The following is a 56853-nucleotide window of genomic DNA, read 5'->3' as shown; positions in this document are numbered from 1 at the left end:
GCCCACACGATGCCGATGACGGCGGCGATGGCCAGACCGGTCAGGGCCACCGTCGTCGTCCGGCCGAGGGCTTCCCACATCGACGGCGCGGCACTGCCGAGCAAGCCGTCGGTGACCACGCGGTGCGGAGCCGGCATGAGGAAACGCCTGCCCTCGTCGAGGATTGCGTAGGTGACGAGGTACCAGAGGCCGATCACGATGCCCAGCACGACGAGTGGCGCCGCGAACGAGACGAACGATCGGGAGCGTCGTCGCCGTTTGCGTGCGGCTGCGACGGCAAGTTCCGTGGTCGAGCCGGTGTCGACGACCGCCGTGGTGTCGGCGGCGGGCGTGGTGCCCGTGGGGACCGTCATGAGTGTGCCTCCCTCAGCGAGCGGGAGATCCGACCGGCGATCGCGGCGAACTCGGGCTCGAAACGCAGGTCCGGAGAGCGTGGGAAGTCGAACGGGATCTCGATCTCGTCGACGATCGTGCCGGGACGCCCGGACATCACGAGCACCCGCGTGGACAGGAATGCTGCCTCGGCCACGGAGTGGGTGATGAACAGGCCCGCAAAGCGTTTGACGGCGAACAGCTCGGTGAGCTCGACCCCGAGCCGCTCGCGGGTCAGCTCGTCGAGCGCGGCGAACGGCTCGTCGAAGAGGAACAGGTCGGGGTCGAGGGTGAGCGACCGGGCGAGCGACACACGCATGCGCATGCCGCCGGAGAGCATATGCGGCAGATGATCCTCGAAACCGTTGAGGCCCACTGTCTCCAGCGCAGCGGCAATCCTCTGACGCCGCTCCGCTTTCGGCACACCGTCGAGTTCGCCGAGCAGGGCGACGTTGTCGGCGACCGACCGCCAGGGGAGGAGCGTGGCGTCCTGGAACACGTAACCGATACGGTCCGCGCCGCACTGCATGTACCCGTCGGTGATCGTCTCCAGACCGGAGGACAGTCGCAGCAGGGTCGACTTACCGCATCCCGAGGGGCCGACGACGCTGACGAACTCGCCTTCCCGGACGGTCAGGTTGACGTCCCGCAGAGCATGGGTTCCGTCTGGATAGGTCAATTCGGCGTGCTCGAAACCGACGAGTGGATGACCGAGTTCGAGTGGTGTGGCCGACGGGGTCGGCGCTGAGGGGATCGACGCTGATGGGGTCATGACGTCTCCAGGACATAGGGAGCCGGTGTGGCGTGATCAGTGGCGCCGGCGCGGGACTCGGCCGGGGTTGCGGTCCAGGTGGTGGTCTCGGTGCGGGCCACGATCGAACCGTTGACGAGGACCACCCGGTCCGCGGGGGCGGTCGCGATGGTGTCGAGTACGTCGGTGCCCCGGACCGCGAGGAAATCTGCACGTGCCCCGACGACGGGTCCGGCGACGGGTAGGCCGAGCGCGGTACGGGCGTTGTCGGTGACCAGTGACATTGCCGCGTAGGGACTCTGGTGACCGGCGGTGACCAGGAGTGACGCGGTCTCCAGCGGGTCCGCGCGTCCCACCGGGTTGAACGGATCGCGGATGTTGTCGGCCCCGGCGGCCACGAGGACACCGCGATCGCGGAGCACGTCGATCGCGGTGATGCCGCGCCGGCCTTTCGACGGTCCTTGCCGTCCTTGGAGATAGAGGTTCGTGATCGGCAATGCGACCACCGACACCGATGCGCGGGCGAGGGCGTCGGCCACCCGTTCCAGTTCGTCGAGAGGCATGGTGTCGAGACGGCAGCAGTGTCCGGCGGTTCGGAGACGATCCGCGGGCCAGTCGGCGACGCGGTCGGCGAAGTGGTCGATGGTGTGGTGGTCGCCGTCGAGGAACTCGTCGGTGTGCAGGTCGATGCCGACTCCGCGGGATTCGGCGAGGCCGACCAGCCGGGCCACCTCGGCGCGCGGGTCGTCGGCGATGTGCGGTGCTCCGCCCACCAGGTCCGCGCCGGCGTCGAGTGCCTCGACGACGACCTCGGTCGGGGTGAGCGGATTCGCCAGCGCGACGATCTGAATCGTGACCAGGTCGCGCATGGCCTCCCGGACGCCGACCAGCGCCCGGGTGGCCCGGAGCGGATCTGGGCCGGGCGGCACGTCGACATGTGTTCGGACGGCGGTGATCCCGTTGCGGAGCAGGGCGGTGATCGCCCGCGTCGCCCGCCGGCGGAAAGACTCCTCGTCGAGACGGACGCTCCCCGCTCGCCAGACCGTGATCGCCGCGTCGAGGTCGCCGAGCGGCGGATTCAGCTCTGTCCACGAAAAGGCCTTGTCCAGGTGCGCGTGCGGCTCGGCGGCGGACGCGGTGAGGACGAAGTCGCGCAGATCGAGCCACCGCGGGTCGGCCCGGGCGGTGTGGTCTCGTGGGTTCCGGTCGGAGACGGGCGCGATCGTCGCCACGCGCACCACCCCGTCGGGACCGGACAGCAGCTCGACATCGGCGAGCGTGCCGTCGGTCAACGACGCGGTGATGCCGTGCACGGGTCCGTGCGGGGTGTCCTGCATGAGTGAACTCCGTTGGCGGCCGGTGGTTCTGGACGTGAGTGCGACGTTGCGCTCGTGGGCTGTGCGGCAGAGATCGATCTCGACGCCTCGGTGCGCCGGTCTCGGTGGTTCCGCCGGGGCTGGGATCGGCGGGAGCGGTTTCGTGATAATTGTTGACCACGTCAACACCCCTGAATATAGGAACGTGTTGTTGCCTCGCTGTTAACCACGGCTGCGGATGTGTAACCAACGCCGGAGTGTGAAAGGTGCACCGAATGGCACTGGAGGAGCCGGATGCGGCGCAGGCGTCGCTGGGTGCCGAGATCCGACGGCGACGAAAACAGCAGGATACGACCCTTGCGAATCTCGCTGCACAGGCTGGCATCTCGCATTCCTTCCTGTCGCAGTTGGAACGCGGGTACGCGCGGCCGAGTATGACGACGCTGGAGCGTATCGCCCGTGCGCTGGGGACGACTCAGGTGAGTCTCATGCTCGCCGCGGACCCGGGCCGGGCCGGGAACGCCCCGGCCGACGCACCCCCGGGCGCGCAGATCGTGCGCGCCGATCAGGGTGCCGTGCTCCCGCAGACGGGGGACGACGCCGGGCATGCCCGTCTGCTGGTGAACGGTGACGCGGCGTTCTATCCCCAGGAACATGCTTTGGGTACAAGGGAATTCGGCGACTTCTACCGGCACGAGCAGGATGAGTGGCTACATGTCGTCTCCGGTGAGATCGAGGTCGATCTGTCCGACGGACGCATCGTCGAATTGCGAACCGGCGACAGCCTTTACTACGCTGGCGGCATTCCTCATCGGTGGCGACTGGTCGGCCCTGATGTCGCGCATCTGATCGTGGTGCAGGCGTCGGCGTAGCGATCGTCGCGGCTGTCGGTGAGGGTGTGGTTCCTGTGGCTGGGAGCCGGACGGGCCTCGCCGAATCGAGGAGTCCCCCGATGTCCCTGTCTTCCTCCGGGGTTGCAACGTCTTCTCCTGGTCGTGCGCAACCCTTACGTGTGCGCGTCGCCGCTCGCAGGCCGGTCGCCGAGCGTGTCGAGGAGTTCGTCCTGACCGCCGTGTCCGATGACCCACTCCCCGCCTGGTCGGCGGGCTCCCACGTCGACCTCGTCGCGCCCTCGGGAGTGGTGCGCCAGTACTCGTTGTGTCCCGCCGATCCCGGGGTCTACCGGGTCGTGGTCGAGCGCCGGGCCGACGGACGCGGCGGTTCGGTGTCGGTGCACGACGACCTCGCGGTGGGTGATGAGACATGGATCAGTTTGCCGCGGAACCATTTCGCACTCACCCGCGCGCTGGAGTACGTGTTCGTGGCGGGTGGGATCGGGATCACCCCCATACTCGCGCTGATCGACGAGGCGCGTTCGGCGGGCCGGCCGTGGCGACTACTGTACATCGGGCGAACGCGGGCGGAGATGGCGTATGTCGACGACCTCGTCTCGGCTCATCCTGACCACGTCATCGTGCATGAGTCGCGCGTGGCGGGCCGGCTGACTCTGAGTGATGCGCTCTCCGGGTCGGCCCGGGGAACCGCGGTGTACGCCTGCGGTCCGGCGGCGATGCTCGACGCGGTCGCCGACGCGTGTGCACCGCAACCGGCGGTGGACTCGTTCACCGAGCGGTTCACCGCGGCGATCGCGGAGAGTGTTCCCAACCGGGAGTTCGAGCTGTCGCTGGCGATGTCCGGGGTGACGCTCACGGTTCCGGAGGACCGCACGATCCTCGAAGCCCTCGACGGCTCCGGGGTGGTGGCGCCCTCGTCGTGTCGCGAGGGGATGTGCGGCACCTGCGAGACCGGGGTGGTGAGCGGTGAGGTCGACCATCGGGACGCGGTGCTCTCGCCGGAGGAACGCGCCGAGAACGAGTCGATGATGATCTGCGTATCCCGTTGTACCAGCGGGCGTCTGGTGCTCGAGCTGTGAGTCCGATCGTTCTCGCCGGGGCGGAAGCGGTGCTGGTGGACGGCGGTACCGTGTCGCGTGGCCCGGTGGTCGTCGACGGCGCGGTCATCGCGTCGGGTCCGGGACCATCGGATGCCGAGGTCGTCGACACCTCGGGGTGCGTGATCACGCCTGGATTGGTGAATGCCCATCATCACCTACTGCAGAGTGCCTTCCGCTCACGTCCGGACGGTCGATTCCTGCCGATGCGGGACTGGCTCGCGAGGATGGCGCGGCGCTACACCGAGGCCGCGGTGGACCCCGAGCTCACCGCCGCCGCGGCTGGAGTCGGCGTCGCCGAATCCCTGTTGTGCGGGGTGACCACGGTCGCCGACCACCACCTCACCTGGCCGCGCGATCAGGACCCGGTCGCGATGGCGGGCGCGACCATCGGCGCGGCCCGCCGCCTGGGCGGACGGATCGTGTTCGTACGCGGCACCGCCCGAGACGACCCGGATGCCGCCGCGCAGTCGGTCGTCGACATCCACGACGCTCACCTGGCCGGGGCGACCGACGGTGTGTCACCCGACGGCCTCACCCAGCTCGCCGTCGGTCCGTCGGGCGTCCATGCCGACGGGCCGGAGACCTTCGCGGCACTGTCCGAAGTTGCAGCACGTCTCGGACTGCGTCGTCGAACTCAGGCCAACGAACAGATCGACGTCGAGATCGCCGCCGAGAGGTACGGCCGGCGCCCTCTGGAACTACTGGACGACTGGGGTTGGCTGGCCGCCGATGTCACCGTCGCGCACCTGTGCGAGATCACCGATGACGAACTGGATCTGGTGGCGCGGTCGGGTGCCCACGCCACCCACGCGCCGGGGTGTGATGTGCCGATGGGGTGGGGTGTCGCCCGCGTGGCCGCCCTCGGCCGCGCCGGCGTACGCATCGGGCTCGGTACCAGCGGCGGCGGGAGCAACGATGCCGGCCACCTCCTCGCGGATGCGCGACTGGCGATGCAGGTCTCCGGACTGATCGGCGACCCGGTGTCGGCCCGCGACTGTCTCGCGATGGCGACCGAGGGGTCCGCCACGGGCCTCGGCCGCCCCGAGCTCGGACACCTACGTCCCGGCGCGGCTGCGGATCTGTGCGTGTGGGACTGCTCCGATGTGTTTGACGCCGGCGTCCCGGACGCGCTCGACGGTCTTCTCTGGGCGGGGCCCGGCAGACGACCCCGCGACGTGATGGTCGGCGGCCGCTGGGTGGTCCGCGACGGAGTGCTGGTGACCGCGGACTCGCGAGCGCTGGCGAACGACCTCACGACGATGCTCGACGAGCGGTTGTCGGGATGACCCGCGCCCCATGACTGGGTGCAGGGTCATGCCCCTGTCGGCCGAGTAGCGACGACCCAGCGCGGCGAGGACGCCGCGTATCGAGGTCAGCGCAACGGGACCGGGGCCGCGGCACCCACCAGGGCGACGATGTGGAGTCCGCCCGGATTGGTCTGGAGCGGAACCTCTTTCCAGTTGTTGGTCGTCCACATGGCCGAGGGGTTCGGCAACGCCGAGATCACCGAGCACCTGCAGATCAGTGTGCTGACCGCGAAAACCCATGTGAACAGGGCGATGACGAAGTTCGGTGCGCGGGACCGCGCACAGCTGGTGGTGGTGGCGTATGAATGCGGACTCGTCGTGCCGGGGCGGCGGCCGGTGCGGTAGCCGGAGGGGATCCGCCTGGTCAGTCCTCGGGGTTCTCGGCTTCCTCGCGGTCCCGGCGCTGGTCCTCGTGGAGCGACTTGACGCGTCGTTCCTCACGCCGGACCTCGACCTGGGTGGCGCGCTCGGCGACCAGCCACTCGGGCATCTCGGCCAGCAGCTCGTTGATCTGCGCGGTGGTCAGCGCCTCGGTGATCCCGTTGCGGACCAGAGCGGAGTTGGAGACGCCGAGCTTGGCCGCGACCAGGTTCTTCGGGTGCGGTCCCTCCGCGCGGAGGGTCTTCAGCCACTCCGGTGGGTCGGCCTGCAGGGCGGCGAGTTCAGCGCGGGTGATGGAACCGTCGCGGAACTCGGCAGGGGTCGCCGGCAGGTAGACGTCCAGCTTCTTGGCGGCGGTGGCCGGCTTCATCGACTGCGAGCTCATTGCCCCAGGGTATCGGGCGGTAGCCTTTGGTCGTGACCACACCCGACCGGGCAGGCGTTTCCGGGTCTCCGGCCTTTCGATTGGCGTACGTCCCCGGCGTGACCCCCGGCAAGTGGGTCCGTATCTGGGAGGAGCGGCGACCCGACGCCCCGCTGGAGCTGGTCGCCCTCGAGGTTGCCGAGTGCGCGGACGCCATCGGACAGGGAAGTGTGCAGATGGCGATCACGCGCCTGCCCGACGCGCTGCGTCACGGCGAGGCCGGACCGCATCACACCATCGAGCTGTATGAGGAGACCACCGTCGTCGTGGTTCCTAAGGATCATGTGCTCACTGCAGGTGACGAGTTGACGCTGGCCGACCTCGCCGACGAGCAGTTCCTGTGGCCACTCGACGAACCGGTGTCGGGATTCGTCGACCCTGCTGGCCGAGTAGCGCCGACCGAGCGGAGCGAGGATGCGGGTGGTTCTGCTGGCCGAGTAGCGCCGACCGAGCGGAGCGAGGACGCGGGTGGTTCTGCTGGCCGAGTAGCGCCGACCGAGCGGAGCGAGGACGCGGGTGGTTCTGCTGGCCGAGTAGCGCCGACCGAGCGGAGCGAGGACGCCGCGTATCGAGGTCGTCCCGGCACCGCGATCGACCACCGTCCGGAAACCACCGGGGATGCAATCGAACTCGTGGCCGCCGGTATCGGTGTCCTTCTCGTGCCTCAGTCCCTGGCGCGACTACATCACCGCAAGGATCTCGTCTACCGTCCGGTGTCCGACGCGCCGACCGGCACCGTCGGCCTGTTGTGGCCCGATCCGACCACCGAGTTGGCCGACGAATTCATCGGAATCGTCCGCGGTCGCAAGGCGACTTCGTCGCGGGGGCAATCCGAACCGGCGCCGAAACGATCGGCCAGGGAGAAGGCCGCCGCGAAGCGTGCCGCGCGGGAGTCCGCGGGGAAGATCCCGGGGAAGAGCGCACGGAAGAAGCCCGGGGTGCGTCCGAAGCGGCGGTGACCGACGGCACGTCAGGCGGCGCGCCACTCCCCGGTGCGCTCGGGCGAGGCCTCAGCCAGTGCGGTGATGGTGTCGTCGACGCCGAAGTCCTTGCCGTACACGGGTGTTCCCGGCTGCTGACGCCACGACTCGGCGAGCGATCCGGCGTCGACCGGGTCGAAGCCGAGTTCGTCGACGATGCCGAAGACGATCTTCTTTCCGCCCGGGTGATCTCCGGCGATCGGCAGTGCGATCCGGCCCTCGGCGCCGGCCGGGCGCCCCTTCGTGAGCAGGTGCTTCCAGTAGATCCCGTTGAAGACCTTGTAGACGGGCGCACCGATCTGCTCGGACACCCACACGCTCTCGGGGGTGCCGTTCTCGATCGCCTCGATCTTCCCGTCGCGCTGCTGCGGGTAGTAGTTGTTGGTCTCGATGACCGGTGCGCCCGATTTGCGTGCGTCGACGATGCCGGCGGCCAGGTGAGGGGTGTTCTTCTGCGGGATGGACACGATCACGAGGTCGGCGTCGTGTGCGGCTTCGGCGGCCCACACCGCCGTGGCGCCGGTCTCGGCAGCCAGTTCCGAAAGGGTCTCGGGTGAGCGAGAATTCGAAACACGTACCTCATGTCCCAGTTCGGTGAGCCGACGAGTGAGTGTTCCGCCGATGAATCCCGCTCCGATGATCCCGATGTTCACTGCTGCACCTCTTCTTCGACGATGTCGTTGACTCTGGGCGCAACAGTGGTCGCGGTCCGAGCATTCCCGGTGCGCGGGTTTCGTGCGGAGTAGGTGGTGGAATGTCATCGAGCCCAGTGGCCTGTCACGTGAGCCACCATCCGGCGTCTGTGCTGGGCACGCTCACCATTCCGTCTGGTACGACCGTATCAACTCTGAGCTCGCGTTATCTGCAGCGGCGGATCAACATCCTGGCGGACGTGCAGCAGGCACGGCTCGTGGCGACGCCTCGCGCGGCATAAAGGCATCTCCGACGCTGCCCCTCCTACGGCCACCCGCCGGACCGTCGAAGGGCGAGGGTTGAGGAGCGCGATCGACTCAGCGGGACCTGGAGACGAATGGATTGCGGACTACGACCAGTCGGTCGGTCAGCACCGCCCGCTCGACGTAGGGCTGCTCCCACGTGCGGCTGTCGTCGGAAGCATCGCGGTTGTCGCCCAGCAGGAGGTAGTGCCCGGCGGGGACGTGAAAAATGCCGCGATAGTAAGAGGGCGAGGCGTACGGCTCGTCGAGCGGCACGCCGTCGATCCGAACCGCGCCGCCGTCGATCTCCACGGTCTCCCCCGGTAGGCCGATCACGCGCTTGACGATCCGCCCGCCCGTCTCGGCATGGTCCACCACGACCAGGTCTCCCCGGTGAATCGGGGTCGATCGCCGGAGCGACCTGGTGAGTGCGAAGCGCCCGTCCGACAGGGTCGGCGCCATCGAGTGTGACCGAACCCTGGTGAGCCGGCACATCAGTGGTGCCCGGCGTGCGCGTGCCCGTGCTCGTGCTCGTGACCCTCGGCGTACTTGAAGTACCGGACGTAGGCGTCCATGTACTCGCGAGCGGCGTCCAGGTCGTCGGTGTCGAAGCCCTTGAGCGCCATGGCCCGATCGAACCGGCGCTCGAGCTCGTCCCAGCGGTCGTCGGCGACGAGTCCGCGCAGCGGCTCGATGCTGCCGAGGTCCAGCGCCTCGTCGGCTGCCGCGACCTGCGCGGTGACGCCTTCGCCGGCGGGCTTGAGACCGGTGAAGCCGGCGCCCTCGCCCGCCCGGTGAACCCTGACCAGGGTCTCGAGGAACCACCGGTCGGCCACCTCGCGGGCCTCCCCGCCGGCGGCACGGACACGCAGGACCTTGTCGAAAGCGGCCCGGATCTCGTTCTCGTCGCTGGGCTGGACCCACTTGAGCGCGATGTTGACGTTCCCGCTCTCGAGCGCCCGGCGGCCGTCGGTGGCGGCTGGGCCGTTCTCGGTGTCGCAGTGGGCGGAGGCATCGCGTGCGAACAGCGCGAGAAGCCGGTGGACCGCGGTGCTGATGCTCATGGCGGGCTCCTTTCCTTGGTTGCCTACCAGGTGCAATCACCAAACTAGACCGGTGTCCGTCCTGGCTCCATGACCTAGGTCAAGAGCCGCCGGACCGCCGCTCGAGGCCCTCGAGATCCAGCAGGTCGACCTCGGCACCACGCACATCGATCAGTCCCTCGCGCTCGAGCGCCGCGAGCCGTCGGCTGAGCGTCTCGGGGATGGTGCCGAGATAGGTGGCCACGTCTTTCTTGGACACGGGCAGCCGAACGGTCAGCGCTCCGTCGAGGCTCCGCGTCGCCGGCAGGTCAAGGAGGTAGGACGCGATGCGGGCGCTGACGTCGACGAGGGTGCGGGCGGCGAGCCGCCGCTCGGTCTCCTGTAGTCGCGTCGCCAGCGAGTGGAGCATCGCCACCCCTATGTCCGGGTAACGGTGCACGAGCTCGGTCAGCATGCTGTGGTCGAACACGCACATCGTGGAGCTCTCGAGGGCCATGTAGTCGTTCTCCGGCCGGGCACCGGTGAGAAAGCCGACCTCCCCTTCGACGTCGCCGGGCCCCAGCAGGCGCAGCGTGACCTCACGCCCGTCTTCGGCGGTGCGCCCGACTTTGACCAGGCCCTCGTGCACCACGAACAGCTTGGCGGTGTCCCGGCCCGCCCACACGAAAGTCTCGCCGCGGCCCACGCGTACAGGTCGTGCCAGCGATGCCACCTCGTCCTGCTGGTCGTGGCTCAGCCGGGAGAACAGCGGAACCCTGGCCACGCAGGATTCACCGTGGTGGTGGTGCTCGTGCGGCCGGTTCATCGAAGCTCAGTGTAGGTGCGCGTGCGAGCGGTCGTGGGAGTGTCGTGCATGGCCCGATGGCCTCCCGCCCGGCAAGAGAGGCGTCGCCTGCGCCCCTCGCAAGGGCACCTGGCTAACCCCGCCCACTACCGGCAGGTTTGTGCTGGGCCTTCGGCGACGTACCGGTCTTGAACGTCGGTATCGCCACCGACGACGATACCCCCGCAGCGGTGAAGCTCGCCGCGATGCGCTGGATCGCGCGGGCTCTCGGCGAAGACGGCAGTGGAAGTGGACGTGACGCCCAAAGGATTCGAACAGGTCTTGGAGGTTGTGCTTAGGGGCGGTTCCGGTGCTGAGAGTCGTTCACGCCGAGGCGAACCCGACGACACCGAACACCACTGGATCAACGCGGAGCTCGGTGTGATCGACTCTGAGGTGTCGGCCGAGACTTGCGAAACATCGCTCCAAGGCGGTGCTGGTGGAGCCGATGACGGGAATCGAACCCGCGTATTCAGCTTGGGAAGCTGATGTTCTGCCATTGAACTACATCGGCGTGCGAGCGCTGGGCTCGCGTCCGAAAGCCTAGCAAACCGGCGTCGGGGTCTTCGCGAGCGGCGCGAAGATTCTTTCCGAGCCGGGGTTGCGCACCGGCGCGGACGCCCGTACTATCGAACATAGTTTCGAGTAAAGCCATGATGACGGGGGTTAAATCATGGCTTTAGGCGAGCCATCTGCATCACAGCCACTTCTTCTCGACCAGTACGAGCGTCTACACGCGCTGCTGGACGAGATCAGCGAGACGGCGTCCACGGACTGTTCCGACACAGACCTGCTCAAGGTCGCGATGGAGCACGAACGCGCCGAGCGTCGCATGCTCACGTCGTTCGCCGCCCACATCATCGACATCGACGAACGCTCCGCATACCGGAAAGCCGGCAGCCAGACCGTCACCAACTTCGTCACCAGCGTGCTCAACCGCAGCGGAGAGGCCACCCGGCTACTCAACCGCGTGTGGGCGATCGGCAAGTTCCCCGACATGCAGGGCGAGGCACTCGAGCCGCGATTCCCGGAGACCGCCAAAGGTGTTGCCCAAGGCGAGATCTCGGGGCGGAACGTCGACGTCATCGTCGAGGTGATGAAGAAGGTCCCGGCCGCCGCAGACCCGGCGGACCGTGAAGCCGCCGAGGCGACGCTTGCGCATTACGCCCGCGACTACGACCCGTCCTCGCTGCGCGAACTCGGCGGGCGGATTCTCGCCCACCTCGATCCCGACGGAACCCTGACCGACGACCGCGACCGTGCCCGAATGCGCGGCATGCGCCTCGGCCCTCAGGACGCACAGCTGATGTCCAAGCTCACCGCCGACCTCGACCCCAAGACCCGGGCGATGCTCGACGTCGTACTGGCGGTGTGGGCAGCGCCGGGCATGAACAACCCCGACGACCCGGAGTCACCCGTCGGAGACCCCGGCAGTGCTGATCCCGATGCCCTCGCGGCCGCTGCCGAACGCGACAACCGGTCGACCGCGAAACGCAACCACGACGCCTTCTCGGCGTTGCTCCGGTACGCACTCGACGACGGCGCGCTCGGTCGTTCCCATCACGGACTGCCGCCGCACGTCATCGTCACGATCACCGAATCGGCGCTCCGCAACCGGGCCGGGGCTCCCGCGCGCACCGCGACGGGGGCGCTACTCCCGATCAAGGATGTCGTCGAACTCGCCGCCGAGTCGCAGCAGTACCTCGAGGTATTCCGCGACCACACCAGTGAGGTCCTCTACCTCGGACGGGCCAAGCGCCTGGCATCCCGGGCGCAGCGGATCGCCGCGGTGGGTCGCGATGGCGGCTGCACGTGTCCACGCTGCACGCGGTCGTCCTTCGACTCCGAACTGCACCACGTGGCCGAATGGACAGCCGACGACGGCCCCACCGACATCGACAACATGACCACCGCATGCGGACCGCACAACCGTGCGGTCGGCCCCGGCGACGACCAGTGGGCCACCACGATCGCCACCGATGGGGTCGACGCAGGTCGCGTCGTCTGGCACCCGCCGACGTCGCACCCGGATCAGACCCCGAAGGTCAATCACGCCAACCGCACCGACGAGGTCCTCAACCGGATGCGAGCCGATGCCCGTCGACGCCGGTCGAGTGGTCACGGGCAGGACGAGGCGTCTGGGCCGACGGACACCGGCGCAGATCCACCCTGACCATTCGATAACCTCGACACCGTGCTGCTCTCCGACCGCGACATCCGCTCCGAGATCGCTGACGGGCGCCTCGCCATCGATCCATTCGATCCTGCGCTCGTCCAGCCCTCCAGCGTCGACGTCCGGCTCGACAGTCTGTTCCGCGTGTTCAACAACACCCGGTACACCCACATCGACCCGGCCCAACGCCAAGACGAACTGACCACCCTCGTCGAACCGACCGAGGGTGAGCCCTTCGTGCTGCACCCGGGTGAGTTCGTGCTGGGCTCCACCCTCGAGGTGTGCAGCCTGCCCGACGACCTCGCCGGACGCCTCGAAGGAAAGTCCTCGCTCGGGCGGCTCGGCCTCCTGACCCACTCGACCGCCGGCTTCATCGACCCCGGCTTTTCCGGACACATCACCCTGGAACTCTCCAATGTGGCCAACCTGCCGATCACGCTGTGGCCTGGCATGAAGATCGGCCAGCTGTGCCTCATCCGCCTCACCAGCCCGGCCGAGCACCCTTACGGCAGCGCGAAGGTCGGCTCGAAGTACCAGGGGCAACGCGGACCCACCCCGTCGAAGGCGTACCTGAACTTCCTCAAGAACGACTGAGAAGTTCACCCGACCGATCACCACACGCAACGCCGCGGTTGGTTCACGGCACACCCGCCTGGGTAATCGTTGCGACCATGAAGCTCACGGTGATCGGATGCGGATACCTCGGCGCGACGCACGCGGCCTGTATGGCCGAGCTCGGACACGACGTCGTGGGCATCGACATCGACCCGCGGAAGGTCGAACGCCTGCAGGCCGGTGACGTCCCGTTCTTCGAACCCGGGCTCTCCGACATCCTTCGCCGCAACCTCGACGCCGGACGGCTTCGATTCACCACCGACCACTCGATCGCCGCCGACCACGCCTCGGTCCACTTCATCGGCGTCGGCACCCCGCAGGAGGACCGCGGACACCGCGCCGACCTGTCCCACGTCCACGCGGCCGTCGACACACTGGTTCCCACACTTCGCGGCCAGCACGTCCTCATCGGCAAGTCCACCGTCCCGGTCGGCACGTGTGAGGAACTGTCGCAACGGATCTCGCGACTCTCGGCGCCGGGCGCCGACGTCGAGCTGTCGTGGAGCCCCGAGTTCCTGAGGGAGGGTTTCGCCGTCGAAGACACCCTGTCGCCCGACCGGCTGGTCCTCGGTGCCGGACGGCTCGTCGACGACCCGCAGGCCGCACCGGCGGTGTCGCTGGCCGGCGAGGTGGTCCGAGACATCTATCGCGAGGTACTCGAAACCGGTGTGCCTCTGATCGAGACCGACTGGGCCACTGCTGAACTCGTCAAAGTGTCTGCCAATGCGTTTCTCGCCACCAAGATCTCGTTCATCAACGCGATGAGTGAACTGTGCGAGATCGCCGGTGCCGACGTCGGTACGCTCGCCGACGCCATGGGCCACGATCCCCGGATCGGCCGGCGGTTCCTCAACGCGGGACTGGGCTTCGGCGGCGGCTGCCTACCCAAGGACATCCGAGCGCTGACCGCCCGCGCCGACGAGATGGGCGCCCCTCGCGCGGTCGGGTTCCTGCGCGAGGTCGACGCCATCAACATGCGTCGGCGCAGCGCCGCCGCCGAACTCGTCGCCGAGGCGCTCGGCGGAGAAGCGTTGGGCCGCAATGTCGCCGTACTCGGTTCCGCCTTCAAACCCGAGAGCGACGACGTCCGCGACTCTCCCGCGCTCGCCGTTGCGGGCCGTCTCGCGCTGGACGGGGCCTCGGTCACCGTCTTCGACCCGCAGGCAATGGGCAATTCGCGCCGGGTGCAGCCGACGCTGGGCTACGCGGCGTCGGCGCGCGAGGCCTGCGATCGCGCCGATGTCGTCGTCATCGCCACCGAATGGGCGGAGTTCGTCCACATGTCACCCGACGAGCTCGCGCCCGTGGTCCGCCACAAGCGCATCGTCGACACCCGTCGTTGCCTCGACCCACAGGCCTGGCGGGACGCCGGGTGGGACTACCGGGCGCTGGGCGGTCCGGTGCCGGCGCGAAAAATTGGGACAACAAGTTCGTTCACGCAGGTGAACGGGGCTTCGTCGAAAGCGGTTCCCCGAGTGGACGTGTTAGGTTAACCCCGCGATTGACGGGGGCACCTTCTCGCCGTGGGGGCGTGTAGGGCGAGGTGCACACAAGTGCAGGAATTGATCAGATGACCGACACGGTGTTCGATGCGGCCCTGGGGCCGGCCTCTGCGTCTGCAGAGGTCTCGGTTCATCCCGCCGTGCTCGACGACGTGCGGGCCACACTCCGTCAGCGCGGGCTCGACGCCCCTGAGGTGGTACTGCTGGGTCTCGACGGGAACGGTTGCGTGTCCGTCGGGCGGTTCGACACCTCCCGGGGCGCGGTCGCCGACACCTATTCCGACGTGGCCCTGTCCGTCGGTGCGCTCGACCGCGCCATCGCCGACCATCTGATCAAGATCGGGCGCGTCGAGTCACCGACATCGCCGGAATGGCATGACGAACTCTTCGATCTCATCGCCCGCGGACGCGAACGCCTGCAGGATTCCGACGGCACATTTCTTATGGGACGCCGACACATTCGGCTGTTCCGCCTGGCACGCCGGGATGTCGAGGAGGCGGGCGGCGCGCTCATCGCACGCGGTGAGGAACTGGCGCGCGCAGCAGTGGCCGGTGCGCAGGCCCCCGCAGTCGTCATCACCGACGGTCTGAGCGTGTGGCCCGGCCTGCGCGACGGGATCGCCAAAGCCGTACAGGTACCGGTCGTCGACGCTGCTCCCAGTCCGCTGACGGCCACGGTGCCGGCTGTACCGCTCAGCGGCCCGCGGGAAGCGCACACACCGGATGCGGCTGCCGACGCCCCCGACGCCGAGGCAGCGACGTCCGCTGACCCCGACAACGACGGAACCGCGCCCGCCGCCGACGCAGACCACAGCGCCGATTCAGACAACAGCGCCGCCGCAGACCACAGCGTCGATACAGACAACAGCGCCGCCGCGCACACCAGCTACAGCACCGACAACACATCGACCGAGCCGGACGCCGTGGCGGCCGAGAGCGCCGAAGAGTCACAAGCTGCGCGTGCCGGTGCCGACCCCGACAAGGAGTCCGGGGTCGCAGTCGAGGTCGAAGATGTTGTCGATGCCACCGTCGAACTCGACGCAGAATCAGTCGTCGACACGACGCCGAACCTTGTGGCCGACGAGGTGACCGAGCCGGCGATCGGGAGCCCTGGTCGCTCAGGCGATTTCCCGGTCGTCGATGTTGACCGCATATCCAGTGAGCAGCCTTCACGTCCGGTGGATCCCGCGCCCGCAACGGCATTCGGTGCCACAGCGACCTCTGTCTTCGGAACTCCACCCGCGCAAGACCCTGCGCCGGTTCGAGAGCACGTGAACATGCCGACGGCCTTCGAGTACGCGGCACGGCGAATTGACCCGGGTCCGCAGGCCGTCGGCACCGCCCCGATGATCCCGGCCGATCGCACGTTCCCTGCGCCGGAACAGCATTCGCCCTACGGCCGACCTGCTCCGGTGCCGTCCCGTTCGCGACGCACGGTCCTGGCAGGCCTGGCGCTGGTATGTGCGCTGGCCATCACCGCGGTCGCGGTCGCACTGGCCACGGGGAACGATGACTCCTCGCAGGCGCCCGTTGCTGCTCCCACCACGACCACGCCCACCACGACGGCGCCCACCACCGCGGCGCCGACCGGCCAGGAGTACGCCGACCCGGCCATCGTCGCCGAGGCGCGTCAGCCCGCGCAGCGCTACACCCCACCGCCACCGCCGGTGGTGACCAACGAGCAGGGGCCGGCACCGCGACCACGATCCCGCGCACCGCGTCCGCAGCGCGGCGTGACGATCCCGAATCCGATTCCCGGACTGCCGCCGATCGTCCTGCCGTGATCAGTCGGCGGGGCTCGGCGCCAGGCCTCGCGCGACGAACGCCAGTACCCTCTCGTAGTTCGCCGCGCCGTCGACCTGTGGCGGGTGCGTGCCGGCGAGTTCCAGGCTGACTGCACCGTGAACCGCTGACCAGGCCTGCATGGCGAGATCGGCGGGATCGCCGGCCATCACGACGCCGGCCACCTGTCCGTACCGGATGACGTCGACGAGTACGTCGAATGCATGCGCCGCCACCTCGAGATCCGGCGTGCAGCGCGTGGAGAACATCAGCCCGTAGAGAACGGGGTTCGACACGGCGAACTCGCGGTAACCGCGACCGGAGTTCCGTAAGCGGGCGACCGGGTCGTCGTCGGTGGCTCCCACTGCTCGTGCGAACTCGGCGAAACCATCGGTGACCAGCGCATCCAATAGTCCATCGCGACCGTCGAAGTGGTTGTAGACGCCCATCGGCGCGACCTTCGCCTCAGCTGCGGCCGCCCGCACGGTGAGCCCGGCTTCGCCGTCGCGCTCGAGGATCGCACGACCGGCGCGCAGCAGAGCCGACCGGACGTCGGCGGCGGAGGTTCGGGTGCGCGGCTTTGCGGTGGGCATATTGACAATCTACTAGCACGGTGTTCTTCTGGAATAGAACAATGTTCTATAACTGTAGGACGAGGTTCTACTTCATCTGGACTTCATCAGCTCACGGAACAGGAGAATGCCGATGCGTACAGGACGTATGGGCTCACGCTGGTGGGCGCTCGGCGCCCTCAGCTTTGCCGAACTGCTGGTCATGATCGACAACACGATCGTCAACGTCGCTCTGCCGACGCTGGCCCGCGACCTCGACGCCGGGATCTCCGGCCTGCAATGGATCGTCGACGCCTACACGCTCGTGTTCGCCGGCCTGCTCTTGACCGGTGGCTATCTGGGTGACCGGTTCGGCCACCGGCGGATGCTCCTCACCGGCGTCGTCGGCTTCATGGCGGTCTCGATCCTGGCGGCGTCGTCGCAGAACCTGGGCCAGCTCATCGCGTCGCGCGGCGGCCTGGGACTCTTTGCCGCACTGGTGTTCCCGGCGACGCTGGCGATCATCACGACGATCTTCGTCGACGCCCGGGAGCGGGCGACGGCCGTCGGTATCTGGGCGGCCGTCTCCGGTGTGGCCGTCGCCATCGGTCCCGTCTTGGGTGGCTGGCTGCTCGAGCACTTCTCGTGGACCTCGGTCTTCTGGGTCAACGTCCCATTCGGTCTGGCCGCGTTGGCGGTGATCCTCGCGGTCGTCCCCGGTACCCGGCCGTTGGCGGTGCCGCGATTCGACGCCGTCGGAGTGGGCTTGTCGGTTGCCGGTCTGGGGCTTCTCACCTACACGCTGATCGAGGCACCTCACGTCGGTTGGGGTGAGGTCCGAACCGTCCTCGGAATCGTTGCGGCCCTGTCGATCCTGTCCGTGTTCGTGGTGACGCAGCTACGCATGGCCCACCCCATCCTCGATGTGCGACTGTTCGCCAACCGGCAGTTCGCCACCGCAGCCGGGATGATCAGCGTGGCGTTCTTCGCACTGTTCGGGTTCATCTTCCTGATCACCCAGTTCTTCCAGGCGGTCAAGGGATACGGTCCGCTGGCCGCAGGTGTGCGAACCCTGCCCTTCGCCATCGTGATGGCGGTGCTGTCGCCGGTGGCGATGGCCCTGTCCCACCGGTTCGGCCCACGCTTCGTCGCCGTGGCGGGTGCCTTCCTCATGTCCGGTGGCTTCGCGCTCGTCGAGATCTCCTCGCGCGCTTCGGGTTACTGGGAGCTCATCGTCTGGTCGATGTCGCTGATGGCCGCCGGCCTGGCCTTCATCTCGGGACCGTGCACGCAGCTCATCATGGATGCTCTGCGTCCGGAGCAGGCCGGTGCGGGCAGCGCGGTCAACGACACCACCCGTGAGATCGGCGGCACCCTCGGGGTTGCGGTGCTCGGCTCGATCCTGACCTCGGTCTACGTCGCGGGAATCGGGGATCGGCTGTCGGACAGCGGATTGCCACGAGAGGTGGTCGCGACCGCGGGACAGTCGGTGATGGCCGGGGTGGAGGTCGCCGGTCGGGTGCCCGCCGCGATGAGCGAGACGGTCCGGGTCGCGGTACAGCAGGTGTTCATGGACGGTCTGCACAACGCGGTGTGGGCGGCGGTGGTCATCACCGCGACGGCCGGTGTGGCAGCGGTAGTCCTGTTGCGCGGCACCGTCGCCGGACGTCACGCGGCGCCGGATTCGCAGGAAGGGCCCTTCGAGACGCATCCTCCGCAAGCTCCGGATGCTCCTCAGGGAGCGGGGGTGCGTCCGCAGGGAGAAGTGGCCACCTCACAGATCGAGCGTGAGGTTCCCGCCGGCACTGCGTGACACGCAGGTCAGCATGGTCCCGGCCTCCCGCTCGGGCTCGGTCAGGATGTTGTCACGGTGGTCGATGTCGCCGGACAACGTCCTGACCTTGCATGTGCCACAGAAGCCCTGCTGACACGAGTAAGGCACCGACGGCATCACTCGCCGGAGCGCGGCGAGCGCCGACTCGTCGGCGGCCACCGGAATCCGTTCCCCCGTGGACGCCAGCGTCACCGTGAACGGTGTGCCGTCCTCCACCGGTGGCGGACTGAAACGTTCGTAGTGCAGTTCGATGTCCGCGCGGTCGGCCAGGTGGCGGCGGAGGTTCTCCAGCATCGGAACCGGTCCGCAGCAGTACACCGCGAGGTCGGCGTCCGAATCCGGGACCGGACCGACCAGTTCCGACATCGTCGGCAGTCCGTGCCGATCGTCGGTGCGGATGGTGATGCGGTCGCCGAACCTCGCCACATCGTCGAGGAAGGGGATCGAGTCGGCCGAGCGACCGGTGTAGATCATCGACCAGTCCAGCCCGAAGCGCTCCGCCACCGTCAGCATCGGCAGGATCGGCGTGATGCCGATCCCGGCGGCGATGAAGCGAATCCGGCGAGCGGGCGATCCGTGGCCGGGTACCGCCAGGGGGAAAGCGTTGCGCGGTCCCTTGATCGACATCACGTCGCCGATCTCCAAAGCGTCGTGGACCTCGATGGAACCGCCACCGCCGTCCGGGATGCGCCGCACCGCGATGCGGTAGTGCTCACGGTCCGCGGTGTCGCCGCACAACGAGTACTCGCGCATGCGGCCGGACGGGAGCAGCACGTCGATGTGGGCACCCGCGTGCCACGACGGCAGCACCCCGCCGTCCGCGGCCGTGAGGGTCAGCGCGATGACGTTCTCGTCATGTGCGACGACCTCGCGGTCCACGATGCGGACGTGGGTGATCCCGTCGTTGACCGGCGCCGGCCTCAGCGGGGACAGCGGCCGCCAGGCCGGCCACCACGCCCGCATGAACGCGGTCCCGACGGTGAGGATCGGATCGCGGCGCCACCGCCCGTACAGATGTGGCGGTGGCTGGGTGAGACTCGTCGAATGCGGATGTGCGCGTTGGTTCATCGGAGTCTCTCAGGCCGCGTTGCGTGCGGCCGGTGACTTGGCGAGGTATGCGACGGCCTGGGCGGTGCTGCCGATCTGTTCGGGGCGGAAGCCGGGCCGGAAGTAACTGAATGTGGAGAAGACGATGCTCCGAAGCGGGGGCAGGACGTTGGCGCGCACGCCGCGGTGGAACTGCCACTTCTTCTGGATGTAGTTGTAGGACACCGACGTGTCCTGCTTCATGATGAACCGGTAGCCGCGCTGTATGAGGAACAGCAGCATCGGGAGGACGGCGAGCATCGCGCGCCCGCGGCGGAGGTAACTGTCGCCGAAATAGGCTGCGACGTCGTGCGCGACGGCCCGATGTTCCACTTCCTCCGCGCCGTGCCACATGAACAGATCGGCCATCGTCGGATGCGCGCCGGTCTCGATCCAGTTGTTGTTCAGTGCGAAATCGCCGAGCACCGCGGTGTAGTGCTCGAGGGCGGCGATCAGCCACAACCGCTCGATGAGGTGCTTGTGCCGCGCTTGCGGCGGGCCGCTCGTCGCCGGTCCGAGAACTCTGCGGAAGACCCACTCCATCTGCAGCTGGTACGGACGTGGATCGATGCCGTGGTGATCGAGGAACTCCCACAGCACATGGTCGTGAGCTTCGGCGTGCATCGCCTCCTGTCCGATGAAACCCCGCATGCGAGAGGCGAGTTCCTCGTCGGCCACCAGCGGCAGCGCCTCGTTGTAGGTCTGCACAAACCAGCGTTCCCCCTCCGGGAGAAGAAGATTCAACACGCTGATGAAGTTGGACGCCACCGGGTGGCCGGGAATCCAGTGCAGGGGCACGTCGTCCCAGTCGAATGCCACGTTGCGGGCATGCAGTTCGACCGGGCCGGGATCGGCTTGATCAGCACTCGTCTGATCGGTGTGGCTCAGGTCCGGACGCGGGCGTTCGACGGTGCTCATCCGGTCACCTTCTGTCGGGCGCCGATGCGCGACAGCCACGGCGCGAAACGGTATATGCGATAACCGACCTTCGCCTCGGGCGTCACCGGGACGACTGCCTTGTTGTGCTCGATCGCCGAGACGATCTCGACGGCCACCCGATCCGGGGTGAAACCTCGGCGCTGGTAGAAGCGGTTCAGCCGATCTCGTTGTGCCTGTTCGGTATCGGCGTCCAGTCCGGCGATCGGCGACGACGACACGATGTTGGTGTCGACGATGCCCGGGCAGATGGCGCTGACACCGATGCGGTGCTCGGCGAGTTCGGCGCGCAGCGACTCCGAGAACAGCAGGACCCCCGCCTTCGACGCCGAGTACAAGCCGAGGCTGCGCGACGGCGTGAACGCCGCGGCCGAGGAGACGTTGACGATGTGCCCGCCCACTCCGCGGTCCACCATCTGACGGCCGAACTCGCGGCTCCCCGTGATGACCCCGCGCAGGTTGACGTCGAAGAGCCGATCGACCTGCTCGTCGGTTGCGGCGAGAGCCCCACCGGCCAAGCCGATCCCGGCGTTGTTGATCACAATGTCGGGTACCCCGTGGCTCTCCCGGACCGTCGCGGCGAAGGACGTGAACGAGTCGGTGTCGGACACGTCGAGGAGGTAGGCGTGCGCCACCGCGCCGGCGATCTTGCAGGCCTGCGCCGTCTCGGCGGCGGTGTCGAGGTTCCGGTCGGCGAGCACGAGTTCGCACCCGCGCTCGGCGAGGAGCAGTGCGGTCTCCCGACCGATGCCACTGCCCGCGCCGGTGATCACGACCAGCTTTCCGGCCAACGGTTTCGGTTCGGCGAACACCCGCGACCGCTCGACGGTCGGCGGCGCCTCGTTGTCGGTCTGCGCGGCAAGGAAATCCAGGATCGTGTCGGTCAGGTAGCCCGGCTTGGTATACGGCAGCCAGTGGCCGGTCGGGGTGTCGCGCCGCCACAGCTTGGCCGCATAGGTCGGGGTGTTGTCGTAGATGGCCGGACGCAGGGCGATGTCGCGCTCGTTGACCACCTGCAGCACCGGCACCGCGGTCGAGCGGGGCTCCGGGCGGGCCAGTTTCTGGCGGATGTTGGCGCGATAGAGCGCGAGTCCGGTGATCATGTCGCGGCGCAGTGTCTCGGCGACGACGACGTTCTCCGGTGGGGTGCCCTCGATGGTGTGCAGGAACTGCTTCCACGCCCGCGGACTTCCCAGTGCGGTCAGCAGGGCGTTCGGCAGCACCGGCAGCTGGAACAGTCCCGTGTAGGCCGATGAGAGTGACTGCGTCGCAATGGTTCGCATGCGGCGGGGTGTCGGGCGGGTCAGTCCTTCGCGTAACAGCTGACCGAGGTGGTCGAGGTTGGGTCCGGAGACCGAGACGAAGGATGCGATGCGGGTGTGCGACCTCGGTCGGCTGACGGCCTCCCAGGCCTGGACCGAACCCCAGTCGTGACCGACGACGTGCACGGGAGCGTCGGGACTCACCGCTTCGGCGACGGCGAAGAGGTCGTCGGCGAGCTCGGCCAGCCGGTACGCACCGACCTCGCCTGGACGGTCGCTTTCGCCGAATCCGCGGCAGTCATAGGCGACCACGTGATACTTCTCGGCCAGCCGAGGTGCGATGTGGGTCCAGAGATGGTGGGTGTCGGGCCAGCCGTGCACCAGCATGACCGTCGGATTCTCCGGGTCCCCGAGTTCGAAGGTCGCGAGGGTGACGCCGTCGCCGGTCACCGTTCCCCGTCGCCAGTCGGGACGCACCTGCACTGCATGTTCGGACATCCGTGTCACCTCGTTGTAGACCCCGATTGGAGGTACACGTTACCAACGGTTACACAAATGTCCAGACCCTGGAGGAGACAAAGAGGCCCGGTCAGAAGACCGGGCCCTTCGAGACGGCGCTCCGCAACCTACTGGCGGTACGACGACAGGAAGTTGCCGATCCGTTCGACGGCCTCCTTGAGGTCCCGCGACCACGGCAGCGTGACGATGCGGAAGTGGTTGTGGTCCTCGAGGTTGAACCCGGTGCCCTGCACGACGAGGATCTTCTCCTGCAGTAGCAGGTCCTGGACGAACAGCTCGTCGTTGTGGATCTCGTGTACCTCGGGGTCGAGGCGCGGGAAGGCGTACAGGGCCCCCTTGGGCTTCACGCAGCTGACACCGGGGATCTCGTTGAGCTTCTCCCAGGTGACGTTGCGCTGTTCGTAGAGGCGACCGCCCGGGGAGACGAGCGCATCGATGGACTGGTACCCACCCAGCGCCACCTGGATCGCGTGCTGGCCGGGCACGTTCGCACACAGGCGGGTCGACGCGAGGATGCCCATGCCCTCGAGGAAGCCCGTGGCATGGTCCTTGGGGCCGGTGAAGACGACCCAGCCGGCGCGGTAACCGCACACGCGGTACGCCTTGGACAGGCCGTTGAAGGTGAGGCACAACAGATCCGGCGCCAGCGAGGCGACGTTGATGTGCTCGGCGTCGTCGTAGAGGATCTTGTCGTAGATCTCGTCGGCGAGGATCAGCAACGAGTGTTCACGCGCCAGTTCGACGAGCTGCTGCAGGACTTCGCGTGAGTAGACCGCGCCCGTCGGGTTGTTGGGGTTGATGATGACGATCGCCTTGGTGCGGTCGGTGATCTTCGACGCGATGTCGGTGATGTCGGGGTTCCAGCCGTTTTCCTCGTCGCAGCGGTAGTGCACCGGACGGCCGCCGGACAGCGAGGTCATCGCCGTCCACAGCGGGTAGTCGGGGGCCGGGATGAGCACCTCGTCGCCGTCGTTGAGCAGCGCCTGCATCGTCATCGTGATGAGCTCGGAGACACCGTTGCCCAGGATGACGTCGTCGACGTCGAAGTAGGGGAAGTCGGGGATGAGCTCGTACCGTGTCACGACGGCGCGTCTCGCGGACAGCACGCCTGCCGATTCGGAGTAGCCCTGCGAGTACGGCAGTGCGTGGATCATGTCGCGCATGATCACGTCGGGTGCCTCGAACCCGAAGATCGCCGGGTTCCCGATGTTCAGCTTGAGGATGCGATGGCCCTCTGCCTCGAGCCGCTGCGCGTGCTCGTGTACGGGTCCGCGGATCTCGTAGCACACGTTCTGCAGCTTGAGCGACTGCTCGAGCGGCTTGAGGTTCTGGTTCAGATGCGACACATGGGGCCTACTCACGAGTTCAATTGTCGCAGCCGCGTGCAAGTCGGTTTCCGCCAGTGCTGCGCGGCAGTGGCCGGCCTACGAAAAACGGGCTCCGACCGTGGTGGTCGGAGCCCGTTTCGCGGTACTGCTGGTGACTACTGGTGGCCGGGCCGCTTCTTGCCGGCGGCGATGCCGAAGCCCTTGGCCTTCGACGCCCCGGTCTCGGCGATGGTGCGGGCATCGCCCGAGCCGTTGCTCGACGGAGCCGGGACCTCGGCCCCGTTCGTCTCGGCCGGGGCTTCCGCTGCCGGTGCCTCGGCTGCCGGGGTTGCCTCGGTCTCCTCGGCAGGAGCCTCGGCTTCCGGAGCCGGTGCCTCGGCTGCCGGTGCTTCCGCGGCCGGCTTGGGGGCGGCCTTGCCGATCCCGCCCGGGCGCTTCTTGCCCGCGGCCATACCGAAGCCCTTCGCCTTGGCCGGCTTCTCCTCGGTCGCGGCAGCGGTGCCCGTTGCCGCGGTTGCCGTGGCCGACTCGGTGTCGACGGTCGGAGCCGCATCGGGTGCCGACTCGGCCTCGGCGACCTTGCTCTCGGCAGGGGCGGTCACTCCGGCGTCGGCAGCTGCCGCGTTCGGGGTGGCCGTCTTCTGACCGGGACGCTTGCCGGCAGCCATACCGAAGCCCTTGGCCTTGGCCGGCTTCTCAGCCGCGGGTGCCTCGGCCTTGACGGCCTCCGACGACTCGGCCTCGGCGGGAGCAGGAGCGGCCGTTGCGGCAGGCTTGCTCGCCGCACCCGGACGCTTCGCGCCGCCCTTCATGCCGAAGCCCTTGGACGCGGGCTTCTTCTCGGCCGGTGCCTCGGCGGGAGCCTCTGCCGGTGCCGAAGCCGCAGCGGGCGCTGCAGCCGCCTCTCCCGGCTTCTTGCCGCCCTTCATGCCGAAGCCCTTGGACGCGGACTTCTTCTCGGCCGGTGCCTCCGCGGGAGCCTCTGCCGGTGCTGCGGTCTTGGCTGCGGCGCCGGGCTTCTTGCCGCCCTTCATGCCCAGGCCGACCTTCGGCTTCGGAGCCGCCTCGGTGGTGGCCGTCGCAGCTGCGGCGGCGGCCGCAGGAACCTTCTCGGGCTCCGGTTCCGGCTCGGGCTCCGGAGCGCTCGGACGAGGTCCGAGGAAGCGGCCGCCGAGCTTGACCTCGGTCGAGCCGCGCTTGACCGAGTCGAGCAGCAGCTGCGCGACGTCGACGACCTCGACCTTGCCCTCGGACTCGGTGCCGCTGGTCCGTGCGGTCACACCGTCGGTCAGCATCACGCGACAGAACGGGCAACCGGTGGCAACCTTCTTGACCTGGTCACCCGTGGTGTCACCGAGGGTGTCCAGCGCCTCGTCGACCCGGTCGAGGTTGATGCGCTTGCCGATCTGCTCTTCCATCCACATGCGGGCACCACCGGCACCACAGCACATGGACCGTTCGCCGTGACGCGGCATCTCGGTGAGAGTCGATCCGGCGGCACCCATCAGCTCACGCGGGGCGTCGTAGACCTTGTTGTGGCGGCCGAGGTAGCAGGGGTCGTGGTAGGTGACGCCCTCGCCGAGCGGGGCGACCGGCACGAGCCGCTTCTCGCGGACCAGTCGGTTCAGCAGCTGCGTGTGGTGGACGACCTCGTACTTGGCGCCCAGCTGCGGGTACTCGTTGCCCAGCGCGTTGAAGCAGTGCGCACAGGTGACGACGACCTTCTTGCGCTGCTCGGGCGCCGTCGAGAAGACCTCGCCGAGCATCTCGATGTTCTGCTGCGCGAGCATCTGGAAGAGGAACTCGTTGCCGGCGCGTCGTGCGGAGTCACCGGTACAGGTCTCGCCCTCGCCGAGAACCATGAAGTTCACCGCGGCCATGTCGAGAAGCTCGGCGACGGCCTTGGTGGTCTTCTTCGCGCGGTCCTCGTAGGCGCCGGCGCAGCCGACCCAGAACAGGTATTCGAAGCCCTCGAACGACTCGACGTCCTTGCCGAAGACCGGGATCTCGATGTCCATCTCATCGATCCAGGCGGTACGCGCGGAGGCGTTCTGGCCCCACGGATTGCCCTTGTTCTCGAGGTTCTTGAACATGCCGGCCAGCTCGGTGGGGAAGTCCGACTCGATCAGGACCTGGTAGCGACGCATGTCGAGGATGTGGTCGACGTGCTCGATGTCGACCGGGCACTGCTCGACGCAGGCACCACAGGTGGTGCAGCTCCACAGGGTCTCGGTGTCGATGACCGCACCCAGCGCCTCGGGATCGAACTCGCCGTCCGCGGACTCGAGGCCCTCGCCGCCGCCGAGCCTGCCCTTGGACTCGCCGACGAGCTTGCGGGATGCCTCGGCACGAGCGGCCTCGGGGATCGCGTTGAGCTTGTCCTCGAGGACGTTGCCGTCGGCGTCGACCAGGCCGACCTCGTCCCCGCCCATGTCCTTGCGGCCACCGGCCATCAGGTACGGGGCCTTGGCGTTGCCGTGGTCGCGCAGCGACATGATGAGCAGCTTCGGGGACAGCGGCTTGCCGGTGTTCCAGGCCGGACACTGCGACTGGCAGCGGCCACATTCGGTACAGGTGGAGAAGTCGAGCCAGCCCTTCCAGGAGAAGTCCTCGATCTTGCCCGCACCGAAGGCGTCGACGTCGGGGTCGGCGGTCTCCATGTCGAGGACCTTGCCCTGGCTCATCATCGGCTTGGCGGCACCGAGGGCGACGCCGCCGTCGGCCTCACGCTTGAAGTAGATGTTGAAGAACGCCGAGAAGCGGTGCCAGGCGACGCCCCAGTCGGTGTTCAGACCGACGACGGCCAGCCACACCATGCCGCTCATCAGCTTGATGACCGCGAAGATCGACACCAGGGTCGGCGACTCGGGCAGGATCTTGGCGACCTGCATGGTGAAGAAATCGGAGTACGCGTTCGAGTGGTGGTACGTCGCGATCTTCGACGCCTTCACCAGGATCATGCCCAGACCCTCGAGCAGGACGACGGCCTCGACGAAGTAGGCCGCGCCGAAGCGGGAACCGGAGAATCGCGAGATGCGCTCGGGGACGCGCGGGTGGTTGAGCTGGCGGATGACGATCAGCACCATGATGCCGACGACCGTGCCGATGCCCAGCAGTTCGTCCCAGAGGTGCCACGCGAACGTGTCACCGAAGAGGGGCCAGTGGAACTCCGGGTTGATCGACTGGCCGTAGGCCTCGAACCACAGCAGGGCACCCCCCATGAAGCCGATCATCACCAGCCAGTGCGCCCAGCCCACCGTCCGGAACTTGACCATGCGGGTGTGGGCGATGAACTCCTTGATCATCGTTCCCAGACGCGGGAGTACCGGCCAGAATCGGGAACTGTCGACCTTCTGGCCGAGTTTGATGGTGCGGAACATCCGCACCACGCCGCCGAGGAACAAGTACCAACAGAAGAGGCTGATCACCGCTGCTGTGGTGCCGATGGCAATCGTCGTGGCTGTCACGGGCGCGTACCGGCCTTTCGTCTAGGTCGTCCGCCGCAGAGGAAGCGCACAGAGTGCGCAGGGCTCTCCCACAGGGCGGTGTACTACAGGTAACCGTAATTCGTCGCGCCGTCGGCGCGCTGCCAAGGTTGACCTAATTTTCGCTGGTCTATCTCACATCGAATGATACTCGCGAGTAACTTACTGTCGAGTCAGGGTGTCGAGGATCCCATTCGGCTCCCGCGGTCGGTCCGCGTCAGCGGACCCGGGCCACCTTCTCCAGCTCCTCGAGGGCTGTGTCGAGGTGGGTGAGCAGCCGCTGCAGGCTCGGGACCTGCGCACGAGCGCCTATCAGACCGAAGTTGACGTGATCGGCCGAACTGGTCACGGTGATGTTCAACGCCAGGCCCTCCATCGCGATCGAGACCGGGTAGACGCCGTCGAGTCGGGCGCCGTTCCAATAGAGCTGCTCCGACGGCCCGGGCACGTTGCTGATGATGATGTTGAACTGCGGCGGAACGTATTGGACGAAGCCGGGAACGGTCGCGAATGCGAGCGGCGCGAAATTGGCCGCGCCGAGAGCGAGCGCCTGCAGGGGCTTCAGGCCACGGACGACGTTCTTCGCCTGGCGAGCCGACGCGACGAGTGCATCGAGCCGGCGTTCGGGATCGGGTTGATCGGTGGCCAGGTCGACCATGATCGCGGTGACGGCGTTCCCGTCGCTGTCCCCGTCGGTGTGCATCGACACGGGCACGGCGGCGATCAGGGAGGAATCGGGCAGGGCATCCTGATCGATCAGGTACGAGCGCAGCGCACCCGAGCACATCGCGGCGATGACGTCGTTGAGCGTGATGTCCAGGACGTCGGCGACCGCCCGTAGGCGCTCCATCTCCCACTGCTGGGCGGCGAAGCGGCGGGCGCTGCCGATCGCCACGTCGAGGATGGTTCGCGGGGCGCGGGGCACCGGCGGCACGAAGTCCGGCTCCCGTACACCGGCGATGGCCACCTTCGCGGCCGCGGGTACGAGCCCGGCCACCTGCAGGCCGGCGTCGGCGATCCCGGAGATCCGCGACCTCAGCGTCGGCGCCGGTCGCGGACGCTTCTTCCCGGCGAGGGCCGGGTCCCAGGGTGCCGATCCGGATCGGTCATCGGGGTCCGGCGAGAGCATGCGCTGCAGCAGGCGAAGCGCTGACACCCCGTCGACGATGGAGTGGTGGATCTTGCTGTAGATCGCGATCCGGCCGTCCTCGAGGCCCTCGATGACGTGGATCTCCCACATCGGCCGGAACCGGTCGAGCAGGGTGCCGTGGTTCAGCGACACGTAGCGCAGCAGCTCGCGGACGCGGCCCGGGCGCGGCAGCACCGCACGGCGGACGTGGTAGTCGAAGTCGATCTCGTCGTCGTAGGTCCAGGCGAGGTTGCCGAGGATCGTGACCGGCGACGCCGGCCGCTTGCGGAACAGCGGATGGATCTCGCCACAGGAGGAGAAGGCCGCGATGACCTCCTCGGCGAGGTCGGCCGACGACTGGCCCTCCCGCGGTACGAACAACTGCAACCCGCCCACGTGCATGGGCTGCTCGCGCGTCTCGGCCAGCAGGAATATCGACGAGGTCACCGGCATGTACTGCATTCACACTCTTTTCCACGGTTGTCGGTTTACGCATCGGGCTGAGCGCGGCAGATGAATCCAGTATCGGTCCGTCACCACCGGCGCGGCGTCGAATGGTCATCTTGGGTGAGATGTGTTCGTGCACCTAGGTTGTACGGGTGAGGTCAGCAGCTCGTCTCGTCATGCCGGTGTTGCTGGTGGTCGTCGAACTGTGGATCGCCGTTGCGGCGACGTGGATGTACGCCGTGTCTGCGGACCGGATTCTCGGCGCCGGTCAGGTGCCGTCCGGTTCCACGCTCCTGGTGCTCGGTTCCCTCGTCGAGGACGGTTCTCCCGGGGACTACGTGCGCGGCCGGCTGGACACGGCGTCGGAGCTGTATCGCGACGGCCGTGCCATACGAATCATCAATTCCGGCAATGGTTCTCCCGAGGCGGGTGATGAACCCGCGGTGATGCGGGACTACCTCGAAGCCGCGGGCGTACCGGCGCAGGTGATTCTCGACGACCCGTCGGGGTTCGACACCGCGGCGAGCTGCCGCCGCGCGCGGGAGGTGTTCGGTGTGCGGGCGCTGCTCATCGTCACTCAGGACTTCCACCTGAGGCGTGCCATCGCGCTGTGCCGCGGAGAAGGCGTGGACGCCCGTGGTGTTGTCGCTGAATGTGATTGTCCGTCATGGACATTGGTGCGCAATCACATTCGCGAGACGGTGTTCGCGGGTCCGCGTGCGCTGCTGACGGCGATCGGCTGAGGTGAATCACCGCGGCTGGGGTCGACGACGCTTCATAGGTTAGGCTGCGCATGCTGGCGGGCGACAGAGTCGACCGCATGACCTCCACAGAAGGGTGGAACAGGTGGAAGCCAAGAGATGGGCCCGACGAGTGATCGCGATCGGCGCAGCGGCGATCGTTGCGGCCGGATTGCTCGCCGCCTGTGGAGGTGGCGACACATCGGGAGACGACGAGACCCTGGTCCTGTACTCGGGTCGTTCGGAGTCGCTGGTCGGTCCGCTCGTCGAGCGCATCGGGGGCACGATCCCGGTGACAGCCGGGTATGACAAGAAGGCCGCCCAGATTCTCGAGGAAGGCGACCGGTCGCCGGCCGACCTGTTCTTCGCGCAGGATGCCGGTGAGCTGGGTGCTCTTGCCGACGCCGGTCTGCTCGAGCCGCTGCCCGCCGACATCGCCGCGAACATCCCGGAGGCCTATCGGTCCGAGACGGGTACCTGGGTGTCCACCTCCGCACGTTCGCGTGTGCTGATCTACGACCCGCGCCAGCTGCCCGCAGCCCAGCTGCCTGCCGGCATCGACGGCCTGCTCGCACCGGAGATGCGCGGAAAGGTCGGCTATGCGCCGACCAATGCTTCCTTCAAGTCCTTCGTGACGGCTCTGCGACTGACCCGCGGTGACGCGGGTGCGCGGGACTGGCTCACCGCATTTCTGGCGAACGACCCCAAGTCTTTCGACGGCAACGGCCCGATCGTCGAGGCTGTGAACAGCGGTCAGCTCGCCGCGGGCCTCACCAATCACTACTACTGGGTTCAGGAAGTGCAGGAGAAGGGGATCGAGAACGTGCCCGGTCGACTCCACTTCTTCTCCGACGGCGACCCCGGCGCGCTGGTGAATGTCGCGGCGATCGGTGTGTTGAAGACGGCATCCGACAAGGAGCAGGCTTTCGAGTTCATCCGGCAGCTGCTGACGCCCGAAACCCAGACGTACTTCGCGACCGAGGTCGGCGAGTATCCGGTGATCGGCAACGAGCCGCTTCCGGTCCCGGGGCTGCCGACCCTGGACCAGTTGTCGCCGCCGCAGATCACGCTCGACGAGCTCGCCGACGTCGCGGGGACCGACAAACTGCTGAACGAGGTCGGCGCTGTCTGATCTGTTGACCCGCATTCGAATTCGTCCCGGCCAGAGAACGCGGTCGGGACGAATTCTGTTGGGGTCGGTCAGTGTCGTGATCGCGTTGCTGCTGATCACCCCTGCGGTTTATCTCGTGATTCGGGTTGTGGGGATCGGCATCGATGAGGCGGTCGCGCTTCTGTTCCGGCCCCGCACGGGGCAACTGCTCTGGCGCACGGCGCAACTCGCGGTCATCGTGACGTGTGCGTCGATCGTGGTGGGTGTGGGGTTGGCGTGGTGCGTGGCCCACGGCGTCCGCCGCGGACGCGCGGTGGTCATCGCGCTGCTGGCTGCACCACTCGCGATCCCGTCCTACGTGTCGGGGTTCGTGTGGGTCCGGCTGTTCCCCGGATTCGAAGGGTTGTGGGCCGCGGCGCTGGTGTTGACCCTGGCGTGCTATCCCCTCGTCATGCTGCCGGTCATGGCGGTGATCTCCGGGACCGGACGGGCGGACGAGGACGCCGCGCGCACCCTCGGGTGTGGACCGGCCGGAGCGTTCCTGCGTGTCACGCTCCCACGCATCCGTCCCGTCGTGATTGCCGGCGCGCTGCTGGTCGCGCTCTACGCGATCAGTGATTTCGGCGGTCCTGCCATCGTGCGCTTCGAGCCGTTCACGGTGGGGATCTACAACGCCTACAACGGAACCCTGGACCGATCGGTCGCCGCCTTGTACGGTCTCGTGCTCGCCCTGATCGCCGTGGTGCTCGCAGTGGCCGAACGCCGCATGCGCCGCGATGTCGACTCCGGGTCCACGCCGCTGCGAGCGCGACAGGTCCAGGACCGACCGGTGGCCTGGGGTGTCGTCATGTCCGTCGTCATGGTGGGCGTCTGTGTGCCCGTTGTCGGGTTGTGCACGGAGATCAGCGAATCCCAGCGACTCGGCTTCGACGATCTCGGTGACCTGCTCGCCTGGGTGGGGCCGTATGCGGGCACCACGATGGAGTTGTCGGTCCAGGCCGCGATGGTGATCGTGCTCCTGGCCCTGCCGTTGGCGTTCTTCGTATCCCGGCCGCGCACACGGACCGGTGACGCCGTCGAGGTGGTCTCTTACCTCGGATACACGCTGCCCGGCGTGACGGTCGCCCTGTCGATGGTGTTCCTGGGTACCCGGCTCCTGCCCGATTACTACCTGACCGCGGCGATGCTCATCGCGACCTACGCGGTCCTCTTCCTGCCTGTGTGCCTGGGGCCGGTCCGCTCCGGGGTCGATGCGATCCCGCCGCAGATGGCGGAGGTGTCGCGGACCCTCCGAGCGGGACCGGTGGCCACCGCAGTCCGCGTCCAGTTGCCACTGCTGGCGCCGGCCGTCCTGGCCGGCGCGGCGCTGGCATTCCTCTCGGTGGCCAAGGAACTACCCGCCACCTTGATGCTGGCGCCGATCGGCACCAGGACCCTCGCGACCGACATGTGGAGTCTCAACAACGACATGAACTACGGGCGTGCGGCAGTCCTGGGTCTGGTTCTCATCGTCGTCGCCTCGATACCCACCGCGGCACTGTCCGCGCTGTTCGGAAAGGCCGGTGGCCGGTGAGTGACACGTCACTGAATGACGCAGTGCGAGTGGAGGACATCTCGGTCGTCTTCGGCGACACGACGGTCCTCGACGGGGTGTCGCTCGAGGTGCCGGCAGGTTCGATCACCGCGGTGATCGGGCCGTCGGGATGCGGCAAGACGACGTTGCTGCGGACGATCGCCGGTCTGGAGCCCATTCGATCGGGGCGCATCGAGATCGGCGGAACCGAGGTCGCCGCGGTCCGAACGGACGGGACACGTCGTGTCGATGTGCCCACCGAGAAGCGCAGCTTCGGCCTCGTGCCGCAGGAGGGTGCACTCTTCGGGAACCTGAGCGTGGCGGGGAACATCGGGTTCGGGCTGGGGCCGTGGTGGCGCCGGACCCCTGGCCGTGCAACGCGGATCACCGAATTGCTCGACGTCGTCGGGCTCAGCGAGTTGCGTGCGCGCCGTCCCAGTGAGCTCTCCGGCGGCCAGCGGCAGCGGGTGGCATTGGCACGGGCGCTCGCCCCCCGCCCGGCGGTTATCGGTCTCGACGAGCCGTTCTCCGCGCTCGATGCGCAGCTGCGTACGCGCCTGCGTCGTCATGTCCGCGACACCATTCTGGCCGACGGCGCCAGTGGCCTCCTCGTCACACACGACCGTGAAGAGGCGATGTCGATGGCCGACCGCATCGTCGTGCTGATGGCCGGGCGGGTACGGCAGGTGGGGCCCCCGGAAGGGATCTATCTCGAACCGGTCGACATCGAGGTCGCGCGGATGTTCGGCGAGGTGTCGGAACTCCCCGGCGAGGCTCGCGGCGGCCGAGTGCAGTGTGGTGCCGGCGTGCTGCGGTTGCGCCAATCGGCGTGTGGGCCGGGCACGGTGCTACTGCGGCCGGGCGATCTGGAGATCGTGACCGGCACCGGCAGCGGAGACAGCACGGGAAGTCCCGACGGCGTCGACCGCGGTCACGGGAGAGTGCTCGCGGTCACGCCGTGCGGTGATCACATCGAGGTCGGGCTGTCGGTGTTGCCGGTTGCCGATGGTGATGAGCACGGCGCGGCGGCTGAGCTCACCGTCCGCGCCGAGCCGGAATGGGCAGGCGCTCCGGGAGATCGGGTCACCTACCGGCAGCGGCGTCCGGTGCATTTCCGTCCCAGCGCCTGAGGCCGCTTCACCACCAGCCGGTCGTCTTCTGCAGATCCGCTTCCATCGCCGGGATGAGGCTGCGCACGAAGGTCGCGGACAGATGGTGGAAGTCGTGCCACATCAAGATGTTCCCGACGACCGCCGGGCAGTAGGTGTCGTCGCACATCGCGTCGGTGTAGTCCAGGAACGTCATGTTCGGGAACTCGTCGGCCAGAGCGGCGGCCGGGTCGGTCGGTGCCATGGCCTGTGCGCGCGAGACGCCGCACACCTCGGGCTTGCGACCGCTGGCGAGGCACTCCGGCGGCTTGAGCTGGCCGGTCGACCACGGGTTGTCGCGGATGCCGATGACCTTCTGACCACGGTCGCGGAACTGGGCGAAGATCTCCTTGTAATCCTTGGGCACGCTGTCGCCCCTGGCGGATCCCTCGGGCGGACGAGTCGAGGTGGTGAACACGTAGTCCGGCTTGTCCACGGCGAGGCGGTCCATCACCCGTCGGGACCAGTCGTTGCACTGGTAGTACTTCTGGCCGAACCAGGTGAAGACGTGCTCGGTGGTGAGCGCACAGCCCACCTTGAGGTACGTCGTGACGCGGAAGTTGTGCCGCTTGCCGATCTCGTTGAGCGCGGTGATCCACTGCTCGGCGTGGGAACCGCCCACCAGGGCGATGGTGCGGGTGGCGGTCACGTCGCCGTAGTACCCGACCTTGATCGTCGGGTCCTTCCAACCGCTGATGATGGAGTCGTAGGAGGTGATCGGCCAGTCCATGTCGACCACGTCCGGACTCGGCTGGGCGGTCACCTTAGGGACCGGCGCACCGTCGAGGAAGGCGCGGCCGCCGGGGTAGAGGCGAGGGTCGAGGTTCTCGGTGTCGAGGGTCGCGTTCGCGGCGTCGCGCTGCCAGGTCACCGCGGCACTGCCGGCGGCAACGCTGATGATCAACAGAACCGCGAGGAGAGCTCCGCGGTAGCCGCGCGAGTTCTGGAATCCCGGCTTGGTCGTCTTCCCGGGCCTCGTCTTCTCGACGGTCGCCGCCTTGTCGACTGCCGATGACTCGTCGGTCTTCGTGCGCCGGATCGACCCGGAACGCAGCGGTGCCTCGACGTACTTGGTGGTCAGCCAGGCGATCAGCACGGAGACGCCCAGGATTCCGGTGCCCTCGAGCCAGGACACCTCGTCCTGATAGCGCCACGCCATGTAGAAGATCAGCAGCGGCCAGTGCCACAGGTAGAGCGAGTAGGCGATGGAGCCGAGCCAGACCAGTTGCGGATGCGCGAGCCCGCGACTCACCGGGGCCTGTCCCTTGGCCGGGCGGGCGGTGGCCGGAGAGCCGGCCCAGATCAGGATGAGCGTCGCGCCCACGGGCACGAGCGCCCACGCCGCGGGGTACTCCTGGACTCCGGCGATCCACCAGCCGCAGGTGATGATCAGACCGAGAGCGATGATGCTCAGCAGGTTTCGCATCCGGGCGGACAGCGCCAGCTTCGGCATCCACACCGCGAGCAGACCGCCGGCGAGCGGCTCCCAGAGGCGGGCGACGGTGTCGTAATAGGTGAACGGCTGGTTGATGCCGTGGCGGTAGTTGGCCCACGCGAAGGACGCCAGCGCGACGCCCAGCAGCGCCGACCCGACGACACCGCGCACGACCTGAGTCCGGCGGAATAAGGCGATCCGGCGGGGCAGCGCGCGCAGTACACCACCGAGTGCGAGCGCGCACAGCAGCGTGAGCAGGAAGAACTGGCCCTGCATCGACATCGACCAGAGGTGCTGCATCGGGCTGTTCGCGGAGTCGGCGGCCGCATAGTCCTGCGACTCGAAGGCGAGATGCCAGTTCTGGTAGTACAGGGCGCTGGCCTGCAGTTCGGCACCCAGCGGCCCCCACCGCGTGGTCGGCATGACCAGCGCGATCATCGCCGTGACGAATGCGAGGACCAGGAGCAGCGCGGGCAGCAACCGGCGGACGAGGCGCCAGAAGCGCGGCCACGGGTTGATCGCGGCGCCCCAGGACGCCGAGACCGGCTGAGTCGCGAGGACGTGCTTGAGCAGCGACGCGACGAAGAAATAGCCGGACAGCGTCAGGAAGACGTCGACGCCGCCGGAGACCCGGCCGAACCAGACGTGGAAGACCGCGACCAGCGCGATCGCGATGCCGCGCAGGCCGTCGAGGTCGAGGCGATAGCCCGAGGTGTTACCGGTCGCGGCGTCCTCGTTGGGCGTCGCGACGACCGGGGTCACTTCGGGAACGGGCGTGCGCACAGAGGGCGATGGTACTTGCCGGCGGCCCGGCCACGCCGCCCATGCGGCGGGTGTCGGCGGACGCACAGGTGGTTCGCAGGTTCGCGATCTGCCGCGCCGACCTCGGAATACGGCCGTACCCTCGGAAGATCGCCGGCGAACCGCAGTGTGAGGAGTTGCATGCTGATCTACACGATGGGTGTCTCGGTGGACGGCTTCATCCACGATCGCGACGGCGACTTCAGCTGGCCGGGACACACCGACGAGCTCTTCGCCTTCCACACCGACCGTGTGGGCAGCCTCGGCGCGACGATCCTCGGCCGTCGGTTGTACGAGACGATGCGGGTCTGGGAAACCGACCCGGGGATGCGCGACACCGAAGCGGGCGCCGTCTTCGCCGACATCTGGACCGCGCTGCCCAAGGTCGTCTTCAGCCGAACCCTCCACACCGTGGAGGGCAATGCCAGACTCGCCAGTGCGCCCCTCGCCGATTCGGTCGCGGAGGTCGTCGCCTCCACGGATCGCGACGTCGAGATCGGTGGTGCGGATCTCGCGTCGCAGGCGTTCGAACTCGGACTGGTCGACGAGTTGCGGATCTTCCGGTTCCCGGTCGTCGTCGGCGGCGGCACCCCGTTGCTGCCGCCGGTCACCGACCGGGTCGATCTCGATCTGGTGGAGTCCAGACAGTTCGGTGCCATCGTCCACGAGCGATATCAGGTGCGTCGACCCCACCGGTGAGACGTCCGATGGTCCGCGACCAGCGGAGTCGTCGATCTGTGCCACCCATTCGTTCGTGCTGCGTCTAACCCTTCAGCCACGACGATCCCCCCGGCACCCTGTCTCCCAGTCATCACGTGCACCACATGCAACCGATCAGGGAGACATACATGACGACACGACGATCCGCCGCGATCATCGGGGCGGGCCTGGCCGGGACCTCCGCGGGTCTCGGCCTTCTCGACGCCGGCTTCGACGTCACGATCTACAGCGACCGCGACCGTGAGACCCTGCGCAACAAGGTCCCGCCGACCGGCGTGGGCGTCTACTTCGGCAAGTCCCGCGAGTGGGACGCCGAGATCATCGAGGACCTCTACGAGGTCAGCAACACCACCGGTATGAGTGCTCGCCTGTACGGGGGTTCCGGTGCGGACCGCGCCCCCGTCCTGGAGTTCGACCCCGACTACGGGTATGTCGCCCAGGCCGTCGACCTCCGTTTGCGCGCCGATGATCGCCTCGGTCGTTTCCTGGACCGCGGCGGGCGTTTCGAGGTCACCACCGTCGACGTCGACCGGCTCGACGAGATCGCCGCCGCGGCCGACCTGACGCTCGTCGCCACCGGCAAGGGCGGATTGTCGACGCTGTTCCCGGTCGACGAGTCGCGCACCCACTACCGCGAACCGCAGCGTCGCCTGCTGCAGGTCACGCTCACCGGCGTCGACCACGGCTCGGATGTCTTCTCCTACCGCAGCGCCGCCGGTGCCGGCCACTCGCTGTACAACCTCGACAGCGAGAACGGTGAGCTGTTCGTCGGCCCGTTCCTGCACAAGGATGTCGGCGCGACCTGGTCGTTCATCGTGTTCGCCAAGCCGTCGGGTGCGTGGGCCCCGCGCCTCGACGACGTCCACGACGCCGTGACCGCCCGCCGGACGATTGCCGGGATCTTCCAGGAGTTCTTCCCCGAGGACGCTCCCGTCATCGAGCAGCTCGACGTCATCGAGTCCGATCCGGTGTCGTGGCTGAAGGGTGCGGTCACCCCGACCGTGCGTCAGGCCGTGGCAACCACCACGAGCGGACATCCCGTTGCCGCGATCGGCGACACCGCCATCGCCGTCGACCCGGTCGCCGGCCAGGGAGCGCAGAACACGGTCATCCAGGTCGCCGAGCTGGTGAAGGCCGCCCGTGCGCACGACGGTGAGTTCACCGCGGACTGGCTGGCGGAAGAGTTCGACAAGCACTGGGAGCGTCGCGGCCACGCCGCCGTCGAGGTCACCCGGCTCTTCCTGGGCGATCCCGATTACGCGACGCACGCGGAGTTGTCGTTTCCGGCGGCCGCAGTCAGTCCGGCCATCGCTCAGGCGCTGTTCGGCCTGCTCTCCGACCCCAATCCGCTGCTCGGTCTGCGGACCCGCGAGGATGTCGAGGGCTTCATCACCGCGGTGGCAGGGGAGCCGCATGATCAGGTCCTCGCCCGCTTCGCGCCGGCCGGACGGTTCAGCAGCGCCGCACCGGCGGCCGTGACCGTCTGACGTCCGGATTCCGTTGCGCTGACCACCAGTCGATCCGCACCCCGATCGCGTTCCCGGACGCAGTCGGGGTGCGGTCGCGTGTGACACCCGGCCCGGATATGTCACATGAGATGTGATACGAACAACAGCGTCTGTTGTGCCGGAACGCAGAGGGGGAGCACGTGAAGACGGGTTGGACCTTGACCGACGCGCCGCCACAGACCGGGCGGGTGGCCGTGGTCACCGGCGCCAACGGAGGGATCGGCCGGGAAGCCGCGCGCGGGCTCGCCACCCTCGGCGCCACCGTCGTGCTGGCCTGCCGCAACCCCGAGACCTCGGCCGTCGCGCGCGATGACATCGTCGCAGAGGTCCCGGGTGCCGAGTTGGAGATCGTCGACCTCGACCTCGCCAGTCTCGACTCCGTCCGCGCAGCCGCCGAGGAGATCGGGCGACGCCACCCCCGCATCGACGTACTGGTGAACAACGCCGGCGTCATGCGCGCGCAGCGCGACCTGACCCCCGACGGTTTCGAGATGGACTTCGGTACCAACTTCCTCGGTCATTACGCGCTCACGGGGTTGCTGATGGACCGGCTCCTCGCGACCGACGCCGCGCGGATCGTCACCGTCGGCAGTCACGCGCACCGCGCCGGCACCATCGACTTCTCCGATCTTCCGATGGATCGCACGTTCACCAGCGCCGGTGCGTACTCACGCGCCAAGCTCGCCCAGATGCTGTTCGCACTCGAACTCGACCGTCGGCTGAGAACAGCGGGGCTCCAAGCGATCTCACTCGCCGCCCATCCCGGTGGCACGAGGACCGGCGTGATGCGCGAGCAGAACAAGTTCCTGCAGTGGGCCTATCACGCACCGTCGCTGCGGTGGCTCACCGATCGGTTCATCATGGACCCGCCCGAGGGTGCGTTGCCCATCCTGCGTGCAGCGACCGACCCGAAGGTCTCGGGAGGCCAGTATTACGGCCCCACCGGAAGTTTCGGTCTCGCCGGTCCGCCGGTACTGGTCGAACCGTCGCCGAAGGCGAAGGATCGCGCGGTCGCGGAGCGGTTGTGGGACATCGGCGCGGAGCTCACCGGCGTCAGTATCGACCTCGGCTGAAGGGGATTCCCGAAGAAGTCTCGAGGGAGGGATTCTCGAGGGTGGGTTCGCCGAGGTCGACACCGATCCCGCACCGACTCACAACGTGAAGCGGCCGGCGAAGCTCCGAAGCGGAAGGTCGGCACTGGTCACGATCCCGGGCGGGGCCGCGACCACCGACCGGATCGAGTTGAGTGCGGGCAGGCCGGTGACGGTCATGCCGATCGACGCGAAGTTCTCCGGCTTGGACAGGTCGAATCCCTTGCGCGGGAAGATCATGTGCTTGGAGTAGATGTTGGGGTCGCCGGTGACCTGGGTGATGTAGCAGGCCTGGATGTTCCACGAAGGGTCGGTGTGCGGCGTCATCTGCCATTCCAGGTGGGACTCGACGCGAGGCACACCGTCGACCATGCCCTGGTACTTGATGTAGCTGCCGCCCAGTGACCCGGCCGGGAGCTGATACCAGCCGAGGTCGACGTCCTTGGTGCAGGCGCCCAATTCGTAGGAGAACGTGACCTCGTCGAGTTCGAGATCGAAGGCGTCGGCCATGAGATACACGGAGTCGGCGAAGACGGCGGTGTACTTGTACAACGAGTCCGGGATGCTCGGGTCGTCGACGGGCAGGCCGTAGCCGACCGCCTTCCACGTGTCGACCGAGTGATGGCAGGAGACGTCCACCGACTCGGTGACCGTGACGTTCTCGATCTCGGCGACGTCGGCGGTGTGCACGATCCCGAGGATCTGGGCCAGGCCGGGGTTCATCCCGGTCCCGTAGAAGGTCGCGCCGCCCTTCGCGCAGGCCTCGGCGATGACCTCGCTGACCTTTCGTCCGGAGTGGTGCGGATGGTTGGTGTCCCGGTGGAAGCCCGTGATCCAGTCGGCGGTCGTCACGATGTTGATCCCGGCCTCGAGGATCTGAACGTACAGATCCTCGTCGGGGAACACGCCGTGGAACGTGAGCACGTCGGGCCGTGCCGCGATGATCTCCTCGACCGTCCCGGTCGCGATCACCCCGACCGGCCCGATGCCGACGATCTCACCGGCGTCCCGGCCGATCTTGTCCGTCGTATAGCAGTGCAGGCCAACCAGTTCCAGGTCGGGATGATTGCGGATTCGATCGATCATCTCGGTGCCCAGATTGCCGGTGGCGACCTGGAAGACCCGGACTCGCTCGGGTGTGGTCATCGGTGAGATCCTTTCGGGGCGGGCTGGGATCACGGCTGCGCTGCCGCGCGGGAATCGGTATGCGCTGCCGCGCGGAGGGCATCGAGTTCGGAGCGCCGGATGCGGACGAACTCGTCGGCCGACGCGCCGCCGTCGGGATAGAACTGCCGGGCCCATTGCCGCAGTGCGGTGAAGCCGTCGAACTCCTTGCGGGACAGCGCAGGTGGATCGGAATAGCGCTGATGTGCCCAGATGTCGATGTCGGCGGCGAACTGTTCGATCACCAGGTCGGCCATCGTCTTTCCGTACCGGGTGATCTCGCCGTTCTCCTCGCCGGGCTTGCGTCCGATCCAGACGGTGAACCGCACGTCGGAGGTGTGCTCGTCGACGGGGGTCACGGCGGGCATCGTGCGGTTGTCGACCATGCCCCAGCTCTTGGTGACCGAGCAGCCGAGGCCGGCGTTGATGGATTCGACTCCGCTGGTGGCGCTTTCGAGGGTCGCGCCCTCATCGAAGGCGATGGTGAAGTCCACGTAGGACACCGGTCCGGAGAAGTCGTGCCGGGTGAAGTCCGGCATGAACGGCGTCTTGTGGACGAACTTGAAATGGGCGAAGTCGACGCCGTTCTCCATGATGTACTGCGGGTGGATCTCGAGCCCCGGCCGGAACAGTGTCGCCGCGGGAACCGGCGGATAGTAGTCGGCGGCGGTGGTCCCCCCGCCGTTGTCGCTGTCGAAGTCGGCGAAGATGTCGGGAACGTCGAAGTACGGTGGCCGTCCGTCGACGTCGTGCCAGATCCACACCGCCTCATTGCGTTCGACGACCCGGTAGCTGCGGATGCGCCGGCCTTTGTTGGGGTGGTTCTCGTACGGGATGCAGACGTTGCGGCCCTCGCGGTTCCACTCCCACCCGTGGAAGGGGCACACCAGGTTCTCGCCCTCCACGTGGCCGCCGTGACCGAGGTGGGCGCCGAGGTGCTCGCAGTAGGCGTCGAAGACGGAGATATGTCCCGACCGCGATCTCCACGCGACCATCTCGCGTCCGAAGTACTTCATCGTGCGCACGGTGCCGACGGCGATCTCCGTCGACCATGCGACCTGAAACCACCCGGTGGGTGTCATCGACAGCGGCGTTCTCGCCATGCGGTCACGGTAGGACCGGCCGGCCCAGAATGCAAGAGGGCTCTGTGAAAAGTCTCCGAGACGGTGTTCTCGTGGTGGTTTGAGTGCCGCCTGGTTTGGTTACTCGTGTGTCAAACAATTCTTCAAACGAAACTGTTGGAACGCTGGGCGCCGGTTTGTATCATCAGCCGGTACTGTGACGCGAGTTACAGTGATGACGTCGGGAGGCCGAGATGAACGCAGGTGGCGCGTTGGGCGTTGCACGATTGGCCGCGGCCGGAGCGCTGTTGACCGGTCTGGTCCGACCAGCCGAGGCTCGCCGCCGGCTGCGTAGCCAACAGTACGAGAACGCGCTGTTCAACTCGCGCGAGCCCGAGCGCACCTCGTGGGCGCTCACCGACGACGGTGCCCGGCTCCGGGTCCACCACTACGGTTCGGCGGAGGCGCCGGTGCTGGTGCTGATCCACGGGTGGTCGTGCTGCATCGAATACTGGAACCCGCAGATCAACGCCCTCGCCGAGCGCTACCACGTCATCGCCTACGACCAGCGCGGCCACGGCGAGAGCACCTGGGGCAAGCGCAAATTCGACGCCGATGTCCTGGCCGATGACCTGCAGACGGTGGTCGAGCAGGCCGTGCCGGACTCGTCGAAAGCTGTCTTCGTCGGCCACAGCATGGGTGGCATCACCGTGCAGGCCTGGGCTCACCGTCATCAAGACAGGGTCGAAGAGCGTGCTGCGGCATTGGTTCTCGCAAACACGACGTGGGGCGGGATAGCTGCCGAGACCCGCGTCCTGCCCTTGCTCAACAACCCGCTCAAGGCTCCGCTCTGGCTCGGCCAGGCCGCTCTGGCCATACCGTTCCCGTTTCCCGGAGGCCGGGTCGCGCGGAGTCTCGTCCGGACCCGCATACTCAACGGTCGTGCGGCGACCATCGACCATGCCGCGTTCGTGCTCGCGATGACCCGCTCCTGCAGCCCTGCGGCACGGGCGAAGGCTGCGGTCGCGCTCGTCGAACTGGCCCTCGGTCCGGTGGGGGCCGAAGCGATCACGGTACCCACCACGGTCATCGGCGGCCGCCACGACCTGCTGCTTCCCCATGCGATGACCCAGCGCATCGCGCACACGCTCTCGATCCGCGGATATCTCGACCAGCTCGTCGTGTTCGACACCGGCCATGCCTCCAACATCGAGGCCGCCGAGGACTTCACCGCGGAGATCCACCGGGTCATGTACTCGGTCTCGACTCCTCCGGAGGTGGAGGGCGCCGCGAGCTGAGTCGTCCCGGAGTCACTCCCCGGTTCGCCGATACGGAGACGTCATGACCGACTACGGACAACCGTTGCGCTTCGGGTTCTTTCCGAGTCCACGTGCCGACCGCGCCGACGACCTGTTGCGGCTTGTCGGCACCGCCGAGGACGCGGGTCTCGACCTCGTCAGCGTGCAGGACCATCCCTACCAGCGACGCTTCCTCGACACCTGGACACTGTTGTCCGTCATCGGCGCGCGCACGACATCGATCAGGTTGTCGCCCAACGTCGCCAACCTGCCACTGCGTCCGCCGGTGATGCTGGCCAAGGCGGCGGCGAGCCTCGACATCCTGACCGGGGGCCGCGCCGAACTCGGTCTGGGTGCCGGGGCATTCTGGGACGGTGTGGTCGCCGCGGGCGGGCCCCGCCGGTCGCCGGGCGAGGCGGTCGACGCGCTGGCCGAGGCGATCACCGTGATGCGGGCCTTCTGGTCCGGTGGCACAGTCGATCTCGACGGCGAGTTCTATCCCGTCCACGGTCTGCACGCCGGACCCGCTCCAGCTCACGACATCCCGATCTGGCTCGGCGCGTTGGGTCCCCGGATGTTGAGACTGACCGGAGAAGTCGCCGACGCCTGGGTTCCCAGCCTGCAGTTCGTCCCGCCGGACCAGATCGCCGAAAAATCGATGGTCATCGACGATGCGGCCCGTGCGGCCGGTCGTGACCCCGCGGAGATCACCCGGATCTACAACATCGCGGGTACTTTCGGTTCCGGCGACGGACTACTCGCCGGCACCCCTGCGCAGTGGGCCGAGCAGCTCACCGATCTCACGGTCACCCTCGGGATGAGCACATACGTCCTGGCCACCGATGATCCTGACGATCTGGCCAGGTTCGCGAACGAGGTGGCGCCGGCCGTCCGTGAACTCGTCGCCGCCGAACGCCAGGGCTGAACGCCCGAGCGGCTACCATCGGCGATCATGGCACCCGTCGACGCCCGCACCCCGACCGGTACGCCGGTGCGCGGTGCGCGGCGTGCGAATCGTCGTGGGCAGGCCACCCGCGACGCGATGCTCGACGCCGCGATCAGCTCGCTGGCCTCCGGCGACCCGTCGTCGGTGTCCGGCAACCGGATAGCCAAGGACATCGGGGCCACGTGGGGTGCGATCAAGTACCAGTTCAACGACATCGACGGTCTCTGGGCGGCCGTGCTGCATCGGACCGCCGAACAACGCGGCGACCTCCCGGTCAGTGTGAAACCCGAAGCGCCACTGGCGGAACGGGTGGAGGCGATCATCGACCTCATGTACGAGGGGCTGACGGCCCCCGAGTCGCGCGCCATCGAGACGCTGCGGGCCGCCCTTCCGCGGGATCCTGACGAACTGCGGCGGCTGTTCCCCAAGGCCGCGGCCGAGCTCGCCTCGTGGGGGCCGTCGTGGACCGACTCCTGTCAGCGGGCCTTCGCCGATCTCGACGTCGATCCCGACCGGGTTCGCGAGGTCGCGGCATTCCTGCCCGGGGCGATGCGAGGTCTGGTGTCGGAGAAGCAACTGGGCAGCTTCCAGGATCAGCAACTGGCGCGCCGCGGTCTCGCACGGGCGATAGTGGCGCTGCTCGCCGGCTGAGTCAGACCTCACGCTCGGGATCGGTGAAACGCGCGACCTCTTCCGGTCCGATCACGGCCCATACGGTCTTGCCGGTTCCGCGGGGCGTGTAGCTCCACTGGCGGCTCAACGTGGTGAGCACCGCGAGTCCGGACGCGGCCCGGGTATGACCGTGCTCGTCCTCGACTCGCGCGGGGACGTCCGAGCTGTCATCGCTGACGGCGACGAACAGCTGGTCGGAGCCGCGCACCTCGATCGCGATCTCGGGGTCGGCAGACGTGTGCACCAGGGCATTTCGCACCAGGACGGTGGTCAGCACGAGTGCCAGCGAGACGAAATCGCGGTCCCACTTGCCGACTGCATCCGCAACGGCCGCCCGTGCCGCGGCGATCGGCGAACCGATGTCGCGACGGATCGTGGTGGGCGGATGAGCCACGCGGCACTGGTCAGCACTTTCCACGCCGACGGCGCCGGCACTGTCAGTGCGCGGATGTCGATGACAAGGCATCCCGGTGCGCTGGAGGCCGCCGTCACGATGGCGTCCCGCACATGCAGGTAGCTGTCGGAGTCGAGGACACCGGACACTTCCAGAACGGTGGCCGGCTCCCGGTGCGTCGACTGCACGGAAAGATCGTCGGTGCTCATCGTCAGTCCTCGCGATGGTGGTCGTGTCGATGCTGTGCGGCGTTCGGCGAACGGGTACCCATCGACGCGGGATGTATGCACGCCCGGCGTTTCGGCCACCGGATGGCCGTGGGTGGCGCGACCGCCGAGCTCTCGCATTCGTCCGGCGATGTGGTCAGCGCGGTCGCCTCCGCACACCAGGGGGTGATGCTCTGGGCTGACGGAGATGCCACGACCCAGTACGTCCGGGTTCCGCTCGATGACATGATCGAGCAGTCGCTCTCGGCGCACGGAACCGTCGTCAATCTCGACATCGACGACGCGGCAGACGAACCCATGCGCGCCGGTGTAGAAGCCGCCATCGCGGAGGCCACCCGCGTGCTGGTGTCGTCCCGCGCTGTCACACGATTCGAATAGCCGCCTTTGCCGTGTGGATCATCGGGTGGCGCAACAACTTCAAGGTCATGGAGAACGTGACCGGTTTGGTGGGGCTGTGCCTTGCGGCTTTCGGGGTGGCCTTCTTCCTGTTGCAGCCTCCGTGGGGGCAGGTGGTCGTTCGCACGCGAGTCGAAAGGTGTCCCGACGCACCACGATCGATGTTCGAATCCACTTCTTGGACAGGCAGATCCATGACCGGGACGGGGTGCCGATTGGTGTCGTCGACGATGTCGAGATCGAGATCCGCGACGACGGGCCGCCCCACGTCTCGGCAGCTCCTCAGTGGTCGTGCCCTGCTGTACCGCATGCTCGGCGGGGGACCGCATGTCGACGAGCTCGATCGCATCCCGATCGACCGCGTGCGCGACATCGATGTGACGGTCGACCTCGAGGAGTCTCAGGAGGACCTGGAGCTGGCGTGGCCGGAGCGCTGGTGCCGGGATCACATCATTTCTGATTCCGTGGGGTGACGTCACTCGAGTCGATGGCGACGGTGTTCTCGTCCGGGACGGCCACCGCCGGCTCGATGCCTCGCTCTCGACCAGCTGACGGGTCTGCGGAGCCGGAAGTCTTCGTTTTGCCGCGCTTGTGCGCGGGTACCCGCTGCCCGCGGCAGCATCTCATGTGGCTGCCGCAGGCAGGGATCGATGTGCCCTGCGAGCAAGGTACTCGACGAAGGGAGAGCCGTTGCCGTCATCGCCAGGGACCGACGATCGCGAAACCGCGCCTGCGCCGCGCCTCGCCACCGCCGGCGTGCTGGACACCGCACGCATCATCGGCGGGGTGCTGACGCCGATCGTGTCCGAAGGGGTCCTCGCCAGGCGCAAAGCGTTGGTGCGCCTCGGCGGGCGGTTGGACACCCACGCACGTGCGGCCCGGATCCTCGATGACATCCGCGAGAGATACGAGGCCGACGCGCTGCGCCTGCGGTTCCCGCGAGCCATGGTCGTGGCCCTGCGTCCGATCGCGGTCCAGACGATCCTCGCCGCGACCCCCGACCCGTTCACCTCGGCGACCCGGGAGAAGGTGGCGGCGGTGGGAAGGTTCCAGCCGACCGGAGTCCTGATCTCCGACGGAGAGCGTCGTCGGGTGCGTCGACAGCTGAACGAGTCTGCGCTGCAGACCAGCTCGCCTGTCCACTCGCTCCATGCTCGGTGCGCGGAGATCGTCCGGTCCGAGGTCGACGACCTCGTCGCCTCGTGTCCGGACGGACAACTCACCTGGGATCGGTATGTCGTATCCCATTGGCGGATGGTGCGTCGACTCGTCTTCGGCGACGCGGCGCGTGACGACGAAGAGGTCACCGATCTGCTCACGGTGCTGCGTCATGATGCCAACTGGGCGTACGCGTTCCCGCGCCGCAAGTCGACCTACTCGCGCTTCCGGCGTCGTCTGGAACAACTCGTCGCCCGAGCGCCACAGGATTCTTTGGCCGGCGCCATCCGGGATGCGCCGGTCGACGACCGGACCGATGCCGACCCCGTAGGTCAGATTCCCCAGTGGCTCTTCGCCTTCGACGCCGTGGCGGTCGCCGTGCACCGTTCGCTCGCCCTGCTCGCCGCCCATCCGGACGCAAGCGAACGGGCGCGGGAGGACGCTCGCGCCGGCGAGTCCGGCGGATCGCCCCGGCTCCCCGTCGTGCGTGCGACGGTCCTGGAATCGCTGCGGCTGTGGCCGACCACGCTGGCGATCCTGCGCGAGGCGAAACGGGACGTGCGGTGGGCCGGCGGTGTCGTGCCGGCCGGTGCCACCACGATCGTCATCGGCGAGTTCTTCCAGCGCGACGACGAGGCGATGGATTTCGCGCAGGAGTTCACTCCCGACGCCTGGCTCGACGGTCGAGCGCAGGACCTCGCCGGTGTCGTGCCGTTCAGCGACGGCCCGGGGGAGTGCCCGGGCCGCAACGTCGTGATGCTGTTCAGTTCTCTGGTGATCGCAGAATTGCTGCGTCAGTACCGTTTCCGCGACAACGTCCTGTCGCCGCGCGTGCGGTCGGGGGTCACCGAGATGCCGCACGCGATCAACCATTTCGACCTCACGATCGAGCTGGTCCCGGTCGGCCGGTGACCCCCCGCCGGGAGTTCGAGGATCGAGTTGTTCTGCCGGTTGGGCGGGGTTGTTCTGCCGGTTGAGCGCGGTTGTTCTGCCGGTTGGGCGGGGTTGTTCTGCCGGTTGAGCCTGTCGAAACCCATGGCCCCGCCATGCATCCGACGTGCGGGAGAGGACCGTCTCGACCGTGAGGATCACGACACACAGCATCGCCACCGTGCCAGGTCCGAAGACCAGGAGGTTGTCGATCCGTTCCCACGCCGCCGGACTCCACAGAGCGACCCATGTCAGGACCAGGGCGACAGCCGTGGCGAGCTCGCCGACACGTTGACCGTCATGAAGATCCGCGCCGAGAGCTTGTGGCGTTTCGCGATCCGCCGGGAGAAGTGGAAGTCGGCGCCGAAGGCCAGGAGCAGAACGGCGAACACAGACAGCAGCACGCCGGTCGTCGGGGGTGAGGTCACGCGTGCCGTATACCGTCGCCCACTGTGCCGGGAGTCGCCGTGAGGCACGTGGCATGTGTTGAAACCGGGCTGAGTTTAACTACGAACTGGCTGGCTCGGCTCGCATCCAACTGTATACAACTAAATGCAGTTCTAGTCCCGGAGTGCGAAGTGCGAGGAGCAGTACCGATGGAAACGACGACGATCGAGTCGCCCGATGTGAAGACTGCCATCGCGAGCCTCCGGGAGAAGGCCCCGTTCATCTATGGCCTGACCAACTACGTTGCGGCCAACCTGAGCGCGAACGTGCTGCTCGCGCTGGGTGCGGGTCCCGCGATCGGGGCGGCTCCCGGCTTCACCGCTGCGTTCCCCGCCGGGGCGGGCGCGGTCTGGATCAACGGTGCAGCCCTGATGTCGTCGGTGACTCCAGAGGCCTTGGAGGAGGCCGCCGCGACCGCGCATACGGCGGGCACCCCGTGGGTGTTCGATCCCGTGGCCATCGGCGCAGGGGCAGGCGAATACGACGAGATCTTGACGTCGCTGTTGAAGTACAAGCCGTCGATCATCCGCGGCAACGCCAGCGAGATCTCGGCACTGGCCGGCGGCGCCGGCGGCAGCGGCGTCGACTCGACGCTCGACTCCTCGGAGGTCATCGACACCGTCAAGGACCTGGCCGTCCGCCTCGACGCGGTGGTGGCGGTGTCCGGCGAGGTCGACTACATCTGTGAACCGTCGGGCCGGGCGACCTCGGTCATGGGCGGTGACGCGAAGATGCCTCAGGTCACCGGCACCGGTTGCAGCCTCGGTGCACTCAGCGCGGCGTACTGTGCTGTCGTCGATCCGTTCACCGCAGCACGCACCGCGCACGCCGCATTCGCCGCGGCGGGGGAGCGGGCAGGTACTCGCACCACCGGCACCGGATGGTTCGCCGTGGCCTTCCTCGACGAACTCTCCACTCTCTGACGAGGCAGACGCGCCCCGCCCATCGTCAACCGCAGATCAGTCGCAAAGGAGCGAATGACATGTCCCGTAAGCAGATCCACCTGGCCGCATTCATGAATGCCGGCCCGCAGGGGACGGTCGGTTGGCGGCATCCCGACGCCGGGGACGGCTTCCTCACCGCGGAGCACTATCTGCACATCGCCCGGGTCCTCGAAGACGCCAAGTTCGACGTGGCGTTCGTGCCCGACGCGCTCGCCGTACCGCGCAGTCTCGGCGACTCCTTCGAGCCGGCGGTCAAATTCGGTACCGGCACACCGCGTCTGGACCCGATGACGGTTATCACCCTGATGAGCTCGGTGACCACCAGGCTCGGTGTCGCCGCGACGATGTCGACCGGCTACCAGGAGCCGTACAACCTCGCGCGGTCCATGGGTACGCTCGATCACCTCAGTGGCGGACGCGCCGGGTGGAACGTCGTCACCAGCTTTCAGGATGCGGAGGCGCAGAACTTCAACCAGGACAAGCTGCCCGATCGCGAGGAGCGGTATGCGCGGGCCGAGGAGTTCCTCGAGGTGACCACCCGCCTGTGGGATTCCTGGTCCGACGACGCGCTGATCCACGACAAGGAGTCCGGCCGCTTCGCTCGTCCCGAGGAGGTCGAGGCGATCGACCACAAGGGCCGTTTCTTCCAGGTACAGGGGCCGCTCGGCGTGCCCCGGCCGCCGCAGGGATACCCGGTCATCGTGCAGGCCGGCGCGTCGCCGACGGGACGCGACTTCGCCTCCCGCTGGGCCGACGTCGCGTTCTGCAGCCACGAGTCGCTCGAGAGTGCCGTTGACTTTTACCAGGACATGAAGCGGCGCGCGGCCGCCCACGGCCGGGATCCCGAGCAGCTCAAGATCCTGCCCGCCGCCACCACTGTCGTCGGCACCGACGTCCGCGACGCGATGGCCAAGCACGAGGCTTTTTTCGAACTCGTCGACCACGAGGCCGGCCTGTCCCGCTTGGCGTACCACGTCAACGTCGATCTCACGAAGTACGACCTCGACGGTCCGCTCCCGTCGCTCGAAGTGGTTGGCGTGGAAGGCCATTACCGCGAGGTCGTGGAGTTCGCCGAGCGCGAGAAGTTGTCCATCCGCGAGATCGGACGCTGGTACGGTGCGCGCACCGAGGGCAACATGATCGGTTCGGCCGATGACATCGCCGACACGATGGAGCAGTGGCTCGACGCCGGGGCCGCCGACGGATTCATGATCCAGGCGACCCATGTGCCCGCGGCTTTCGAGGACGTCGCCAATCACGTGGTGCCGGAACTACAGCGTCGCGGCCTGTTCCGCACCGAGTACGAGGGCGACACGTTGCGCGAGAACCTCGGTCTCAACCGTCCGGAACGTGGCGAATGGCGCAACCGGGTGAAGGGCGTCGCCGAGGCCGGCGCGTGACCCGCGCCGACTCCGCACTCGTCTCGGCGGAATGGCTGCACCGCAACGCCGATTCCGTCGTCGTGCTCGACGCGAGCATCGCGCGGTCGGTCGACGATGCCGGGTTGACGGTGTTCGGTCCCGGTCACGAGGTCTTCCGCGCCGCCCACATCGCGGGAGCCCGGTTCGCCGACCTGTTCGCGGCCTTCTCCGATCCGTCGTCGACGATTGCTTTCACGCGGCCGACCATCGACCAGATATCCGTGGCAGCAGCGGAACTCGGCCTCAACCCGGAGGACGACATCGTCGTGTACGACCAGCTCACCGGCGCCTACGCCGCGCGCGTGTGGCTGGTGCTGCGGTCCTTCGGGTACGACGGTGCTCGCGTGCTCGATGGCGGATTCGCCCGCTGGACAGACCGCGGCTACCCGGTCGCCACCGGCGACTCCGAGATCGTCGGCGCTGCCACCGGCGTGGAGATCCGGGACCTCGGCACCCCGGTGTTCGCCGACCTCGCCGAGGTACGTGCGGTGTCCGATGACGAAGGATCGTCTACCACGCTCGTATGTGCACTCCGGTCTCCGGACTACACCGGTGAATCCGGCGGCGACAGGCCCGGTCACATCCCGGGCAGTCTGAGCGTGCCCTACCCCGACCTGCTGAACGACGACGGCACCTTCTCGACCGAGCGAACCCGGAAGGCGCTGCAGGAGCGTGAGATAGATCAAGATGCCGAAGTGATCGTCTACTGCGGCGGCGGGATCAACGCCGCGGGTGCGGCATTGGCCTTCGTCGAGGCCGGTTACCCGCAACCCCGGGTCTTTGACGGTTCGCTGAGCGAATGGCGGAGTCATCCCGATCTCCCGCTCGTGACGGGAATGCGGCCGCGATGACCCACGGAGCCCTTTCGGAGACGCCGACGCTGGTCATCTTCGACATCGACGGCACGTTGCTCGACTCGGCCGCAACGCATGACCGGGTGGCGATCGACGTGCTCGCCCGGCATGGCCTCGATGTGCTCGCGAAGCCGTGGGAGGCCTACCGTGCATACACCGATTCGGCGGTGACCAACGAGGTGTACGAGGACAAGCACGGCATTCCCGCCGACCCGGAGTTCATCGCGGAACTGGAGCGACTCTACGCCAAGGAGTTCGACGCTCACGTGTCCACGGGAGCGGTCGACGAGATCGCCGGTTCACGAAAGCTGCTGGCAGAATTGGCGACACGGCGTGATGTGTACGGTGCCTTCGCCACCGGGTCGTTTCGTGCCCTGGCCCGCACCAAACTGCGCGTGCTCGGCGTCGAACCGGACGACGCACAGCTCGCCACCGGTACCGAGCACGACAACCGCGCCGAGATCGTGCGCGACGCCATCGGTCAGGCATCGCGTCGTCACAAGATCGACGACTGGCGGATGGTGATCCTCGGGGACGGCAAGTGGGACGAACTCACGGCCCGGCACCTCGGCATCCCGTTGGTCGGCGTGCAGACGGACTCACACCGCTTCGCCGACGACACCGCACTCGTCGTCGACGACCTGAGGCCGGTTCGTGTCGACACGCTTGTCGGGTTGTCTGCGAGGATCGAGGGGCTCGCAGAGTCCGCCCCACCCGACGGAAGGTGACCGCCGATGAAGAGCGCCCGCGACGCGGTCTACGAAGCGCTGCACGAGCGTTTGACGCACGGCTACTATCCCGCCGACGCGACCCTCATCCCTCAGGCGCTGAGCGAGGAGTTCGGGGTGTCGCGGACCCCTGTTCGAGAGGCGTTGGGGCTCCTCGAACGCAAGGGGCTCCTGATCGCGGCGTCGCGGGGATTCGTCCTGCGAATCCGCAGCGACGAGGAGATGCTCGAGATCTTCGAGGTGCGAGCGATTCTCGAGTCCAGTGCCGCAGCGGCGGCCGCCGAACGCCACACACCGGTCGACATCGCCCGGCTCAGAGAGGCGCTGGCGCAGAGCGCGAGTCACACCGATCCGGTCGAGATTCGACACGCACTCAACGTCTTCCATGACTGCGTGATGCGGGCGGCGCACAACGAGACGATATACGGCATGGAACGGGACCTGCGAGACCAGATCAAGGTCAGCGCACCGTGGTTCGCCCCGACCGGTCGCGAAAGCTTCGAGAGTTCGGTGAGCGAGCACGAGCAGATCATGTCGGCGATCATCGACGGATCAGCCGAGAAGGCCCGCTTGCTCATGCTCGAACACCTGAATCACGATCGGGATGTGCGTATCTCGCAGCTCGTCTCCCGGACGATGGGTGTTGCGGCGGGGGAGAGCCCCAGCCCCTGAACAGCGGTCAGACGCGCCGGGCCACGAAGCGTGCGGCGTCGAGTGTCATGCCGTTGACCGAGTAGAGGGTGTGCAGAGCGTTGGGACCGCCGACGGGGGCGCCGTCGCAGATGGTGTCACCGGCGACGCAGTAGCGGACGGTCTTGCCGCGGTAGGGGGTGGAGACCCGGACCGGCGGTGCGCCGATGTCGTCGATGAAGCGGTCCGACGGAGCTCCGAAGAAGACGATCGCCGCGACATTGCGCGAGAGCGACGCAGGCAGCGGTGGCGGCACAAAACGGTCGTAGGCGGCGTACCGAGCGGGGAGGTCGAGACCGGCGTGCACCGCATATCCGGCGACGACGGCGCCCTGGGAGTAGCCGCCCAGAACGACCTTGGAGCCCGGGCAGTTGGCCGCCAGGTACTTCACCCGGTTCTGCGTCGTACGCACACCGTCGGCGACGGTCCGGGCGAACTTCAAACGGTTGCGGAACTGGTCGCTCGCCGGATATCGGACGCCGTAGGCGGCGACCGACTTGCCGGGGAGCTGACTCCGGACAGCCTCGACAAAGGACAGTCCGGTCACCCCCAGTGGCGGGGCGGGTTCGACGGTGCCGCGAGCGAAGACGACCTCGACGTCGGAGCACGCCGGCCGAGCCTCGGCCGCGGCACTCCCCGCGATCACCGACCCTGTGGCAGCCGCGATCAGGGATGCGGCGACGATGCCCATTCGCGTGATCATGCCGGTCTTACGCCTGGCCGTTCGGGTGTGCAAGTGCCGGTCCGAGTCGTCCCGGTTCGGTTCATCGTGTGTCATCAGTGTGACCCTTCGTCGTCCTTCGTCGCGTCTTTGCTGGTCTCCGCAGGGTCGTCGTCTTCGCCCTCGGCTTGATCGGGTTGCGTCGTGGTGGATGTCAGCATGTCGGGATCGGCGTCCGGGTCGTGCTGATCGTCGGGGTCGGACGGTCGGTTGGTTGGCTCGTCGGTCATTCGTCGTGACTCCCTTGTCGGATGACTGAGACTGGAACTTTCCACGGTCGACGATTCGACGTTCCCCCACCACAGATGCGCGAAACCCGATTTAGAGTCTGCTCATGAGGAGTCGTCATGTCAGCACGGTGATCGGCGCGTCAGCCGACGATGTGTACGAATTCGTTTCCGAACCCGACAATCTCCCCGAATGGGCCGCGGGGTTGGCGACCTCGGAGGTCGTCCGACGCGGTGACGACCTCGTGGCCGAGTCGCCGATGGGCACCGTGACGGTCCGCTTCGTTCCGCGGAACACCCTCGGGGTCGTCGACCACGACGTGATCCTCCCGAACGGGGCCACCGTGCACAATCCGCTGCGCGTGCTACCTCATCCCGAGGGCGCGGAGGTGGTGTTCACCGTGCGGCAGTTGTCCATGTCCGACGAGGAGTTCGACCGGGACACCCTCATGGTCGAAGAGGATCTGGCCCGCCTCAAGGCGCTGTTCGAGACGCGGCCCACCAGAATGCGCTGATCCTGAGCGGAGAATGATCCGGGCAGTTCGGGCATCGTCGAATACGGTGTTGCGCTGCCCTGTTCGCCCGACAGGGCATGTTTCGGCGGATTCGTACGGATTTATCGATGCCGAATTGCTGTCTGACTACATCAAGGATTAGATTCACTTCGGTTATTCGAATGTGATTCGGCCGTGATGGTCGGTGCCTTGAAACGGGGGGGCGTCGTGAACAAGGTCTTGCGGGGGTCGGTCTGCGCGGCGGTGGCAGTGGTCGTCGCGCTCGGTTCGCTCGTCGGTGGGGGTTCGGCCTCCGCCGAATCCCTCGGGCGGTATCTGAACCTGCCGCTGGTGAATCGTGATGCGTCGCAGGGGCAGGGCGGCGTGCACCCGGCATTGCCGACCGATCCCGGCACTCTCCATCGATTGGTCGAGCAGGCCCGCGATCGCGGGCTCGCCCCGTCGTCGTATGAGGCGTTGCTGTTCCAGTACTGGCTCGTCGAGACCACGACACGCGCCGGTATCGACCTCGCATCGTGGAACCCGCGCGATGGCGTCGGCGCCAATCACCAGAACCTGCTGAAGTCCTACCGCTATTACGAGGACCTGCAACTCGCACACCGTGAACTGCAGTGGGCCGGAATGGGTGGTCTGGTCGGCGGCGACTTCGGTGGCGGCCTCCTCGATTACAAGGACGCCACCGAGATCTTCGAGTTCAGCCGACTGCAGCCGGTCGCGCACGCGATCGTGGCGCGCGCCAACGAACTCGCGGGACCGCAGGCGGTCAACAGCCTGCCCGGTGGTCTCCGCGCCCTGGCTCGCGTGGGCGCGAAGATCACCGCCGACGACCTCCGGCAGGTCCAGGGGCAGATCCTGGTGATGCAGAAGAACATCTTCTCCGACCTGATGCCGATGCACCGGGCCTACGTCGTCGGCGGTCTGCCGGCACTCCGGGAGATGCACGAGGCGGGCATCTTCGACGACGAGATCATGCGCGCCTGGGAGGGTATCGCTTCCAAGGATCCCGCCGCGGTCGCCGCCGGTAACGCCCGGTTGCTGCAGCGCGAGCAGGGGGAGGTCATCAAGAAGCAGTGGGATGCGACCCGCAACTACAAGGGCGAGGTCGGCGAGGCCATGACCTACGGCAGCACTGTTGCTGCCGCGCCGTCGGTCGCCGGCGTGGTGCCCCCGCGGTCGTTCCGTCCGATGGAGGTCGAGGGCCGCGCGCCCGACGGTCGTCGCGCAGTCGTGAGTCTGCCGCTGCCGGAATGGAACTGGTCGGTGTACGAGGACCGGTGGCTCTACATCACCGATCAGCTGCTGCCGAAGTACCGCGCACAGGTCGAGTACAGCTGGCCGGAACTGAGCGCGGCCATGAGGGCTCCGTACTTCGAGCAGATGGAAACGCACCGTCCCACCCGCAACCTGCTGCCGCTGATGCAGTCGGTTCTGACCTCGATCAAGGTGACCTACCAGTGATCTCCTCCTTCTCGCGCATGTCCCGAAGCGTCACGCTCGCGGCCGTGCTGGTCATGGTCCTGTCGGGTATCGGGCTGGTTGCACCGGCCACCGCCGCACCGAACCGGACGCCCGGCCTCGACGAGGTGCTGAACGGCTTCGTCGTCGGCGCCCTGCGCGACGGGCGGCTCGCCAGCCCGCAGGAGGTCATAGACCCGCTCGTCGCCGGTGACCCCTTCTATGCCGAGCCGCGTCTGACCGGTCGCGAAAAGCCCGGTGACGTACTGAAAGCCAAGAGGGTCGCCGTCCAGTTCATGGGTGTGCGTCCCGGCAAGCTCGACGCCTACAAGCTGATGTACGTGACCCGGGGACTGCACGACGAGCCCGAGATCTCGACCGGGCTCCTGATGATCCCGCGCGACGGGCGCTCCGATGCCACTCGACCGCTGATCGGATATCAGCTGGCCAACGACAGCGTCGGCGCCTACTGCCATCCCTCCACGATGTGGACCGGCGGCGATCCCATGGACGGCGCGTCGTGGTCTGCTCTGGGTCCGCTGGCGCAGTTCTTCGGCAAGGGTTACGCGGTCATGATGAGCGATGTCGGCAACGACGGTGATCCCAAGCCGCACGGCGTCTTCGCCGGGAAGTTCGCCGGCAAGGCGCTGCTCGACGGGCTGCGAGCTGCACTGCGCCACAAGGACAACGGCCTGTCGGTCGCGTCGCCCCTCGGCGTGTTCGGCATCGCCGGCGGCGGCGTCGGCGCGGCCTTCGCCGCGGAGAACGCGAAAAGGTATGCGCCCGAACTGGAGATCAAGGGCGTCGTCCTCGAGGGCATGGTCGTCGACCAGAAGAACTTCATCGCCACCGCCGATGGCTCGGTCGGTTCGGCCTTCGTCCTCGCGACGCTGCTCGGTCTAGAGCCGCGCTACCCGGAGATGAAGCTCGACGAGAAGCTCACCCCGACGGGCAAGGCCATCGCCGACGTGTTCCGCACCCAGTGCCAGACCCCGGCGTATTTCACGATGCCGTTCGTGCCGATGAACGCGCTGTTCAAGTCCGGGGAGAATCCCGCCGACATCGCCGACTTCCAGGCGGTGTACGACGACAACAAGCTGGGCCGCAAGTCGCCCGACGCACCGGTGCTCATCGCCTCCTGCGTGGCCGACGACTCGCCGATGTCGCTGGTCCCGGCCGCGGATTCGCGGAAGCTCGCCGCCGACTACCGCCGCGGCGGCACCCAGGTCGACTACCAGCCCACCGACTGCAGCATGGTACGGTTCCTCACCAACCTCTACGGCTGGGGCACGGATCTGTTCGGCATGCAGACCGTGGATTGGCTGGCGGAGAAGCTGGAGTCGCCTGCTCCCTGAGGTGCGAGGAGGGTTGGTGCGGCCTCCCGTTCCCTGAGGTGCGAGGAGGGTTGGTGCGGCCTCCTGTTCCCTGAGCCTGGATGCACCGATTTGGGGTGAGGTTTCTGGTGTTTGATGGGGTGTTGAGAAGCGAGATGCCTTGCTGCAGTGCAAGAATGGGACTTGTCTAAGGAACACATTCAGGCACG

General features: G+C 67.6%; 53 protein-coding genes and 1 tRNA gene (1 of these 54 only partly in view). 31 read left to right on the top strand and 23 right to left on the bottom strand.

All coding sequences use genetic code 11. The features are described from left to right. The 3 genes in view from NWF34_RS17495 to NWF34_RS17485 are tightly spaced (each overlapping or abutting the next) and all read right to left on the bottom strand, a layout consistent with a single transcriptional unit that may run on beyond the window. Window positions 1-353, bottom strand: the 5' portion of a protein-coding gene (locus tag NWF34_RS17495; protein ID WP_159406005.1) for an ABC transporter permease. It extends 526 nt beyond the left edge of the window; 353 of the gene's 879 nt are visible here — the first part of the coding sequence; its start codon is at window positions 351-353; its stop codon lies off the left edge, out of view. After that, window positions 350-1144 carry an ABC transporter ATP-binding protein gene (locus NWF34_RS17490; protein ID WP_159406004.1) on the bottom strand — a complete coding sequence of 265 codons (795 nt, stop codon included), beginning with the start codon at window positions 1142-1144 and terminating at the stop codon, window positions 350-352. Before NWF34_RS17490 ends, NWF34_RS17495 begins: the two co-directional genes overlap by 4 nt. Continuing rightward, window positions 1141-2460, bottom strand: coding sequence for an amidohydrolase family protein (locus tag NWF34_RS17485; protein ID WP_159406003.1), 1320 nt, complete (start codon window positions 2458-2460; stop codon window positions 1141-1143). The genes NWF34_RS17490 and NWF34_RS17485 overlap by 4 nt, the downstream gene beginning before the upstream one ends. A gap of 254 nt (window positions 2461-2714) precedes the next feature. Here NWF34_RS17485 and NWF34_RS17480 point away from each other — a divergent pair, with 254 nt between their 5' ends. From NWF34_RS17480 to NWF34_RS17465, 4 genes are all read left to right on the top strand, one after another. Next, window positions 2715-3311: a helix-turn-helix domain-containing protein gene (locus NWF34_RS17480; protein ID WP_159406002.1), complete on the top strand. Its 597-nt coding sequence runs from the start codon at window positions 2715-2717 to the stop codon at window positions 3309-3311. Window positions 3312-3391: 80 nt separating this feature from the next. Next, window positions 3392-4372: a PDR/VanB family oxidoreductase gene (locus NWF34_RS17475; protein ID WP_159406001.1), complete on the top strand. Its 981-nt coding sequence runs from the start codon at window positions 3392-3394 to the stop codon at window positions 4370-4372. Further along, on the top strand, window positions 4369-5679 hold the full coding sequence (locus NWF34_RS17470; RefSeq protein ID WP_024497381.1) for an amidohydrolase family protein: 1311 nt from the start codon (window positions 4369-4371) through the stop codon (window positions 5677-5679). Before NWF34_RS17475 ends, NWF34_RS17470 begins: the two co-directional genes overlap by 4 nt. A 189-nt stretch (window positions 5680-5868) precedes the next feature. Next, the gene (locus tag NWF34_RS17465) at window positions 5869-6045 is read left to right on the top strand and encodes a response regulator transcription factor (RefSeq protein ID WP_375295681.1); all 177 of its coding nucleotides are present in this window, start codon (window positions 5869-5871) and stop codon (window positions 6043-6045) included. Window positions 6046-6064: 19 nt separating this feature from the next. Here the strand turns inward: NWF34_RS17465 and NWF34_RS17460 are convergent, their stop codons facing one another. Next, window positions 6065-6451: a DUF5997 family protein gene (locus tag NWF34_RS17460; protein WP_024497380.1), complete on the bottom strand. Its 387-nt coding sequence runs from the start codon at window positions 6449-6451 to the stop codon at window positions 6065-6067. Window positions 6452-6492: 41 nt separating this feature from the next. Here NWF34_RS17460 and NWF34_RS17455 point away from each other — a divergent pair, with 41 nt between their 5' ends. Continuing rightward, window positions 6493-7464: a LysR substrate-binding domain-containing protein gene (locus tag NWF34_RS17455; protein WP_191834545.1), complete on the top strand. Its 972-nt coding sequence runs from the start codon at window positions 6493-6495 to the stop codon at window positions 7462-7464. Window positions 7465-7475: 11 nt separating this feature from the next. Here the strand turns inward: NWF34_RS17455 and NWF34_RS17450 are convergent, their stop codons facing one another. From NWF34_RS17450 to NWF34_RS17430, 5 genes are all read right to left on the bottom strand, one after another. Continuing rightward, window positions 7476-8246: an NADPH-dependent F420 reductase gene (locus NWF34_RS17450; protein WP_159406000.1), complete on the bottom strand. Its 771-nt coding sequence runs from the start codon at window positions 8244-8246 to the stop codon at window positions 7476-7478. Between the two features lie 249 nt (window positions 8247-8495). Further along, entirely contained in the window at window positions 8496-8915 is a 420-nt protein-coding gene (lepB, locus tag NWF34_RS17445) for a signal peptidase I (RefSeq protein ID WP_081712367.1), read from the bottom strand. Continuing rightward, entirely contained in the window at window positions 8915-9484 is a 570-nt protein-coding gene (locus NWF34_RS17440) for a DUF6448 family protein (RefSeq protein WP_024497376.1), read from the bottom strand. The genes lepB and NWF34_RS17440 overlap by 1 nt, the downstream gene beginning before the upstream one ends. 79 nt (window positions 9485-9563) lie before the next feature. Beyond that, window positions 9564-10268 (bottom strand): Crp/Fnr family transcriptional regulator, encoded by a 705-nt coding sequence (locus NWF34_RS17435; RefSeq protein ID WP_024497375.1) that lies wholly within the window; start codon window positions 10266-10268, stop codon window positions 9564-9566. Between the two features lie 458 nt (window positions 10269-10726). Next, a tRNA-Gly gene (locus NWF34_RS17430) sits at window positions 10727-10800 on the bottom strand. A gap of 159 nt (window positions 10801-10959) precedes the next feature. On the opposite strand from NWF34_RS17430, the gene NWF34_RS17425 reads away from it, so the two are divergent. The 4 genes from NWF34_RS17425 (at window position 10960) to NWF34_RS17410 (ending at window position 16360) form a co-directional block, all read left to right on the top strand. Beyond that, entirely contained in the window at window positions 10960-12459 is a 1500-nt protein-coding gene (locus NWF34_RS17425) for a DUF222 domain-containing protein (protein WP_024497374.1), read from the top strand. Window positions 12460-12480: 21 nt separating this feature from the next. Continuing rightward, window positions 12481-13053 (top strand): dCTP deaminase, encoded by a 573-nt coding sequence (gene dcd / locus NWF34_RS17420; protein ID WP_024497373.1) that lies wholly within the window; start codon window positions 12481-12483, stop codon window positions 13051-13053. Window positions 13054-13130: 77 nt separating this feature from the next. After that, entirely contained in the window at window positions 13131-14567 is a 1437-nt protein-coding gene (locus NWF34_RS17415; RefSeq protein WP_024497372.1) for a UDP-glucose/GDP-mannose dehydrogenase family protein, read from the top strand. Between the two features lie 77 nt (window positions 14568-14644). Then, complete coding sequence (locus NWF34_RS17410; RefSeq protein WP_024497371.1) at window positions 14645-16360, top strand: hypothetical protein; 1716 nt, start codon at window positions 14645-14647, stop codon at window positions 16358-16360. Here NWF34_RS17410 and NWF34_RS17405 read toward each other — a convergent pair whose 3' ends face one another. Next, entirely contained in the window at window positions 16361-16951 is a 591-nt protein-coding gene (locus NWF34_RS17405; protein WP_024497370.1) for a TetR/AcrR family transcriptional regulator, read from the bottom strand. Between the two features lie 112 nt (window positions 16952-17063). Here NWF34_RS17405 and NWF34_RS17400 point away from each other — a divergent pair, with 112 nt between their 5' ends. Continuing rightward, window positions 17064-18722 carry a DHA2 family efflux MFS transporter permease subunit gene (locus NWF34_RS17400; RefSeq protein ID WP_024497369.1) on the top strand — a complete coding sequence of 553 codons (1659 nt, stop codon included), beginning with the start codon at window positions 17064-17066 and terminating at the stop codon, window positions 18720-18722. On the opposite strand, the gene NWF34_RS17395 is transcribed toward NWF34_RS17400, so the two are convergent. The 6 genes from NWF34_RS17395 to NWF34_RS17370 form a co-directional block, all read right to left on the bottom strand. After that, window positions 18684-19811: a PDR/VanB family oxidoreductase gene (locus NWF34_RS17395; RefSeq protein ID WP_096274735.1), complete on the bottom strand. Its 1128-nt coding sequence runs from the start codon at window positions 19809-19811 to the stop codon at window positions 18684-18686. The two genes, NWF34_RS17400 and NWF34_RS17395, sit on opposite strands and share 39 nt — an antisense overlap. 9 nt (window positions 19812-19820) lie before the next feature. Further along, entirely contained in the window at window positions 19821-20747 is a 927-nt protein-coding gene (locus NWF34_RS17390) for a metal-dependent hydrolase (RefSeq protein ID WP_096274734.1), read from the bottom strand. After that, window positions 20744-22525, bottom strand: coding sequence for an SDR family oxidoreductase (locus NWF34_RS17385; protein ID WP_096274733.1), 1782 nt, complete (start codon window positions 22523-22525; stop codon window positions 20744-20746). The genes NWF34_RS17390 and NWF34_RS17385 overlap by 4 nt, the downstream gene beginning before the upstream one ends. A 128-nt stretch (window positions 22526-22653) precedes the next feature. Next, complete coding sequence (locus NWF34_RS17380; protein WP_096274732.1) at window positions 22654-23907, bottom strand: pyridoxal phosphate-dependent aminotransferase; 1254 nt, start codon at window positions 23905-23907, stop codon at window positions 22654-22656. 122 nt (window positions 23908-24029) lie between these two features. Continuing rightward, a complete protein-coding gene (locus NWF34_RS17375; RefSeq protein ID WP_258325637.1) occupies window positions 24030-27341 on the bottom strand; it encodes a (Fe-S)-binding protein in 3312 nt (1103 codons plus the stop codon). Window positions 27342-27576: 235 nt separating this feature from the next. Further along, complete coding sequence (locus NWF34_RS17370) at window positions 27577-28950, bottom strand: wax ester/triacylglycerol synthase family O-acyltransferase (RefSeq protein WP_258325636.1); 1374 nt, start codon at window positions 28948-28950, stop codon at window positions 27577-27579. Window positions 28951-29111: 161 nt separating this feature from the next. Between NWF34_RS17370 and NWF34_RS17365 the strand changes: the two genes are divergently transcribed. The 4 genes from NWF34_RS17365 (at window position 29112) to NWF34_RS17350 (ending at window position 33489) form a co-directional block, all read left to right on the top strand. Continuing rightward, a complete protein-coding gene (locus tag NWF34_RS17365; RefSeq protein ID WP_258325641.1) occupies window positions 29112-29678 on the top strand; it encodes a vancomycin high temperature exclusion protein in 567 nt (188 codons plus the stop codon). 103 nt (window positions 29679-29781) lie between these two features. Further along, window positions 29782-30807: an extracellular solute-binding protein gene (locus tag NWF34_RS17360; protein ID WP_258325635.1), complete on the top strand. Its 1026-nt coding sequence runs from the start codon at window positions 29782-29784 to the stop codon at window positions 30805-30807. 58 nt (window positions 30808-30865) lie between these two features. Next, on the top strand, window positions 30866-32359 hold the full coding sequence (locus NWF34_RS17355; RefSeq protein ID WP_258325634.1) for an iron ABC transporter permease: 1494 nt from the start codon (window positions 30866-30868) through the stop codon (window positions 32357-32359). Continuing rightward, window positions 32356-33489, top strand: coding sequence for an ABC transporter ATP-binding protein (locus tag NWF34_RS17350; RefSeq protein WP_258325633.1), 1134 nt, complete (start codon window positions 32356-32358; stop codon window positions 33487-33489). Before NWF34_RS17355 ends, NWF34_RS17350 begins: the two co-directional genes overlap by 4 nt. Before the next feature lie 7 nt (window positions 33490-33496). On the opposite strand, the gene NWF34_RS17345 is transcribed toward NWF34_RS17350, so the two are convergent. Continuing rightward, window positions 33497-35725 carry an acyltransferase family protein gene (locus NWF34_RS17345; RefSeq protein WP_258325632.1) on the bottom strand — a complete coding sequence of 743 codons (2229 nt, stop codon included), beginning with the start codon at window positions 35723-35725 and terminating at the stop codon, window positions 33497-33499. Window positions 35726-35884: 159 nt separating this feature from the next. On the opposite strand from NWF34_RS17345, the gene NWF34_RS17340 reads away from it, so the two are divergent. The 3 genes from NWF34_RS17340 to NWF34_RS17330 all read left to right on the top strand — a co-directional run bounded on the left by NWF34_RS17340 (window position 35885) and on the right by NWF34_RS17330 (window position 39044). Continuing rightward, window positions 35885-36442 carry a dihydrofolate reductase family protein gene (locus NWF34_RS17340; protein ID WP_258325631.1) on the top strand — a complete coding sequence of 186 codons (558 nt, stop codon included), beginning with the start codon at window positions 35885-35887 and terminating at the stop codon, window positions 36440-36442. Window positions 36443-36591: 149 nt separating this feature from the next. Continuing rightward, window positions 36592-37950: a styrene monooxygenase/indole monooxygenase family protein gene (locus NWF34_RS17335; RefSeq protein WP_258325630.1), complete on the top strand. Its 1359-nt coding sequence runs from the start codon at window positions 36592-36594 to the stop codon at window positions 37948-37950. Window positions 37951-38111: 161 nt separating this feature from the next. After that, complete coding sequence (locus tag NWF34_RS17330; protein ID WP_096274723.1) at window positions 38112-39044, top strand: oxidoreductase; 933 nt, start codon at window positions 38112-38114, stop codon at window positions 39042-39044. Window positions 39045-39122: 78 nt separating this feature from the next. Here NWF34_RS17330 and NWF34_RS17325 read toward each other — a convergent pair whose 3' ends face one another. Next, window positions 39123-40208 (bottom strand): dihydrodipicolinate reductase, encoded by a 1086-nt coding sequence (locus NWF34_RS17325; protein WP_159405999.1) that lies wholly within the window; start codon window positions 40206-40208, stop codon window positions 39123-39125. Between the two features lie 29 nt (window positions 40209-40237). Beyond that, entirely contained in the window at window positions 40238-41329 is a 1092-nt protein-coding gene (locus tag NWF34_RS17320) for a Rieske 2Fe-2S domain-containing protein (RefSeq protein WP_159405998.1), read from the bottom strand. 212 nt (window positions 41330-41541) lie between these two features. On the opposite strand from NWF34_RS17320, the gene NWF34_RS17315 reads away from it, so the two are divergent. From NWF34_RS17315 to NWF34_RS17305, 3 genes are read left to right on the top strand one after another with little or no spacing between them, the layout of a single operon-like run. Beyond that, window positions 41542-42585 (top strand): alpha/beta fold hydrolase, encoded by a 1044-nt coding sequence (locus NWF34_RS17315; RefSeq protein ID WP_159405997.1) that lies wholly within the window; start codon window positions 41542-41544, stop codon window positions 42583-42585. Window positions 42586-42628: 43 nt separating this feature from the next. Next, a complete protein-coding gene (locus NWF34_RS17310; protein ID WP_159405996.1) occupies window positions 42629-43510 on the top strand; it encodes an LLM class flavin-dependent oxidoreductase in 882 nt (293 codons plus the stop codon). A gap of 27 nt (window positions 43511-43537) precedes the next feature. Further along, window positions 43538-44182, top strand: coding sequence for a TetR/AcrR family transcriptional regulator (locus NWF34_RS17305; protein ID WP_096274718.1), 645 nt, complete (start codon window positions 43538-43540; stop codon window positions 44180-44182). A 1-nt stretch (window position 44183) separates the two neighbouring features. Here NWF34_RS17305 and NWF34_RS17300 read toward each other — a convergent pair whose 3' ends face one another. Continuing rightward, on the bottom strand, window positions 44184-44597 hold the full coding sequence (locus tag NWF34_RS17300; protein WP_159405995.1) for an ATP-binding protein: 414 nt from the start codon (window positions 44595-44597) through the stop codon (window positions 44184-44186). A gap of 113 nt (window positions 44598-44710) precedes the next feature. Here NWF34_RS17300 and NWF34_RS17295 point away from each other — a divergent pair, with 113 nt between their 5' ends. From NWF34_RS17295 to NWF34_RS17285, 3 genes are all read left to right on the top strand, one after another. After that, on the top strand, window positions 44711-45202 hold the full coding sequence (locus tag NWF34_RS17295) for a hypothetical protein (protein ID WP_159405994.1): 492 nt from the start codon (window positions 44711-44713) through the stop codon (window positions 45200-45202). Between the two features lie 248 nt (window positions 45203-45450). Then, window positions 45451-45693 carry a hypothetical protein gene (locus NWF34_RS17290; protein WP_236577720.1) on the top strand — a complete coding sequence of 81 codons (243 nt, stop codon included), beginning with the start codon at window positions 45451-45453 and terminating at the stop codon, window positions 45691-45693. A gap of 217 nt (window positions 45694-45910) precedes the next feature. Further along, window positions 45911-47290 carry a cytochrome P450 gene (locus NWF34_RS17285; RefSeq protein WP_159405993.1) on the top strand — a complete coding sequence of 460 codons (1380 nt, stop codon included), beginning with the start codon at window positions 45911-45913 and terminating at the stop codon, window positions 47288-47290. A gap of 269 nt (window positions 47291-47559) precedes the next feature. Here NWF34_RS17285 and NWF34_RS17280 read toward each other — a convergent pair whose 3' ends face one another. Next, the gene (locus tag NWF34_RS17280; protein ID WP_232513028.1) at window positions 47560-47736 is read right to left on the bottom strand and encodes a hypothetical protein; all 177 of its coding nucleotides are present in this window, start codon (window positions 47734-47736) and stop codon (window positions 47560-47562) included. Window positions 47737-47904: 168 nt separating this feature from the next. Here NWF34_RS17280 and NWF34_RS17275 point away from each other — a divergent pair, with 168 nt between their 5' ends. From NWF34_RS17275 to NWF34_RS17255, 5 genes are read left to right on the top strand one after another with little or no spacing between them, the layout of a single operon-like run. After that, window positions 47905-48678, top strand: coding sequence for a hydroxyethylthiazole kinase (locus NWF34_RS17275; protein ID WP_096274713.1), 774 nt, complete (start codon window positions 47905-47907; stop codon window positions 48676-48678). Window positions 48679-48737: 59 nt separating this feature from the next. Further along, complete coding sequence (locus tag NWF34_RS17270; protein ID WP_159405992.1) at window positions 48738-50099, top strand: LLM class flavin-dependent oxidoreductase; 1362 nt, start codon at window positions 48738-48740, stop codon at window positions 50097-50099. Next, window positions 50096-50971 carry a sulfurtransferase gene (locus tag NWF34_RS17265; RefSeq protein WP_096274711.1) on the top strand — a complete coding sequence of 292 codons (876 nt, stop codon included), beginning with the start codon at window positions 50096-50098 and terminating at the stop codon, window positions 50969-50971. The genes NWF34_RS17270 and NWF34_RS17265 overlap by 4 nt, the downstream gene beginning before the upstream one ends. Next, entirely contained in the window at window positions 50968-51702 is a 735-nt protein-coding gene (locus tag NWF34_RS17260) for an HAD family hydrolase (RefSeq protein WP_159405991.1), read from the top strand. Before NWF34_RS17265 ends, NWF34_RS17260 begins: the two co-directional genes overlap by 4 nt. A 6-nt stretch (window positions 51703-51708) precedes the next feature. Then, complete coding sequence (locus NWF34_RS17255; RefSeq protein ID WP_096274709.1) at window positions 51709-52374, top strand: GntR family transcriptional regulator; 666 nt, start codon at window positions 51709-51711, stop codon at window positions 52372-52374. A gap of 7 nt (window positions 52375-52381) precedes the next feature. Here the strand turns inward: NWF34_RS17255 and NWF34_RS17250 are convergent, their stop codons facing one another. After that, window positions 52382-53083 (bottom strand): cutinase family protein, encoded by a 702-nt coding sequence (locus NWF34_RS17250; protein WP_096275024.1) that lies wholly within the window; start codon window positions 53081-53083, stop codon window positions 52382-52384. 86 nt (window positions 53084-53169) lie between these two features. Next, window positions 53170-53343: a hypothetical protein gene (locus NWF34_RS17245; protein ID WP_191834540.1), complete on the bottom strand. Its 174-nt coding sequence runs from the start codon at window positions 53341-53343 to the stop codon at window positions 53170-53172. A gap of 104 nt (window positions 53344-53447) precedes the next feature. On the opposite strand from NWF34_RS17245, the gene NWF34_RS17240 reads away from it, so the two are divergent. The 3 genes from NWF34_RS17240 to NWF34_RS17230 all read left to right on the top strand — a co-directional run bounded on the left by NWF34_RS17240 (window position 53448) and on the right by NWF34_RS17230 (window position 56665). Then, a complete protein-coding gene (locus NWF34_RS17240) occupies window positions 53448-53855 on the top strand; it encodes an SRPBCC family protein (protein ID WP_096274708.1) in 408 nt (135 codons plus the stop codon). Window positions 53856-54032: 177 nt separating this feature from the next. Then, window positions 54033-55313, top strand: a complete 1281-nt coding sequence (locus tag NWF34_RS17235) for a hypothetical protein (RefSeq protein ID WP_096274707.1) — start codon at window positions 54033-54035, stop codon at window positions 55311-55313. Between the two features lie 17 nt (window positions 55314-55330). Further along, window positions 55331-56665, top strand: a complete 1335-nt coding sequence (locus NWF34_RS17230) for a lipase family protein (protein ID WP_035760132.1) — start codon at window positions 55331-55333, stop codon at window positions 56663-56665. The last annotated feature ends 188 nt before the right edge of the window (window positions 56666-56853 follow it).

It is taken from the genome of Gordonia sp. GONU, assembly GCF_024733855.1.
Taxonomy (GTDB): Bacteria; Actinomycetota; Actinomycetes; order Mycobacteriales; family Mycobacteriaceae; genus Gordonia; species Gordonia amicalis.
The sequence above is the reverse complement of the archived record's forward strand: the minus strand, read 5'-3'. Positions and strand labels throughout refer to the sequence as shown.

Coding starts and splice junctions, on each gene's coding strand:
- NWF34_RS17490 (WP_159406004.1), bottom strand. CDS start 1,144: ATGACCCCATCAGCGTCGATCCCCTCAGCGCCGACCCCGTCGGCCACA.
- NWF34_RS17485 (WP_159406003.1), bottom strand. CDS start 2,460: ATGCAGGACACCCCGCACGGACCCGTGCACGGCATCACCGCGTCGTTG.
- NWF34_RS17480 (WP_159406002.1), top strand. CDS start 2,715: ATGGCACTGGAGGAGCCGGATGCGGCGCAGGCGTCGCTGGGTGCCGAG.
- NWF34_RS17475 (WP_159406001.1), top strand. CDS start 3,392: ATGTCCCTGTCTTCCTCCGGGGTTGCAACGTCTTCTCCTGGTCGTGCG.
- NWF34_RS17465 (WP_375295681.1), top strand. CDS start 5,869: ATGGCCGAGGGGTTCGGCAACGCCGAGATCACCGAGCACCTGCAGATC.
- NWF34_RS17460 (WP_024497380.1), bottom strand. CDS start 6,451: ATGAAGCCGGCCACCGCCGCCAAGAAGCTGGACGTCTACCTGCCGGCG.
- NWF34_RS17450 (WP_159406000.1), bottom strand. CDS start 8,246: ATGACATTCCACCACCTACTCCGCACGAAACCCGCGCACCGGGAATGC.
- lepB (WP_081712367.1), bottom strand. CDS start 8,915: ATGTGCCGGCTCACCAGGGTTCGGTCACACTCGATGGCGCCGACCCTG.
- NWF34_RS17440 (WP_024497376.1), bottom strand. CDS start 9,484: ATGAGCATCAGCACCGCGGTCCACCGGCTTCTCGCGCTGTTCGCACGC.
- NWF34_RS17435 (WP_024497375.1), bottom strand. CDS start 10,268: ATGAACCGGCCGCACGAGCACCACCACCACGGTGAATCCTGCGTGGCC.
- NWF34_RS17425 (WP_024497374.1), top strand. CDS start 10,960: ATGGCTTTAGGCGAGCCATCTGCATCACAGCCACTTCTTCTCGACCAG.
- NWF34_RS17415 (WP_024497372.1), top strand. CDS start 13,131: ATGAAGCTCACGGTGATCGGATGCGGATACCTCGGCGCGACGCACGCG.
- NWF34_RS17410 (WP_024497371.1), top strand. CDS start 14,645: ATGACCGACACGGTGTTCGATGCGGCCCTGGGGCCGGCCTCTGCGTCT.
- NWF34_RS17405 (WP_024497370.1), bottom strand. CDS start 16,951: ATGCCCACCGCAAAGCCGCGCACCCGAACCTCCGCCGCCGACGTCCGG.
- NWF34_RS17400 (WP_024497369.1), top strand. CDS start 17,064: ATGCGTACAGGACGTATGGGCTCACGCTGGTGGGCGCTCGGCGCCCTC.
- NWF34_RS17395 (WP_096274735.1), bottom strand. CDS start 19,811: ATGAACCAACGCGCACATCCGCATTCGACGAGTCTCACCCAGCCACCG.
- NWF34_RS17390 (WP_096274734.1), bottom strand. CDS start 20,747: ATGAGCACCGTCGAACGCCCGCGTCCGGACCTGAGCCACACCGATCAG.
- NWF34_RS17385 (WP_096274733.1), bottom strand. CDS start 22,525: ATGTCCGAACATGCAGTGCAGGTGCGTCCCGACTGGCGACGGGGAACG.
- NWF34_RS17370 (WP_258325636.1), bottom strand. CDS start 28,950: ATGCAGTACATGCCGGTGACCTCGTCGATATTCCTGCTGGCCGAGACG.
- NWF34_RS17365 (WP_258325641.1), top strand. CDS start 29,112: ATGCCGGTGTTGCTGGTGGTCGTCGAACTGTGGATCGCCGTTGCGGCG.
- NWF34_RS17340 (WP_258325631.1), top strand. CDS start 35,885: ATGCTGATCTACACGATGGGTGTCTCGGTGGACGGCTTCATCCACGAT.
- NWF34_RS17335 (WP_258325630.1), top strand. CDS start 36,592: ATGACGACACGACGATCCGCCGCGATCATCGGGGCGGGCCTGGCCGGG.
- NWF34_RS17325 (WP_159405999.1), bottom strand. CDS start 40,208: ATGACCACACCCGAGCGAGTCCGGGTCTTCCAGGTCGCCACCGGCAAT.
- NWF34_RS17320 (WP_159405998.1), bottom strand. CDS start 41,329: ATGGCGAGAACGCCGCTGTCGATGACACCCACCGGGTGGTTTCAGGTC.
- NWF34_RS17315 (WP_159405997.1), top strand. CDS start 41,542: ATGAACGCAGGTGGCGCGTTGGGCGTTGCACGATTGGCCGCGGCCGGA.
- NWF34_RS17310 (WP_159405996.1), top strand. CDS start 42,629: ATGACCGACTACGGACAACCGTTGCGCTTCGGGTTCTTTCCGAGTCCA.
- NWF34_RS17305 (WP_096274718.1), top strand. CDS start 43,538: ATGGCACCCGTCGACGCCCGCACCCCGACCGGTACGCCGGTGCGCGGT.
- NWF34_RS17295 (WP_159405994.1), top strand. CDS start 44,711: ATGCAGGTAGCTGTCGGAGTCGAGGACACCGGACACTTCCAGAACGGT.
- NWF34_RS17290 (WP_236577720.1), top strand. CDS start 45,451: ATGTCGAGATCGAGATCCGCGACGACGGGCCGCCCCACGTCTCGGCAG.
- NWF34_RS17275 (WP_096274713.1), top strand. CDS start 47,905: ATGGAAACGACGACGATCGAGTCGCCCGATGTGAAGACTGCCATCGCG.
- NWF34_RS17270 (WP_159405992.1), top strand. CDS start 48,738: ATGTCCCGTAAGCAGATCCACCTGGCCGCATTCATGAATGCCGGCCCG.
- NWF34_RS17260 (WP_159405991.1), top strand. CDS start 50,968: ATGACCCACGGAGCCCTTTCGGAGACGCCGACGCTGGTCATCTTCGAC.
- NWF34_RS17255 (WP_096274709.1), top strand. CDS start 51,709: ATGAAGAGCGCCCGCGACGCGGTCTACGAAGCGCTGCACGAGCGTTTG.
- NWF34_RS17250 (WP_096275024.1), bottom strand. CDS start 53,083: ATGGGCATCGTCGCCGCATCCCTGATCGCGGCTGCCACAGGGTCGGTG.
- NWF34_RS17245 (WP_191834540.1), bottom strand. CDS start 53,343: ATGACCGACGAGCCAACCAACCGACCGTCCGACCCCGACGATCAGCAC.
- NWF34_RS17240 (WP_096274708.1), top strand. CDS start 53,448: ATGAGGAGTCGTCATGTCAGCACGGTGATCGGCGCGTCAGCCGACGAT.
- NWF34_RS17235 (WP_096274707.1), top strand. CDS start 54,033: ATGGTCGGTGCCTTGAAACGGGGGGGCGTCGTGAACAAGGTCTTGCGG.
- NWF34_RS17230 (WP_035760132.1), top strand. CDS start 55,331: ATGTCCCGAAGCGTCACGCTCGCGGCCGTGCTGGTCATGGTCCTGTCG.